Below are 57,671 nucleotides of genomic sequence, written 5' to 3' on the forward strand. Positions count from 1 at the left end.
AAGATTCAATTCCGAAACCCCTATCTGCGCAAGCAGGTAGGGGTTTTGTCTTTTCCGGCCTTTGTTTTTCGCGCGTCCCTGAAGCGTCGAATGCCAACAGCGGGCCATGAAAAAGCCCCGCAGCGGCGGGGCTTGGTCTGAACCTTTGGTCTATTGACTGACCTCGGCTTCAAGTGCCGCAACCGCTTTGGTCAACTCGTCGTGGCGGCGGATGAATTTCCAGTCGGTTTCATCAATGTAGATGCCGTCACTACTGCTGCCGCCTTCAAGGTCGATGGCGACATGGGCGGATACCTGCGGCTTTACGCTGGCCAGAATCGGGGTAAAACCCAACTGCTGGCTGGTTTCGAGCAGGGCCGCCTGATTGCGCTCGTCGATGTCGGCGGCCTCATCCAAGTAGTAAGGCAGACGAATCCGGCCGGCCTGGTCGCGGTCCATCAGGTGTAGCAGCAGGTACATGTTGGTCAGCGCCTTGATAGTCATGGTGGTGCCATTGGACGCTGCGCCATCGATGTCCGTGTGGATGACCGGCTGACCGTTGACCTTGGTGATTTCGAAAGCCAGCTCGAACAGGTCCTTGAGGCCGAGTTGATTGTGGTTCGCCGCGACCATACGGGCCAGATACTCCTTCGCTTCCTCGTTCTTGCTGTCCTGCTCCACACTCTGGTTGAGGTCGAACACGGACAGGGTTTCGCCTTCTTCGTACTGGCCTGCGCTGTGGATGATCTGGTCGATGTGCTTGAGGGCATCCTTGTTGGGTGCCAACACAATGCGGAAGCTTTGCAGGTTGGACACCTGGCGCTTGTTGATCTCGCGGTTGAACAGGGCCAGTTGATGTTCGAGGCTGTCGTAGTCGCTGCGAATGTTGCGCAGGGTTCGGGCGATGTCGGTGACCGCGGCACGACGCGCCTTGCCCAGGGTCAGGGCCTCGTCGGTGCGATGGGCATAGGCGTTGATCAGCAGCTGCAGGCGTCGCTCGACGTTGTCTTCGCTGTCGAACTTGGCCACGCCCTTGAGGCGCACCTGGGCGTACAGCGCTTCGATCTGTCCATCGATACGTTGCAGGCCTTGCCAGCTGTCCTGATAGTCATTGAGCAGGGGCAGCAGGTTGTCCATCGAGTCGTCGACCTGCTCCATGAAGGGCGTACCGAAGGGCAGATCGGCGGGTAGCAGGTGGCGGCGGCGCAGGGCGTCGTCCAAGGTGCGCTGCTTGCTTTCCAGATCGGCGATTTGCCGGCCCACCAGTTGCAGTTTGGCCGACAGTTGTCGGACCCTTTCGGTGAAAGCGTCACTTGCCCGTGCCAGTTCATCCTGAGCGGCCTCGAGTTGGGCCAGCTGCTCGAGCTTGTCCTGTTCCTCGACGCTCAGGGTTTGAGTACGGCGGTAGTCTTCCAAGGCCTTCTGCGCATCCAGGACCTGCTGATACAGCGTCTCGGATCGAGATTTGCTGGCTGACAGGTCGGCCGCCACGCCTTGCTGGGTCTTGAGCTGCTGCAACTCCTTTTCCAGACGTGCACTCTGCTCACGCAGTGCGGCACGATCGGCCAACGCCTGCAGCACAGGCGGCTCGATGGTTGAAAGGTCGATGGACATGCCTGGCAGTTCGAAGCGATCGCCCTTGAAGCGGTCGAGCACGGTCTGCACTGCATCGACCCATGCGTTGCCGTCCTGCAGAACGAGACCGTGTGGCCCCACGGGCAGGCTGAACAGGGCGCCGTTGAACAGGCGCATCAGCCGGTCGACATCCTGTTGCGAGAACTCCTCGCGCAGACGGGCGTAGCTGTTGTTGTCGGCATGTTCCAGCTGCTGGCGGATGGACTTGAGGCGGCGTTCGATGTCGCCGACGCGCTCCTGCAGATCCTGGGCGCTGAACTGCCGGGACTGCGCCAGGGCGCCGGCCAGCTCGTCGTGGGCATCCTTGGCAGCCAGCAACTGCTGCTCCAGCATGCGCACGTCGGTGACCAGGGCGAAGCGGTTCTTGAGTACCGACAGCTCACCGAGCCAGCGCTGGATGCTCGAGATTTCACGCTCCAGGCGCATCAGTTCCTGGGTGCTGCCGCGTTGATTGTCTTGCAGCACGTCCTGTTCGTTGCGGTAGTGTTCGGACTGGATGACCAGCTCTTCCTTGCGTGCCCCGGCGTAGTCCTGCCAGGTGCCGAGCAGCGCGTCGAGCAGGGGTGAAAGGCGGTGCAGCTTGCCGCGCAGCACGTCACGCTGGGCGACGCCGTTGGCCAGTGCTTCGACCAGAGGACCGGCGGCGACCAGTGCGTTGTAGTCCTGCTCCATGCGCCGGACATCGCGAAAGGCTTCTTCACAGGCCGCTATGTAGTCGACGCTACCTGAACGCAGGCTGTGCTCGAACGCATCGAGGAACAATTGCTTGAGTTTCGCCGCGGTGATTTCGCGCATGTGCAGCAGGTTGATGAACAGCGCGCGAAAGGTCTTGAGGCTCTGCTCGCTGGTCGAACGCAACGGGATCAGGGTCAGGTCGAGCGGCACGCTGGTATGCCCGCCCACCAGCAGGCGGCGCAGTTCCTCGGGCTTGAGTTCGTAGGCCTTCAGGCCTTGGCGTTCCAGGTTGCCGAACAGCTCCTTCTGACGCAGGCAGGTGCCGTCCTGTTGATAGTGGGCAAGGTCCAGTTCACCCGCGTAGGCGAAGAACTGATGGCCGAACCCACCGCCGGGGCCGCGACCGACCACGCCAATCACGTGGGGGCCGTGAGCCAGTACCACTTCGCAAAGGATGTAGCTGGTATCGGTCGCAAAATAGAAGCGTCGCGATTGTTCCAGCGTGTACTTGCCGAAGCTCATGTCGGACATGCGCGCCAGGATCGGAAACTGCAGGGCGTTGATCGAGGCGCTCTTGCCCAGGTTGTTGGCGCCGTAGACCGACAACGGCTGCTCCAGGGGGAACAGTCCGAGGCTGTAGCCTGCGGTATTGAGCAGGGCGAAGCGGCGGATGCCGTAGCGTTCCTGAGTCATGTGTCGAACTCCTCTTGTTCCTGGGCTATCGCACGGGCCAGGGCCTGTTCGTCGGGGCTGTCGTCGCCGTCGTCGTCGACAAGCATCGGCACCGGCAGGGGCAAGGCGCTATGCAGGCTGGCGGCCAGGTCGCGGTCCTGCTGCACTGAAAGGCACACGTCGAGAAACCGATGCATCGGCGCCAGGAAGCGGTAGATGCCGTTGTCTTCGGCGGTGAAGCCCAGTTGGGTCATGCGTCGAAGGATCTTCTCTTCCAGTTCTTCCTGGGTCTGTACTTCGGCCTGCAGGAACAGGTCGCGGTACTTGTCCAGAAGCGCTGGCAGCTCGTCGCGGCCAAGGCTGCCGCCATCCAGTACGGCGATCGGATCGCGGCCCTGGTCAGCCAGGTGCTCGACCAGGATGAAGGTGAACAGGGAAAGGCGCTGAGCGGTCTTGTTGACTTGCGCGGCGGCCTGCTCGGGCACGAAGTAGTAGAAGCCGCGGGTGTCGCAGACCAGCTCGTAGCCCAGGGCCTTGAACAGGCCGCGGTACAGGTCCTGAAGATTGGACAACTGTGAGTACAACTCGGGATCGCGGCGGCTGATGTGGAAGCCTTTGAGCAGTTCGCGGAAAATCGGCGCCAGGTGAGTCAGTTCGTTCAGGTCAAGATGCATGATCGGTGCTCGCGGAGTGTGCCGAGGCGACCGCGACGGCGGGCTCGGCGCTGGAAAGCAGGGCGAAGGAGCGCAGGCTCAGCTGATGCTCACGGGTGTGGTAGTCGCGGCGTTCGAGGCGCTGTCGGGCGAAGCGTTTGTCACGCGAGAGGCGTGAGAACCAGTACAGCAGGTCGTCGGTGGCGCCATCGGGTTCCTGCTCGAGAAGCCAGCGCATCAAATCGGGCATCGGCAGCGCATTCTCGCAGCGTTCGAGCATCTCCTTGACCGTGCGCGGCGCGCGCTGGGTGCCTGCCGTGTCGCTCTTGTGCGCCTTGGGAAAGGGCGCCGGTTTGGCTTCGAAGCGGGCCAGGGCATAGACGTACGCCTCGACCTGGCTGGCGCTGCCCAGAAAGGTGCTCTGGGGACGGCTGAACAAAGGCAGGGCGGCTTGTGGCACGGCGTCCAGGCCCTTGCGGCGAATGGCCGAAAGCGCGAGGGCCGCGCCGCGGGTCACGGCGTTGTGCCGACGTGCTTCCTCGCGCAGTGGCAACAGCAGCTCGCGGGCGTGGCGCAAGGTCAGTTGAGCGCAGGTCTGCATTTCGAGAATGCGCGCGTGGGTACGCAGCAGCATGTCGTCGTCGACCAGGTGGCCGAGGCGTTGCTGTTCACCGAGCAGGCGCAGCAGGACGTTCTCGACCTTGCGCACGCCTTGTTCGAATGCGCCATCGGCGTTGACCAGCTGGATCATCGGTTCGACGTATTCGTCCCAGGTCGCCAGTACCTCGGCGTAGCGCTGGCGCAGGGCTACCTGGCGGTCGCGGGTCTTGGCCCGCTCGGCCACGGCGACCAAGGCCTGTTCGTCATTGGCCAGTTTCTTCAGGACATCACGCACGCGCATGTCGAGCAGCCGCAGTTGCCGTGCCAGGTCGTTGCCATCGCGGATGTCGAATGCATCCTGGATGTGTCCGGCCAGGCGTTCGAGGTGGCGCAGGTAGGCTTCGATCTCCAGGCACAGACCCAGTCGGTGCTCGCGGCGCAGATAGGCAAGAAAGTCGTGGATCTGCGCATTGAGCTCGAAGCGGTTGGGGCTTTTTGCGACAGGTACGAGGATGTCCAGCCGGATCCACGTGTCGAGCAGGCTGGTGATCTCTTGGGCAGTGCTTTCCAGGCGTTGGGCAGCCAGTTGCTGGCGCAGCTCGACGAGGCTCAGGGTGCCTTGGTCGAAGTGCTCGCACAGCGGCTCCAGGAGGGCCCAGTGGTCGGCGAGGGCGCGCAGCACGCGCTTGGGTTCGATCATCGGCTGGTCGACTCATGCCAGTAAAAGGGTCGCGATTGTACTGCATGACGAGGCGGGTATTTGCGCTGCGGGCGACGGCGTGCGCAAAACTTGGCGGCACATTGTGTCGAACACCGGTAGAATCCACCGCCTCGACTCACCCACAGATGGTTGACCTTTTGCTCAACGAGTCCCGTCGCCGCGCCTACCTTGACGCCATGCAGGTAGTGCACTGGCTGCCCCGCACCGAACTGCCGTTCGCAGCGCCATCGCGTGCCAGCCTGCTGGAGCATGTCGAGGCGTCGCCGCTGCCAGTGCAGGCCGTGGATCAAGGGGTGGCGGCGGCAGTGCTGCCGATCGTGCCATCAGCAGTGGAGCCAGCCAGGCCCGAACCTTCCAAGGTGCAGCGGCCCAAGATCGAGGTGCCACGGCCGGGCAGCATACGCCCGGCCGTGGCAGCCGTGGCCGAGGTGGCCGTGGAGGCGCCGGTCGCCAAGCCAGCGAATCTTCCGCCGCGCTTCGCCCTTCAGGTGTTGCGCGCCGGGCCCTGCGTGGTGCTGGTGGAACTGGCCACGGGGCAGGCGTTCCAGAGTCGCGACCCTTCCTATCTCCTGCTCAAGGACATGCTGCGTGCTGCCGGTTTGCCCGATGCGCCACAGATTCTGGGCGAACCGATCCGCTGGCCGCTGCTTCAGAGGGGTCAATTGGACCAGGGACCGGATGCAGCCTGCGATTTCGTTCAGGGCTTCGTCATGGCTCAGCTAGAACAGGCGCCGTGCACCTGCCTGTGGCTGGTCGGGCTGCCGGCGATTCGTTTTGCCGGGGGTGCCAATGCAGAAGACTACAATAGGGAGTTGCAGGTGGAGGGGCTTGGCGTCGCCTGGGCGCTGCCTGGCCTTGAGTTGTTGATGGATGAACCCGAGCGCAAGGCGGCCGTGTGGCAAGCCATGCGCCGTTTGATACCGCGTTGGAAAAATCGTGATGAGTGATACCGTAAGCTTTCGGCGAATGACCGAGGCGGATCTGGATGCCGTACTGAAGATCGAATTCGCTGCCTATTCGCATCCATGGACGCGGGGCATCTTTCTCGACGGCCTGAAATCCTACGAGATCTGGCTGATGTTCGACGGGCAGCAGCAGGTGGGGCATGGCGTGCTCAACGTCATCATCGACGAAGCCCATCTGTTGAACATCACCGTGAAGCCTGAAAACCAGGGCCGTGGACTGGGCTTGCAGTTGCTCGAGCGGCTGATGACGCGTGCCTACGAGCTGGGCGGGCGTGAATGCTTTCTGGAACTGCGAGCCAGTAACCAGTCGGCGTATCGCTTGTACGAACGCTATGGTTTCAATGAGATCGGCAAGCGGCGCGACTACTATCCAATGGCCGGGGGGCGCGAAGACGCGCTGGTGATGGCCTGTACCTTGTTCGAGTAGCAGCTGCAGTCACCGCCCGAAATTGCTTCGGGCAGTGATCGGTAGGCATGCTGGACTCAGCGTTTACCATCGAGTGGGTCGATCAGCGCCAGCTCTTCTTCATCCAGGCCATCGCCGCCACCGATGTCGTCTTCATCGACGAGGCTAAGTTCCTGATCAGCGGGTCCGCTGTCGCCTGGCTCATCGGGCGAACGTGCGCCATCCTCACGGATCAGTGTTTCGGGGCTCATGTCGTCGTCGGTCGGATTGTGGTCATCCATCGAAGCGCCGGTCAGTCCTGCTTCGCGGGCGCGTTCGTCAGGCACCAGATGCTCCAGCTCATCGGCAGGAATGGTGTCGCCGATCCTGCCGGTGGGACCGTCGGCGTCATCGAAATCCAGCTCTCGAACCTGGCCCATGCGGTCTTCAATGTCATCGATCGCAGCGGGTTGTGGGGCATCGTAGGGGCGATGGGAATCAGTCATTACGGCAATCCTCTGATGTGTGTCTAGATAGGGTTGACCCCCGTACGAGTGGAAAGATTCAGCGTGATTTGTCGGGACCGACCGTGACCTTGTGCGGCGCTGGCCAGTCATAATCCAAATCATTCTTGAGGCTTGAACATGCATGATCTACAGGAACTGATCGACAACAACGCGCGCTGGGCCGAGGCGATCAAGGAAGAGGATCCGGAGTTCTTCGCCAAACTAGCACGCCAGCAGACACCTGAATTCCTCTGGATCGGGTGCTCGGACGCGCGCGTGCCGGCCAACGAGATCGTCGGCATGTTGCCGGGCGATCTGTTCGTCCACCGCAACGTTGCCAACGTGGTGCTGCACACCGATCTGAACTGCATGTCGGTGATTCAGTACGCAGTCGACGTGCTCAAGGTCAAACACATTCTGGTCACCGGTCACTATGGCTGCGGCGGTGTTCGTGCGGCGATGCAGGATCGTCAGCTGGGGCTGATCGATGGCTGGCTGCGGACCATTCGCGACCTGTATTACGAGCACCGCAAAACGCTGGCGACCCTGCCTACCGAAGAAGAGCAGGTCGACCGATTGTGCGAACTCAACGTGATTCAGCAGGTGGCCAACGTGGGGCACACCAGTATTGTCCAGAACGCCTGGCACCGTGGCCAGGAGCTGTCGGTGCATGGCTGTATCTATGGCATCAAGGACGGCCGCTGGAAGAGCCTGGATGTGACCATCAGTGGCTTCGATCAGTTGCCACCACAGTATCGTTTGCGCGCGCTGGATTGATGGCCAGGAACGAGTGAGCCGCATTCGGGTTCTGAATCGGATGGGCGACGGCTTGGGTCGTGGCCTTTTCGGTAATCAAACGCGAAGCGAGGGAGGCACCATGAAGTCTTATGGCTGGCTGGCACTGATGGCAGCGATGTCGATCGGTAGCGCCAATGCGGCATCCAAGGAAGTCCAGATCAACCTGGTGAGCGCCGAGGGCGCACCCCAGCCGATCGGCACGGTGATGATCGAGGAAACGGCCTATGGCCTGCAGTTCACTCCGCAGCTGAAGTCGCTGCCCGCAGGCGTGCATGGATTCCATGTGCATGCCAACGGCAGCTGCGCGTCGGCGATGAAAGACGGCAAGATGTCGGCGGCGGAAGCGGCAGGCGGGCACTTCGATCCACAGAAGACCGGCAAGCACCTGGGACCTTACGATGCGAAGGGACACTTGGGTGACTTGCCGGCGATCTACGTGAACGCCGACGGTACCGCAACGTATCCCGTGCTGGCCCCGCGTTTGAAAAAGCTCAGCGAAGTGGAAGGGCATGCACTGATGGTGCACGCCGGTGGTGACAACCACGCCGATTCACCGGCGCCGTTGGGCGGTGGTGCGGCGCGGATGGCCTGTGGGGTGATCTGATCACTGTATGAGGCTGGGGAGCAGCGGGCTCGCCGCCCGCTCCGCTCCCACACGTTTCAGAGCTGGACTGGCGTCAACACAGGCTCGCCGGCGAAGAACGCAGTCAGGTTGCGTTCGACCATCTTCACCGTGTCTTGCGTGGCTTCGGGAGAAAGGCCGGCCACGTGAGGCGTCAGGACCACATTGCGCAGCGTTTTCAACGCATCAGGTACGTTGGGCTCATCGTCGAAGACGTCCAGCGCAGCACCCGCGATGGCCTGCCTTTGCAGAGCGTCCAATAGATCGGGCGTCGACACGACGCTGCCACGGGCGATATTGACCAGATAACCCTGTGGACCGAGTGCTGCCAGTACGCCGGCGTTGACGATGGCGCGTGTCTGCGCGCCGCCGGGCGTGGCAATTATCAGGATGTCACTGACCGCAGCCAGGTCCGTCGGGTTTGCGCAATAGCCATAATCGACATCATCGCGCGGGCTGCGATTGTGGTACTGCACGCTCATGTCGAAACCCAATGCGGCGCGCTTGGCGATTGCCAGGCCAACAGCGCCCAGCCCGATGATGCCCAGACGCTTGCCGGCCACCGACGGGCGCATGGTCTTGGCCCATTCGCCTCGGCGCACCGACGCATCGGCGCCGGGGATGTCGCGCATCAGTGCCAGCAGCAGCGCCAGGGTGTGATCTGCCACCGACGATGCATTGACTCCGGCCCCATTGGTCACGGTCAGGCCGTGTGCCTTGGCGGCTGGCAGGTCAACGTTCTCGTAACCCGCACCGAGCACACAGATGATGCGCAGTTTGGGCAGCGCTGCCATTTCATCTGCCGTCAGACCCAGTGGCCCGCGTGTGAGCACCGCATTGATGCGATCAGCGTGTTGCTCGATGGCCTCTGCGCGGGCTGCCGGTGAGGGCGCCATGATCAGCTCGTAGCCTTGATCTTCGAGAATCGACACGTAGTCGTTGATGGTTTCGACCAGCACCAGCACGGTTGCGCGCATGTAGACCTCCGGGTGGGAAATGACGGTCATGGTAGCAACTTAGAGATGGGCGAAAGTGGGTGCGCGAAAAAAAGCGCACCCCTACCCCTCAAGTTGTTTGGGGCGCTTTTTATTCGATAACAATAATGTTAATGCAAATCACTCTATGTTAATTTCCGCCCCGAGATATACCGTTACAAAATGGGCTAGCTTTCGCGGGATCTTCAGGGGAGGGGAAGGTAGATGGCTTGCAATAACAAGATGAATCTCGGCATGAATTCTTTGGCTTTGGTTGTTGCCACATTTGGTTGGCAGGCGATGGTCTGTGCCGAGGAAGCACCGGCCAGGCCTGTGAGCAAGGGCACAGCGCTGCAATTGCAAGACCTGGTCATTACCGAACAAGCACCGGAAAGCCAGCAGACAGTGGGCTATCAGGTACGCAACAGCACCGCGGGTACCAAAACCAGCACGCCTTTGTCCGAGACTCCGCGTTCGGTCTCGGTGGTAACTCGTCAACGCATTCAAGACCAGGGCTCGCAGACCCTGACCGACATTCTTGGTTACGTACCGGGTATCTTCGCTCCACCTTTCGCTGTCGGTGACGGCCTGGCCGGTGATCTGTTTTCCATCCGAGGTTACAACGCCACGGACTATGGCTACGGGTTACTGAAGGATGGTCTACGCCTGCAAGGCAACCGCTACGACACCACGACCGAGCCCTATGGCCTGGAACGTACCGAAATCTTTCGAGGCCCCAGCTCGATTCTCTATGGTGAGAATGCGCCCGGCGGATTGGTCAATCTGGTGAGCAAGAAGCCGACCGAAACTGCGCAAGGCGAAGCGAAATTCACCTATGGCAGCAATAACAGGCGCCAGCTTGGGATCGATGTATCCGGCCCGTTGACGGACGATAACCGTATCCTGGGACGAATGGTGATGCTGGGCCGCAATGCCGATACGCAAGTCGACTCGGTGCCGGACGACCGCCTCTACATCGCGCCGTCGATGACTTTCAACTTCAACCAGGACACGGCACTGACCCTGCTGTCCAGCTACCAGCGCGACCGCACCAAACTGCTGCTGGGCTATCCGGCTGCGGGAACGCTGCTCAACAACGTCAATGGCAAGATCGGCAAGGACCAGTTCAACGGCAACCCAAGCTGGGACGACTTCGAGCGCGAAACCTGGACCCTGGGTTACGAGTTCAGCCATCAGATCAACGACGTCTGGCAGTTCCGGCAGAACTCGCGCTACATGGAATCACGTTTGAACCGTCATGAAACCTGGCCGAACAATCTGAATCAGGCTGGCTTCGGAAGTACATTGAGCAGCACTGCGTATGATCGCGACAACAAGTCGATCACATATTCGGTGGACAACCAATTCGAAGGGCACTTCACTTCGGGGGCGCTGGATAACACGGTATTGCTGGGCGCCAGTTACGACCGTACCTCGTTCAATCAGGATTGGAACGCAGGCCTGGGCGGTACTTACAATGTATTCAGGCCGGTGTTCTCGCCGGTGCAACCCAATGCCTCGCAATACGTGCAGAATTCCCAGCTCGATCAGCACATGTACGGTGCGTATGGGCAGTTGCAAAGCAAGTACGATAATTGGATTTTCCTGCTGGGCGGGCGTCAGGACTGGGTACAGAGCCAATACCGCAACCGTGCCAGCGCGGCTCGTCCAGGCAGCGCAGCGGTAGCGGCGACGGATCTTGACGGTTGGGATCATCGGTTCAGCTGGCAGACGGGCGTGATGTACCAGTTCGAAAACGGTATCTCTCCCTACGTCAGCTATTCCACTGCATTCACGCCTGTACAGCAATCGTCGCAGCCCAACGGCGATCTGCTCGATCCGATCCTCAGCGAACAGTATGAAGTGGGTCTGAAGTTCGAGCCCGCGGGCTGGAATACCACCTTCAGCGCTGCGGTTTTCGATTTGACCAAATCTCGCGACGTAGTCGCAGGCAGCAACGGTTTCAGCCAGCAAGTTGGCAAGAGCGAGTCCAAAGGCGTCGAGCTTGAGGTCAATAGTGATGTAACGCGTAATCTGAGCTTGGTCGCGTCGTACACCTACACCGATGCGCGAGTTACCAAGGATGCGCCGGGGTCATTGTTCGAGGATCGTCAACTGACGGGCATTCCGCGCAATCAGGCGTCAACCTGGATGACGTATCGCTTCCTGGAAGGTGCGCTGAGCGGTTTACGCCTGGGCGGCGGCGTGCGCTATTTCGACAGTACCTTTGCCTACACCGCGCCGACACTGTACGGCAAGCTGAAGGCGGGCGATGTGACGCTGGTTGACGCCTTGATAGGGTATGACATCGACAAGCATTGGTCGGTGGACGTGAACGCGAAGAACGTGTTCGACAAGGAATACGTGTCGGGCTGCAACAATGCCGGTCGCTGCTATTGGGGTGATGAGCGCACGGTGCTGGGGACCGTGGCGTATCGCTGGTAATCCGCTTGGCTTGCCAGACAACCAGAAACCTTGCCAGACAACCAGAAACAAGAAAGCCCGCACGAGGCGGGCTTCTTGAGGTGACTCACAGACTGCTGTAGACATCTGTGGATCGTACTTGGTGGCTACACAGGGACTTGAACCCCGGACCCCAGCATTATGAATGCTATGCTCTAACCAACTGAGCTATGTAGCCAAGTGGCGCGCATTATTCGCCTGAAACGAAATTGTGTCAACACCCCTTTGCAAAATATTTATGCGTGCGATCAAACGCTTAGGCTGCGCGTGGCGTGCGAGGGCGTGCGCAGTGCGGCGATCAGCCACCGAACCAGCCCAGCTTGATGACGAAGATGATCGACAACACGACCAGTGCCGAATTGAGTTCGCGCCACCGGCCACTCAGCAGTTTGACCGCTGTCCAGGTAATGAAGCCGAAGGCGATGCCGTTGGCGATCGAGTAGGTGAGCGGCATGGCCAGGGCAGTCACCAGGACCGGGGCGGCGACGGTGATGTCGTCCCAGTCGACCTCTGCCAGCCCAGATGCCATCAGCACGGCTACGAACAGCAGGGCGGGCGCGGTGGCGAATGCCGGAACGCTGCCGGCCAGGGGCGCGAAGAACAGCGCGAGCAGGAACAGCACGGCGACCACGATGGCGGTCAGGCCGGTACGGCCGCCAGCGCTGACGCCGGCGGCCGATTCGATATAGCTGGTGGTGGTCGAAGTGCCGAGCAACGAGCCGGCCAGCGCTGCGGTGCTGTCGGCGATCAGGGCGCGGCCCATTTTCGGCATGTGGCCATCCTGGCCCATCAGGCCGGCGCGCTTGGCCACGCCGATCAAGGTACCGGAGTTGTCGAACAGATCGACGAACAGGAAGGCGAAGATCACGCTGATCAGGCCCACATCGAATGCGCCCTTGATATCGAGTTGCAGGAAGGTCGGCGCCAGTGACGGCGGCATTGATACCACACCCCCGAACGGGGTTACTCCAAGCAGGATCGACACCACGGTGATCAGCAGGATGCCGATCAGCACCGAGCCACGGACCTTGAGTGCCTCGAGTGCGACGATGATGAAGAAGCCGAGGATCGCCAGTACCGGTTCGGGTTTCGACAGATCACCCATGCCGACCAGAGTGGCCGGGTTGGCAACCACGATCTTGGCGTTTTGCAGCGCAATGAGTGCGAGGAACAGGCCGATGCCCGCAGCGATGGCCGACCGCAGCGGCAGGGGAATGCTGTTGATGATCCATTCACGGATGCGGAAGATCGACAGCAGGAAGAAACACACCGCTGATATGAAGACCGCACCCAGTGCAACCTGCCAGCTATGGCCCAGGTGCAGGACCACGGTGTAGGTGAAGAACGCATTGAGGCCCATGCCCGGTGCCAGGGCAATCGGGTAGTTGGCGATCAGCCCCATGATCGCCGAGCCGATGGCGGCGGCCAGGCAGGTGGCCACGAACAGCGCGCCCTTGTCCATGCCGGTTTCGCCAAGAATGCTGGGGTTGACGAACAGGATGTAGGCCATGGCCAGGAACGTGGTGACCCCGGCGAGGATTTCCGTGCGCACGGTGGTGTTGTGCGCTTTCAGCTTGAAAAATGAGTCCAGCATGTTGCTCCCCTGGGGCGATGGGCGCCGTGGATCGTGCGGCGACGGTGTGTGTAGCGAGCAAGCCCGATCGAGCGTTGGCCGTGTGCTGAAACATAACTGCTTGGTCAGCTTTTGCGGTTTGCCTGTAGCAGGTTCCGGGCCATGTCGACGAACCCCGCTGCGCATGCGCCCTGGGTAATGCGTTGCGGTCCGGTTGCCACTTCCGGTTACACAGCCGCTGCACTCATTGGAGGCGTGCGTAGGTGGGCCGATGCACCAAAGCGAAGCCGCAGCCCATGGGGCGTGCTCGACGCTGCGGGCAAAGGCTGAGAAAGTCGGTTGGTCTGAATCTTGCTGCAGTGGCATTTTGCTGGCGCCACGTTTCCGTAGGTACCTGCATTCTCCGTGGAGTTGTCGGACATGCATGCTTTGTTGTCGCCGGGTATCCGGTTGCTGGGTCGCTATGGTTTCGCCCGCAAGTTTCAGCTGCTGTTTCTCTTGTTCATGCTGCCGCTGGTCGGCAGCCTGTGGTTGCTGGGCGAGGATTTTCGCGACCGGCTGGCGGTGATCGATGCCGAGCGCAGCGGCGTGCATCAGTTACTGGCGCTCGACAGCCTGGATGCGCAACTCTCGGCGCAGCGCAATCGTGCCGCGCGCTGGAAGGCGGTGGATATCCAGCGTCAGCCGACGCCCCAGGCCCAGGCCGCGATCGCGGCGTTGGAGGCGGCCGCACCGGGAATTCAGGCATCGCTCGATAAACTGGCCGCTGAGCTGGCACACGAGAAGGCCCCTGCCGACACTCTGGAGCGAATGCAAACGGTGCAAACCGCGACCAAGGGCCTCGACTTGGCAAGCCTGCGCCAGGTGGGCTGGTGGCCCGATGGATACGATCGTTTCACGGCGGCGCTGACGTCGGTGCAGGTGTTGCGCGAGCAGATCGCCATGGCCAGCGGGTTGATCGTCGATCCGTGGCGCGAAAGCTATCTGTTGATGCAGATCGCCACTCAGCAAGCCCCTGATCTGATCGAGCGTGTGGGGCGTCTGGGCAGCATTGGCCAGTCCTCCCTGGTCGCCGGGCAATTCAGCCTGCAGAGTCGTTTGCAGATGCGTGACCTGCGCAGCCGTATCAATGATGCGCGCGAGCAACTGGTGAAAGCCGGTGGCACGCTGCAGCAACGCCTGCCGCAGCAACTGCGCGGCTGGGACGAGCAGTATCAGCAGGCACTGGGTACATTGGACGGTGAGTTGAAGCGTCTGGATGACAATCTGTTCGGCGGCGACATCAAGCTGTCTGCGGCCCAGTTCGAAAGCAGTGTGGACAGCATGCTCGGCGCCCTGAACGGTTTGCGTCACGAGTCGCTGATGTCGTTGGAGGTGCGCCTGGATCATTATCATGACCAGGCCGTTCGCCAGCTGATTCCGGGCGCGACGGTGTTCGCCCTGCTGCTGTTGGCGGCGCTGTACCTGTTCGTGTGCCTGCAAGCATCGATCCGCCGCAGCGCCAGTGGCATTACCACCTTGGCGCAATCGCTGCGCGACGGTGACCTGAGTGTGCAGGTGGCGGTGCAGGGGCGCGATGAGCTGGCGGCGATCAGTACGGCGCTCAATGCTGCCGTGGTGCAGTTGCGTGGCAGCCTGCTGGGCGTCAACCACGAAACCGTGCAACTGAGCCAGGCGGTGGTGACGCTCAACAGCCAATCCAGCGGCACGCTCGACGAGGTCGAGGCGCAGCAACAGCAGATCAGTCAGATCGCTGCGGCCGCCACCGAGCTTGCGGCCACCTCGCAGGGCGTGGCGCGCAGTTGCGAACTGGCTTCGGGCAGCGCCCAGCAGACCCGGCAGATCGCCGAGGACAGCAGCCGTGACAGCCAGCGCACGACGGCCAGTATTCAGCAGCTCAACCAGCGCTTGAACGACACGGCGCAGGCCCTGGGCCGTGTCAGCGAGCAGGGCCAGCAGATTCAGTCGGTGGTGGATGCGATTCGCGGCATTGCCGAACAGACCAATCTGCTGGCGCTCAATGCGGCCATCGAGGCGGCGCGGGCGGGCGAGCAGGGGCGCGGGTTTGCAGTGGTGGCCGACGAGGTACGCAGCCTGTCACAGCGCACCCAGGCTTCGACTGGGCAGATTGCCGGTACGGTGGAAAGCCTGCGCTCGACGGTCAAGCAGGCCGTGGAGCTGATGCAGGCCGCGTGTGGCCAGGCGCAGGTCGATGCGCAGTCGGTCATGGGCCTGGGTGAGCGCCTGGGTGAGATTGCCGGGGCGGTGCAAGGGGTGACAGATACCCTGGCTCAGATCGCTACGGCGGTGGAAGAGCAGGCGGCCACGGCAGATGAGGTGAGCAGCAACATTCAGCAGGTGGACCAGGCGGCGGTGCGTCTGCTCGATGGCGCGCGGGCGGTGAACCAGGCGGCGGATCGACTGGGGCAGGGGAGCCGAGTGCTGAGCGAGAATACGGCGCGGTTCAATCTGGGGTAGGGCGAAGGGACCGCTCCTACGGGTGAGTGCGTGTGCAGTTCGTAGGAGCGGTCATTGGCCGCGAAGCAGTCGATGCGGTCTGTCTGATGGACCGCGGGACGGCTTTCGCGGCCGCGGACCGCTCCTGCGGGTGAGTGCGTGTCAGGCCTGGGCGGTTTCGGCCGGGGAGACGATGCTGGTTTTCATGCCACGCGAACGGCCTGAGCTGAGGTAGGCGGCGATCGATTCCTGGGTCACCTCGCCGAGGAATACGTTCTCGGCGTCCAGCACCGGCAGCCACGAGCGGTTGAACTCGTACATGCGCGACAAGAGGATGCGCAGGTGCTCGTCATAGGCAGCCGTGGCGTTGAACTCGCGCAGGAAGTCGACGCAGCTGCCGGCCTGGCGATGCAGGTCGCGTCGGCGAACATAACCCATGGCCTTGTTCTGCGCATCGGTCACCACGACGTAGCGGCGGTCGTGTTCGTCCATCAATTCCAGCGCATCGGCCACCGGCGTTTCCGGGCTCACCGAAGGCGCATTGTCGGCGGCGTCTTCGGCCTTGACCAGCAGCAGGCGCTTGAGCGTGCTGTCCTGGCCGACGAAGTTGCTGACGAAGTCGTCCACCGGATGGGCCAGCAGCGTGTCGGGATGGTCGATCTGCAGCAGCTTGCCGGCGCGGAAGATGGCGATCTTGTCGCCCAGCTTGATGGCCTCGTCGATGTCATGGCTGACCATGATCACGGTCTTGTTCAAGGCCCGCTGCATCTCGAAGAACTCGTTCTGGATCATTTCGCGATTGATCGGATCGACCGCGCCGAACGGCTCGTCCATCAGCAGCAGCGGCGCTTCGGCGGCCAGGGCACGGATCACGCCGATGCGCTGTTGCTGGCCGCCCGAGAGTTCGCGCGGATAGCGGTGCAGGTATTGCTTGGGCTCCAGCTTGATCATGCTCATGAGTTCGCGGGCACGCTCGGCGCAGCGCTTCTTGTCCCAGCCGAGCAGGCGCGGGACCACGGTGATGTTCTCCTCGATGGTCATGTTGGGGAACAGGCCGATCTGCTGGATGACATAGCCGATGTTGCGACGCAGGGTGACCTCGTCCAGGCCGGTGGTGTCTTCGCCGTTGATCAGGACTTTGCCGGAGGTTGGCATGATCAATCGGTTGATCATTTTCAGCGTGGTGCTCTTGCCACAGCCCGACGGCCCGAGGAATACGCAGATCTCGCCTTCGTTGACGGTCAGGCTTACCGCGTCGACGGCTTTGACTTCCTTGCCGTTGCTGTGGAAGGTCTTGGTCAGGTTCTGAAGTTCGATCATTTCAATAATCCTTTGGGGGTCAGGGCGCGTTGCAGCCATTGCAGGAGCAGGTCGGCGATGATCGCCAGGACACTGACCAGCACGGCGCCGACGATGAGCATCGACATATCGCTGCGGCTGATGGAGGTGAGGATGAGAACGCCCAGGCCGCCGGCGCCGATGGTGGCAGCAATGGTCATGACACCGATGTTCATCACCACGGCGGTGCGCACGCCAGCGAGGATGACCGGTACCGCGATGGGCAGCTCGACCATGCGCAGGCGCTGGCCGAAGGTCATGCCGATACCTTTGGCGGCTTCACGGATGCCGGGCTCGACGCCGGTCAGTGCCAGGTAGGTGTTGCGCAGGATCGGCAACAGCGAATAGAGAAACACCGCAGTGATGGCCGGTAGCGGCCCCAGGCCTTGGCCGAACTTGGAGTAGAACGGCAGCAGCAGCCCGAACAGGGCGATCGAGGGAATGGTCAGCAGCACCGTGGCGCAGGCCTGCAGAGGCCCCGCCAGTGCCGGAAAGCGCGTCATCAGGATGCCGATCGGCACGCCGAAGACGATGGCCAGGCTGACTGCAATGCCGACCAGAGTGATGTGCTGCCAGGTCAGTTGCAGCACCAATGGCCAGTCGAGGTGGGAGAAGGTGTCGAGGAAACTCATGGCTTCTCCTGGGCTTGGTCGGTGATCGGATGGGCCTTGAGAAACTCCGCCGCTACCACCGTCGGGCTGCGGTGCTCGACGTCGACCTGCGCATTGAGTTCGCGCATGGTGGCATCGTCGAGCATTTCGGCCAGGGGCTTGAGCTGCGCAGCCAGTTGCGGATGGGCATCGAGCAGCTGCTGACGGACCACCGGTGCGGCGGTGTAGTCGGGGAAGTACTCGAGGTCGTCTTCAAGTAGCTTGAGCTTGAAGGCGTTCAGACGCCCGTCGGTGGTGTAGACCAGACCGGTGAACACCTGCCCGTTGCGCAGCGCGGTGTAGACCAGGCCGGCGTCCATCTGGCGAATGTCACGGCGGGTGAATTTCAGGTCGTAGGTTTGGGTCAGTCCCACCAGGCCGTCCGACCGGTTGGCGAACTCGGTGTCCAGGGCCAGGATATGGCCTTTCTTCGGCTCGTCGATCAGCACCTGGTTCAGCTGGCTGATGGTGTTGACCTGAGGATAGGCCTTGGCCACTTCTTCAGGCAGCGCCAGGGCATAGGTGTTGCTGAACCGCGAGGGCGTCAGCCACACCAGGCCTTTCTGGGCGTCCAGTTGCTTGACCCGCGCGTAGGTGGCCGCGCTGTCGAGTTTTTCGTCGATGTGGTTGTAGGACACCAGAGACACCCCGGTGTATTCCCAGAGCATGTCCAGCTGACCGCTTTCCTGGGCGCTGCGCGCCAGGTTGCTGCCCAGGCCACCGGTGACGCGTACGTCATAGCCTTTGCTGCCCAGGTACTGCGCGGTGATGGCTGCCAGTACGGTCTGCTCTGTGAACACCCGGGCGCCGAGGCGGATCACCGGTCTGTCTGCGGCGTGCACGACGCCTGCGCACAACAGGGCCAGGCCCAGTACGATGCTTAACTTTTTCATTGAATTCATTCCTTCGCTCAGCGAGTCAGCCCACGTTCGAACCACAGGCGGCTGACCAGGGTCACGATGCCGTCCAGGATCAACGCAAGCAGCGCGGTGCAGGCAGCGCCCAGCAACAGTTGTGGCTGGTTGTTCAAGGCGATGCCGGGGAAGATCAGGCTGCCCAGGCTATTGGCGCCGATCAGGAACGCCAGGGGCGCGGTGCCGACGTTGATCGCCAGCGCCACGCGTACCCCGCCGACCATGATCGGCACGGCGTTGGGCAGCTCGACCTTGAACAGCACCTGACGCGGCGTCATGCCGATGCCGGTGGCGGCTTCCTTGAGCGAGCCCTGGACGTTTTTCAAGCCCTCGTAGGTGTTGCGCACGATGGGCAACAGGGAGGCAAGGAACAGCGCGAAGATTGCAGGACCACTGCCGATGCCAAGGATGCCGAGGGCGATGGCGAGTACTGCCAGGGGTGGAATGGTGTTGCCAATGTTGAAGATCTGCATGAAGCGTTCGGCACGCTTGACCATGCTGGGTCGGCTCAACACGATACCGGCGGGGATGCCCACCAGCAGTGCGGCAAACATCGAGACCAGCACCAGGATCAGGTGCGCTTGCAGGTAGAAAATCAGATCTTCGCGGTAGTGCTCGATGGTACTTATGCCGATCCAGTGGACCAGCAGGGCCAGGACGGCAACGATAACAGCGCCCCCTAACAGCCCTTTGCCATAGCGATTAGCCACAGGCGGACTCCTTTTTTCAGTCGGCGCCTACCGGGCCTGCGATGAGCGCTCGGGCGAGCGGTCGGCCCAGGTAGGACGCGAATAGCAGCTCGCGCGGTGCGAGCCATAAGCGCAGCCTCGTCAGGCTAACTTGCTGATTTTGCAGCCCCTGACGACTCAACGAATCAGGGAGTGGACGTCTCCGTGCGGCGAGAGGTTCCCACAGTGAGGCAGCATTTGGCCACCTTTTATGACCATAAAGCTTGCATGAGATGGCGTTCAAGGGGGAGTTACCCAAGGCATTTGACGCGGCTTGCGCCGCTGCTACAGGGGTTCGCGGTGTTTGTAGCAGCGGCGCGAGCCGCGTCAGGGGGGGTTGCGATTTCCCAGACGATAGATCAACAGCGTCACCGAGTCGGCATTCTTCAGCAGGATCTTTGAACGAATGTCAGCGTCGATCAGAAACCGCTGGCGTGCGTCGTCCAGATTGGGTGAGCCCGCCAGGCGCAGGATCAGGGCGCGCCCCTTGCGGTCTTCGTTGAGGATGTCGCGCACCTGCCCGGTCGTGTCGTCGCGGACAATGAACAACTTACGCTTGGGGGTGAGGTGCGAGAACGATTCGTCGTGCTGACGCTCCAGCCACGCACGCCTCACGCCTGGCTGCAACCGATCGGCATAGGGCATCGCCGCTTCGATATAGTGGATGTCCCGGGTGTTGCATGCAATATGGGTGAACTCATGCAGCAGGACCATCGCCTTGCTCAGGGCGTTCGTTTCAGCGATGGTGTATTTCGGATCGAGTGGCAGGAGACGTGCCGTCTCAAAATCAAAGAATTCATCTGTCAGAAACATCTGACCTTGTGGATCCTGTACGGATACGAAGGCAATGCCCACGGCTGACTGCGCGCTCAAGCGGCTTGCCATCACGTAGCGTCTCGAGGTTACTGGCGAGTAGGCGTGCGATGCCATGACCCGGGCCATTTTTTCCAGTACGCCTTGGACCCGCGCGATCAATGAGTCCGTGACCTGAGAGACGCCGAAGAACTGCTTGAGCACTTCCAGGGTATGGGTTTCCACGCTACCGACCAGCCGTGCTCTTCGCAGGCTGTCCAACGCATTGCCCAGATACCCCAAGGCATCGCGGTGGGCCCGGTGCAGGACGCTGGCGCGGTGCGGGCGCAATTGGCGGATCTGCCGGCAGCCCACGGCATGGATGACGATTTCATCACGGGTCAGCGTCCAACGCACCAGTTGGCTGCCCAGCCTGCTCGGTACGCCGCCAGCACTGATTGCAAGGTTCTGCCCCGGATCGATTACCCAAGCCTGCTCGGTATCCAGCAGCAACCTAGGGCCTAGTTCATCGTCGCGCTGCCCGACCAGGTACCAACGATCCTGTTCCTGGCGAGCGCGATATGCCTTGCCGTTGAGGCCGATGTAGTGCGTCTGGTCGCGGATGTTCAGGTAAGTGCACGTGGACGGCTGAAAAACGAACGTGCGCAGCGTTTCGATGGGGGCCTCGTAGCGCGCGAGTGACAGGCCGTACTCCGGGGCGCTGCGCACGGTTTGCCAGAAGCGCTCGCGTACGTTGTCTTGAAGTGCACGCTGCGTCATCCCCTGACTGATCGCCAGTCCCTGTACAAGCACGCAGGTCAACTGCGCCAGTGTTTGCCCCCAGCTGTTGTGCTGCACGTTCTGGGCGATGTTCAGCACCGCCAGTTCGGCTTGCCAGGCGGCCACGGCAAGCCCGACCTTGCCCGGCAGGAACATGCTCAGTTGCTCCCAGGCCAGGCTCATCACATTGATCAGCGCCTGCCAGCGAACTTGCTCCGTGGTAACCAGTTGAGTGGCGGCGAGAGCCTGCAGATAAAGGCCGTTCTCGACGAATAGGTACCGCAGTGCGTTACCGGCAATAGGGTTGCAGGCCAGCTCCGGGCCTGTCGAGGTGCTCTGCGTCAGGGTGAAGTCGGTGTCCCCAACGCGGCCCAGGTGCGGCTCGCTGAAGCCGCCATGGGCATAGCGCGGGCGCAGGCTGACAGGCATGCGCGCGAGCAGTCGCGCCTGCAGGGCAGTGTCGCTGGCAAGGGCGGCAAGCAGGGCCGTACCACTGTCGAAGGCTTGAAGGGTATGGGTGGCTTCATAGGGCAGGTACAGCACCAGCGGGCCGTCTTCACCGGCCCTGAACAGATAGCAGCCGGGCAACGTGTCTGGTTTCATTCCCGGCTTGGGGATCAATTGCAGCGGGGTCAGCAACACGACATGGCCGTTCAGCGGCTGTCGCAAGATGGGGTCCGGCATGCAGGCCACGCGAGTGACCAGTTCGACCGCCTGCATGGGCAGGTTGTGCTTGAGCCGGGCTCGCCAGGCGCACTCCAGCAACTGCGCCGGTAGCTGGCGGGCGTACAAATTTAGCCGGCGAGGGTAATCGAGGTCTGAGGGGTCGAAGGTCTGTTTGAGCAGGGCCTGATAGTGCGAGCCTAGATTCACCTCCCGTACCAATCGGCGGCAGTAGTCGGCATTCAACACGGCGGGCGCCACATGGCCCTCACCCAGTTCGATGCGGGCGATGGCGTCGTCCCAGTCCCGGAAGTGATTCAAGGCGTATTCGATCAGGCTTTGTCGCCGCACGACCGAGGCGGCGGGAAGGCTGGAAGGAATTTCACCCGAGGGTACCAAGGCAGGCACGTATCGCGCCGTGGTGATGAAGATCGCTTCGGAGTCGAAGCGTTTTGCAGTGAAGTCTTTGTCCAGATGGTGCTGCAGCACGCCGCGGGCATAACTGCTGATATCAGGAACGCCGAACAGATAGTCGTCTTCGGCCGGGCTGGCCAGCAGATTCAACCCCAGCACGCGCAGGTAGTGCTGCTGGTCGTCGACTGCCGCCCGCTGCAACCAGGCAGGCAGGGCAGCTTTGGCGGCCAGGCCACGTGCCATATCTTCCATGCGCTGCATCTGCCGTTGCAGGCTGTCGAACGCCATGGCCTCGCGAAGCAGAGCAGGCAAGGAGTCGGAGGGCCATGCTTGGTTGCGCAGTTGGTCGAAGGCTTGCAGCTTACTTCGTTGTCGGGCCTGGCTTTCCAGGCTGTTCAATGTATTCAGTGCATCGCCCGCAAAGGCTGTCCAGTTGCTCAGGCCAGGCCCGAGGTCGGTCGGCTGCTCAGACCATTGCATGGCGTCACGATGCGCGGCATCCAGAGACTCGAAGAGTTGAAAGCCCGTTTCATGAGCCCAGATCACAATGGTTCCGCTGGCATCGGCTGCCTGGCTCAACATCATTGCATCGGCATTGGCTTGCGCAGGATGACCGCTTCTGTGCTGCCAAGCCTGTACGGAATCACCGCGCAGAAACGCTTCGACCAGCGGCGAGGTCGCTGATCGACTCTGCTTGAGTAGCGCCCATTCGAAACTGAATAACCAGCGCCGCAACGAGCGTTGGTAGGCCTGCCCGGTGGCTTCACGGTGACTCAGTGCAGTTTTCAGCTCGCGGTAGAGGCTGCGCCGAGCTTGGCTGGTGATGTGCTCGATCAGCAGGCATGGCAGCTGATTCAGAACCTGACGTGTGCCTTCGGCAACCACCGTGAACACCTGCCAACGCCTGCCAGCAACGGCGGCGAGTGGTTCGTTTGCCCAGATACTGGCGACCCATGACGTTGCGGCAGTGGGCCGTTCCAAGTCCATGAGGTAAAGCGAACGGGCAGGAGGTCCATTTGGCAGAATGCACGCCAATTGCAGCTCCAGGGCTTGAAGTGCGGCCACACGCAAGTCAGGGCCGCGCTTGAGATAGCCGGCGTACTGGATTTGCAGCTCGGTCAGATGATTTACCACGCGCTGCGGTTTTTGCAGGTCGGTTTGCGCTGCGCCGGTGAGGCGCATCAAGCTGGCTGGGCTGTCCCGTGGGTCGGCAGCGAACGGCGCGGCGAGCCTCTGCAGGCTTGGCGCCAGGCGCTGATGCAGGCCCAGGGCTTGCTCGCAGAGCGTGTGGCGGTCTCCCATGAATGCAGCAGGTGGGCTGTTGGACAATATCGAGTGCTGTACTTGCAGCAGACGTCGGGTGTAGCTCGCCAGACCGAAAGAGGAGGGGGGCTCGGCTACCAACTCAATATCAATGATAGGCAGTGTCTTGAACGTCGGCTGTTGTGTGTTGGGTACGCAGGGCAGCCATTGGGCACGCTGCCCCAGATCGGTCAGTGCTGCCAGGAGTGCCGAGCGGTCGGTGTAACGCACCAGCCCGCTCGTGGCGCTGAACAGGTAGCATGCAGCCGCCGCGCTCTCGTTGGCCAGTACCAGGGTATTGATCAACGGCTGCTGGCGGCCCTCGGCAGTTGATCCATGGAGGATGAAGCCGGTAAGAGGCGATGGCTGGACTTGGCCCTTCAGCCAAGCCCAGAGTTGATCATGCTCAACGGCTGGCAGCGTGCCGTCCCATTGCGTACGGGCAAGATCAGTGATCAGCTGCGTGCGCAAGTGGCGGGTCAGCCGTTCGGCGGGCAGCTCTGATCGGGGGGCTCCTTCACGCCAGTAGTGGGCGAGCAGACTGGCCATGGCGGCCTCTGATCCACTGCTCACCAGCTCCTCTGAGCTTGGTTGATCCAGTAACAACTGACGCCACTCGCGTAGCTGCTCACTCAGACGATGCTGAATGTCCAGCATCAAGGTATCGAACACCGACCCTTCCATGAGCGTGACCTGCATCTCGTGGAGTTCGCCATGGCGCATCAGCCGACGTTCTGCCTGCGAAAGCAGGTAGCTCAGCCCCGGATCGTTATCAGGGCTGGCCAACCGATCCAGCAGGTAACGCTTCAAACGACGCCGATCATCGAACAACTTCAAGCCGCAGATTGGGTGGTAGTGGGCCACCCAATCGTGCTGCGTCGTACTGATCAACAGGCTCAAGGGTAATTCGACGGCAGTTCCTTGCGCGGTGATGATGCTCAACCCGTCCACGCGCATTTCGACTTGTGCCTGAGGTTGGTGATCGCGCTCGGGCTTGGCAAGTTGGCGCAACCATTGAGTCCCTTCAGGCGTCAGGAGTGAGTGGGATGAGTCGCTAAGGTGGCGCATGAAGCGTTGTGCCAGCGCGCGGCTGTGAAACCAGGGCAGTGGTGGGGTCGTCATTGGCAGCTCCAGGGGCAATAGGCACCGCTGCGGGCTTCGACGTGTCGAGCCCTGCGATGGAGGCGATACGTTGCCTGCGCTGCAGCGCTGCGCGGTGGTAGATATTGCACAGCCCTGCGCCCAGACCTGGCCGCAACCGATGTGGCGCACAGTGGCCTCAACGCTTGGAACTGGGCTATAATCCGCGCCCATTTTCTATCCCTCGCCAGGCGATCCCCCATGACCCAACAGGCCGCCGAAGTCGCGAAGCGCCGCACTTTCGCCATCATTTCCCACCCGGATGCGGGTAAGACCACCATCACCGAGAAGCTCTTGCTGATGGGCAAGGCGATTGCCGTGGCCGGTACGGTGAAGTCGCGCAAGTCCGACCGTCACGCGACCTCCGACTGGATGGAAATGGAGAAACAGCGCGGGATCTCCATCACGACTTCCGTGATGCAGTTTCCCTATCGCGAGCACATGGTCAACCTGCTCGACACCCCGGGCCACGAAGACTTCTCGGAAGACACCTACCGCACCCTGACCGCAGTGGACTCGGCGCTCATGGTGCTCGACGGCGGTAAAGGCGTCGAACCGCGGACCATTGCCCTGATGGATGTCTGCCGCCTGCGCGACACGCCAATCGTCAGTTTCATCAACAAGTTGGACCGTGACATTCGCGACCCGATCGAGTTGCTCGACGAGATCGAAGCGGTGCTCAAGATCAAGGCCGCGCCGATCACCTGGCCGATTGGCTGCTATCGCGACTTCAAGGGCGTCTATCACCTGGCGGACGACTACATCATCGTTTACACGCCGGGCCATGGCCACGAGCGCACCGATGTGAAGATCATCGAGAAGCTGGACTCCGACGAAGCGCGCGCGCACCTGGCCGACGAGTACGACCGTTTCGTGGAACAGCTGGAACTGGTTCAGGGTGCCTGCCATGAGTTCAATCAGGACGAGTTTCTGAACGGTCAATTGACGCCGGTGTTCTTCGGTACGGCGCTGGGCAACTTCGGTGTCGACCATGTGCTCGACGCCGTCGTGAACTGGGCGCCACGCCCTTTGCCGCGAGTGGCGAACGAGCGGACCGTGGAACCGGTGGAAGAAAAATTCACCGGCTTCGTGTTCAAGATCCAGGCGAACATGGACCCCAAGCACCGTGACCGTATTGCCTTCATGCGCATTTGCTCGGGCCGTTACGAGAAAGGCATGAAGATGCGCCACGTGCGCACCGGCAAGGACCTGCGCATCGGCGACGCCCTGACGTTCTTCTCCTCCGAGCGCGAGCAGCTGGAAGAAGCCTTCGCCGGCGACATCATTGGCCTGCACAACCACGGCACGATCCAGATCGGCGACACCTTCAGCGAGGGTGAAAGCCTGGGCTTCACCGGTATCCCGCACTTCGCCCCGGAGCTGTTCCGTCGAGTGCGGCTCAAGGATCCGCTCAAGTCCAAGCAGTTGCGTCAGGGCTTGCAGCAGCTGGCCGAGGAGGGCGCCACCCAGGTGTTCTTCCCCGAGCGCAGCAACGACATCATCCTGGGTGCGGTCGGCGTTCTGCAGTTCGACGTGGTCGCCAGCCGGCTCAAAGAGGAATACAAGGTGGAATGTGCCTACGAGCCGATCACCGTATGGTCCGCCCGCTGGATCGAGTGCGCCGACAAGAAGAAGCTTGAGGAATTCAGCAACAAGGCTGCGGAAAACCTGGCCCTCGATGGCGGTGGGCACCTGACGTATCTGGCCCCGACCCGGGTCAACCTGGCGCTGATGGAAGAACGCTGGCCAGACGTGAAATTCCGCGCCACCCGCGAGCACCATTGATCGATCCGATCCGGGCCTCAGTGACGGATCTGGTTCCAGGTCCGGGTACGTAGCTGCTCGATATCGGCGGGCATGGGTTGCAGCAGGAACAGCTTGCTCATGACCTCGGCGCTGGGATAGATCCGCCGATCACCCTTGAGCGCAGGGTTGACCCATTCATCGGCGCCCTCGTTGCCATTGGCGTAGTGCACGCTGTTGGTGATGTCGGCCATGACCTTGGGTTCGAGCAGGTAGTTGAGAAAGGTGTACGCAGCATCCTCGTTCGGCGCATTGGCGGGGATGGCGACCATGTCGAACCACATGGTCGAGCCCTCGCGCGGCAACGTGAACTCGATCTCCACGCCCTGGCCCTGCTGTCTGGCCTGGGTCTGCGCCTGCAGTACGTCCCCGGAAAAACCCACTACCGCGCACAGCTTGCCTTCGGCCAGTTGATGGCTGTACTCCACCGAATCGAAATAGCGTACGTAGGGCTTGATGCTCAGCAGCAGCGCGCGTGCCTTGTCATAGTCGGCAGGGTTGCGGCTGTGCGAGGGCAGGCCCAGGTAATTGAGTGCCATGGGCAGCAACTCGGGGCCGATGTCGAGGATGGCGACCCCGCATTTCTGCAGGCGAGCGATGTTTTCCGGCTTGAACACCAGGTCCCAGGAATCCACCGGAGCATCGTCGCCGAGTGCTGCCTTGACTTGCTTCACGTTGTAGCCGATGCCGCTGACGCCCCACAGGTACGGAAAGCCGTAGCGGTTGCCGGGGTCGTTGGTTTCCAGGGCGCGCAGCAGCGCGGGGTTCAGGTACTTCCAGTTCGGCAGGCGAGTGCGGTCCAGCGGCGTGAGGTTGCCGGCGCTGATGTGGCGGTTCATGAAGTGGTTGGAAGGGAAGATCACGTCGTACTTGCCGGGCGCTTCGCGCAGGCGTTTTTCCAGGGTTTCGTTGCTGTCGAAGGAGCTGTATTGGGTTTCGATGCCGGTCTGGCGCTGGAAATTGGGCAGGGTGTCGGGGGCGATGTAGTCGGGCCAGTTGTAGATGCTGAGCGTGCCGGCGGCGAACGCCATGGGCGTGACGAGCGTCAGTGCGGCGAGGGCCAAGCGAAGCATGTGGTGATTCCTGAGCCGCCGTTGATTGCCTACTGTAATCATAGAAACGAAGTGGGGGAAGGCCCGTGGCTGCATAGAGCTGCGCGCTGCGCCGCGACAGCGGTATAGTGCCCGGCGCACCCTGTCATCGAGGAGATCGCCGTTGCGTTGGGTATCATGGATGCTGGCCACCGTTGTATGCGCCGTACAGGCCGCCGTCGCTGCGCCGCCGGTGGCGACTCTCGACCGCAGTCACTGGCCGGAACGCATCGATTCGCCAGTGCTGTTCGACGTGGCGTCGCGCGCGCACATCCTGCTGTTTGCACGCTCGTTGCTGGCCAGTGAAAGCCAGGACGAAGCACAGCTGAACACGCGCCTGGGCCTGCGTCAGATCAACCTGCTGGCAATCAACGACTTGCGCCAGCGGCTCTGGCAGCGGCTCTGGGCCAATTTCGACCTCGCCCAGCAAAGCTGCGAACAGGATGCCTCGTTCTGCTATGCCATCGACAGCGAAGGCGACCTGCGCGCCCAGGCGGCCGACCTGGGAATCGATCCCGAATCCTTCTACTCCGGGTTCGCCGTGCCGGGCCAGGTGTTCAGCGAGGCCTATCTCAACGAACTGTTGCGTCTGGCCGCGGTTTCACCGCAGACCACCAGCGAGGTGCAACTGTTGTCGGAGCAGGAGTTCGATGGCAACGGCTTTGCCGACCGGACGTTCCTGCTGACCTTCGATGGCGGCCCGAGCCCGGTCGATGGCTCCACCGATGCGTTGACCGGGTACCTGCGAGCGCAGGATTGGAGCGCCACCTTCTTCGTGCCCGGACAAAGCCTGCAGGCGCGTGCCGAAAAGACCTCGGTGGCCCAGCTGCAGGCGCTGTATGCCGGGCAGTGCGTGGCGACCCTGGGTTGGCAATACGTGTCCCATGGCCAATGGGACAAATGGCAGGACTCGATACTGCGCAGCATCGCCCTGCTGCAGACCGACCTGCCCGACAGCTACGTGCCCTGGTTTCGCCCGCCGTACGGCCAGCGTCGTGCCGACAGCGCTGCATTCTTCGCCGGAGCGGGGCTGAAAGTGGCGCTGTGGAACATCGATTCGATGGACGATGACAGCCGCCTGACGGCCATGCAGGCTGGCGAGCGGGCGCTGAGCCTGATGCTGTTGTGGCGACGCGGCATCGTGGTGTTCCACGACAACCTGGCCAAGGCGCAGACCGCGCTGCCCTGGCTGATGCGGGAAACCGCCCAGACCGGTATCAACTGGCAGGCCTGTGCGGATGTGCAATAGGCTCAGTCGGCAAACGCCAGCATTTACGGGGGGTTGGCAGGTTTTTGGGAAAAATTGCGCGGGCGAGGAGGGGCAGGTCAACTTCTGACTCTAACGGCGTCCGCGCCACCCGCCAAGCGTTATTCGCACCGCTGAAAAATAAACTTCAAAAAACCGTAAAGAGCTTTTTTCCTTCATGGGTTTTGCGGTATTACGAAGACAGACCGCCGAACCCTGCATCACAGGTGGCGTCTTCGACAGACTCTCCACCTGTGCGCAGGTCCTGCTCCTTGATGTGGGAATCCGGCGGCCTTTTCGCGGCGCAGCACCGTCCAGGTATTGCGTTGTCAGGCTCCCAAAAAGGTGACCGAGTATGGATGAACAAGGACGCAGCACCTCTTCCAATCAGCCAATCCTTTATGTGCTCGATACCAACGTACTGATCCACGATCCAAACGCTCTGCTGAATTTCGAAGAACACCGTGTCGCCATTCCCATGACCGTGCTGGAGGAACTGGACAAACTCAAGGATGGCAAGCAGACCGTCGCTGCCGAATGCCGGCAGGCCATCCGCCTGATCGACAAGACCCTGGGCGATGCATCGCCGGCCGTGGTCGAATCCGGCGTGCCGATCATGCGCGTCAGCGGCAACACCAAGGGCTTTCTGTCCATTCTGATGGACAAGCGTCCCGAGCCCTCGAACCTGCTGCCGCAGAACCTCAACGACAACATCATCATCAACCAGTTGATCGACCTGCACACGCGTCACCCCGACCTGAGCGTGATTCTGGTCACCAAAGACATCAACATGCGCCTCAAGGCGCGCGCCTGCGGGATTGCCGCCGAGGACTACAGCACCGATCAGTTGGTGGACGACGTATCGCTGCTTTCGCGTGGCTATCACAACGTGACCGGCTCGTTCTGGGACCGCGTGAGCAAGGTCGAGACGCGCCAGGACCATGGCCGCACCTGGCACCGGGTGCAGTTGAGCGAAGTGCTGCCATCGGTGCACATGAACGAGTTCATCATCGACGAGCAAGGCTTCGTCGGCTGGATCAAGGGCATCAAGGACGACGAGCTGATGATCCTCGACCTGCACCAGGAGCCCTTGCTGCATCAGGAAGCCTGGGGTCTCAAGCCGCGAGACATCTACCAGGGGCTGGCCCTGTTCGCCCTGCTGGACCCGGACATCCATCTGGTCAACCTGACCGGTGCGGCGGGTTCGGGCAAGACCATCCTGGCCCTCGCTGCGGCCATCGAGCAGACCATGGTGACCAAGCGCTACCGGCGCATCATTGCCACCCGCAGCGTGCAGGGGCTCGACCAGGAAATCGGTTTCCTGCCCGGTACCGAGGCGGAAAAGATGGAGCCTTGGCTGGGCGCCATCACCGACAACCTCGAAGCCTTGCACATGGAGGATGAAAATACCCACGGCAGCGTCGACTACATCCTGAGCAAGGTGCCGTTGCAGTTCAAATCCCTCAACTACATTCGAGGCCGCAGTTTCCAGCAAAGCCTGATCCTGATCGACGAGTGCCAGAACCTGACCCCGCATCAGATGAAAACCATCATCACCCGTGCCGGTGCCGGTTCCAAAGTGATCTGCCTGGGCAACCTGGCGCAGATCGACACCCCCTACCTGTCGGCCCCCAGTTCCGGGTTGACCTATCTGACGGAGCGTTTCAAGGACTTCCCCCAAGGCGTGCACATCACCCTGCAGGGTGTACCGCGGTCGATCCTGGCCGAGTACGCCGAAAGCCACCTGTAGGTCAACAACCCTGCGCAAACGGACTCGCTATCGGTGCCTGGGCACCGACAGTGAGCCTAGCCTTCGAATTCATGAGGGATCTCCCGCGGGCCTTCCTGCAGAACGAACCGGTAGGAACGCCCGGTTTTCTTTTCGAACGACAGCGTTTTGCCCGGCCGGATGTGATGCTTGGTGGGCGGGGCACAGTGCTGTCCGTTGCGATCGCAGTCGTTGAAATGATCCAGTACCACCGTGGCGTTGCCTTTGTTCGGGATCGTGAAGCGCTCGGCCTCGTGCAGCACTTCGGTGGCGTAGGTGGTCTGCGACGGCTTGACGAACATCACCGCGCCATAGCCGGCAAGGATGCTCACCCCGGCCGACAGCGCCTCATTGTACTGCTGGGCTTGCTCGCTCGTGAGGCCGAAGCCGTCGCCGGTTTCCGGAAGGACCGGAATGAAACGCAGGCGAAAGTAGCGTTCGGCCTGGCGTTCGCCCCGGTACAGCAGGCGCACCTGCTGCATGCCATTGGGCGGCACGATCACCCGGGCTGGGCTGGCGATCAGGGTGCGCTGTTCGGCCGGCAGGCCATCCAGAGGCACTTCGGTCACGGTGCCGTCGGCGGCGTAGACCAGCTCGGCCACGCTGACCTTGACGAACGCTGCCGTGTCACCGCTGTTGTAGATGCGCTTGAGCGAGGTGCTGCGGTTGCCGTCGAAGTATTCGTAGAGGCTGCCGATGTTCAGCTGCGGTGCGGCCCAGGCGTCGAACGTCGTCAGGCCGAGCAGTAGCGCGAGGTATTTCATGGAAGGCTCCTCAAGGGTTGGCGTCATAGATGATGGTGACCCACCCGCTGTATCGGGCGCCGGGGTAGCGCAGCATCTCGACAGCATCGTCACTGCTGACATCGAAATGCAGCGTGCCCGGGGCATTGCTGGCGGTACCTGTGGGCACGATGGTCTTGGCATTTGCGATACGGTCTAGCAAAGGCAGACGATCCACCGGTCGTCCGGCGTAGCCAAACCCGCCTGGCAGCGAAATGGCGACGTTGACCGGCACGTAATGATCTGTGGTCTGGTTTTTGAGCCTGCATAGATTTCGATTGGTGTCGTGCTCGCACGCCAGGTAGACCTTGAAGGCACTGCCGGCCCACAGGCGCAGCGGTGAGTCGTGATACAGCCGCACCGGCGCCTTGCTGGTGTTCATCACACTGGCCCAGCTGCCTTGGGGAACAAGCCTGATTTCGGTGCCGTGGGCCGGAAAGTCGACACGCATTTCATGCATTACCTTGAAGCTGATGCGCACGCGGAAATGATCGGTACTGGGGTCCAGGATATTGCCGAAGTCGAAGTCCTGGCCCAGCCCCACACGGTAGTCGGCAATGCCTTCCCAGTCGCCGGGGGCCAGTGAGCCCACCGCAGGGAACTCGGGCCTTACCGAGATACCGGTGTTGGTGAATTCCGAGTCCTCCACGTTCGGGTTGGCAGACTTGGTCGAAAAACAGGGAGCCGGATTGGTGCTGTTCATGACATACCAGAGAAACCGCGAATAGCCCGGGCCACCGCCCAGGCTGCCAAATACACCGCAGCCACTGGGAGCGCCGTTGACGACCGTCTCGTGCACCCAACTGACCCGCTGGCTGAACTGGTAGAAGGACAGGAACATGGTGGCGGTTTCGCCAGTGAGCTGGTTCTGCAGGGTAATGGCGCGCCGCGCGGGCAAGCGCACGTAGACCTTGTCGCGCGCATCGGGTGAGTTCACATCCACCCGTTTGCGATAGGTAATGGGCAGGTTGGTCGACCATGAGGTCGCGCAGAAACTGCCCATTCCAAAATGCGCGCAATAGTCGGCCCGGGGTGTCGTATTGACGAACCGGGTGCCGTCGATGCGGGCAGTGAAGGCTATCTCGTTGGCCGTAGCCTGGGGTGTGAAGGGCAGGGCCAGCAGCAAGGTGGCTGCCAGGGCGCGAAGCATGTTCATCCTGCATCTCCTTCATGATTGCTGCCGGTTGCCGCGAGGGTGTCTGGGCTGCACTGTTGATCGCCCACCATCAACACTTCGTTTTCACGCTGGGCGTTCTTCTCGTCGAGCTTGAGGAAACACAGGCGTGCGCCACTGCGGCGCACCTCCAGGGTGGGCGTGGATTCGCTCATTTCCACGGCGAAGAAACCGTCCGCCTCGCTCAGGCTGCGGCTGGCATGATTGATGACCATGGCACCCTTGATCGGCGCACCACCGGCATCGAGCAGACGCCCCAGCACGGTCACCGTGCGCATGATGCGCACTTTCTGGTAGGTCACTGCGCCACGGTTGAGGTGGTAACTGAAGCTCGACGGCTGGATCACCGCGGCATGGGCTTCCAGGCCTTCGAAGTCCATCAGCACCTGGCCCGGTCGATAGGCGCGCAACGGCAGGATATTGCGCCCTGGCCGCAGTGTGGCGCTGGGGCCCTGCAGGCTGTCGGCGCGCACGCGCAGGTTGTCCAGGTCGGATTCGACGTCGACGATCATGCCGGCTTCGTAGGGTTGGAAATCACCACTGATGGCGGCTTTGCCGGCCCCCACGGCGACGGTGCTTTCCAGGTTCAGGCCGCCACTGACGGCGTGGTCGTAGGACGAGTTCTGCACATAGGCATCGCCGTACACCATGCTGTTCTGGAACTGCACATTGGCCGCCAGGGCGGCCCCGTAGCGATCGCCGGTGAGGGTGCCGGCGACGTTGCGCAGGGTGTGATGCTCCAGGCTTTGCTGGTAGGTCACCGAGACGTTGCGATCGCGACTGCCGTCCAGCGCCGTGCGGCTACCCAGGGTAGCGGACAGGCGTCGCCCTTCCTGCCCCAGGCTCATGCTCAGGGTGAAATTGACCCCACGATTGCGGGCGCCGTCGGTGGCGAGCGTGCCGGGGCGGTCGAACACCGAGGCACGCCAGTTGGCGTCCGAGCCCATCAGTTTGCCGTGGTACACCAGGCCCAGGTCCACGGAGGTGCCAGCGTAAAGACCGTCGTCGCGGGCGATGCGGGTATGGGTGCTGAAGCGCCGATCCATTCGGTGCTGCCAGGACAGTGAAGTCTGGATGACCTGTTGGCCAGGTCGCGGCTCGCGTTCGCCGCGCAGCCGTGGGTAGCGCTGCCAGCTCTGGTTGCGGCTCAGCACCAGGTTGCCGGCACGGTAGTTCCATAGCGCCTGCAGGTCGTAACCCTGGCCGTGTTGGTCGGTGTGATACACATTGGCGTACAGCTTGGTGCTTTGCAGGGCGTCCCAGTCGGCGGAAAGCCCGTATTGGGTGTAGTCGCCCACGCGCTGCAACGAGCTGCCGAGCACCACCCGCGAGTGCGCCAGGTAGTTGAGCAGCACACCGCTGCTGAGGCTGTCATCGCTGTCTTCTTCCCAGTTGCTGAGCAAGGTGCGGCGCTGGCCCAGATAGAGGTTGTAGCGCCATGGCTGGTCGGGGTTGCTCCAGTTCGACGGCTTGTAGATGAATGCTTCGTTGCTGGCGGTTGTCTGCCCATCCTCGATCAGGCGCACTTCGACGTCATAAATGCCGCCGGGCAGCACTTTGGTATCGATGGCTTGCAAGCCCGGTTGCACTGGCTGGCTGTTGATCAGCACGCCATTGCGGTAGATCTCCACCACGCCCGGGCGGTTCGGGGTGACATAGATGGGGGTGGCGCTGGGGGTGGCGTTGTCCACGGCCAGGCTGTCGCTGCTGCCGTACATGACACCCAGGGCGGTCAGGGGCGTGTCGCCCAGCAGGCGCGGCTGGCGGGTCAGGCCCTGGGCGTCGGGCATGAAATAGCCGAGGCGATAGAAGTGGCCCTGGTCCACGCGCTCGGCGTAGAGCTGGTCGACACGATGGCGGGTACCGTAGCGGTCGTCGTCACTGCGATCGGCCTGCAGTTGGGCCAGGGTGGTCCAGTCACCGAGGCTGCCTTGGCCCTGCAGCGCGTAGCGCCCGACTTGTTCGAAGCGTCCGGCGGAAATGTTCAGCTGATTGCGCAGAATCATGCCGTGACCGCCGTGCTCGGGCAGGGCGTGATAGCGTTGGTCTTGCGCAGTGCGTTCCACCGTACGGGTAAGAATGGACAGGCGCGAGTCGTACAGGCTGTAGTGCAAAGCCACCAGGTCGTCGCGGCAGCTCTGCGTGCAGTTGCCCAGCGGCACGGGGTCGGCCAGGTAATCGGCCCATCGCTGGCGCAGCGGATCGGGCGCACGGCCTTCTTCGTCCGCGGTGAACTCGATCAGTTGCACGCGCTCCTGGCGGTCCAGGGTGATCAGCGCTTCACCCAGGCCGCGTCCATCCAGATCGACGTGCACGGCCAGCGGCACGTCGTAGAAATGCTCGTTGAACTCTCGTGGCAACCCCTGGGCCTGGCTCGACAGGGCCGTAGTGGCGATGTTCGTGTTGCCTGTCACGGTGGTCGGGGACAGTGCCACCAAGGACAGCAGGCCCAGCGCCAAAGGGCCGGTGAACACCGTTGGGGTGATTCTAGTCATGGTTGTCACACAGGCAGAGGTCGCCCTGCCGGGCACACGGGCGCCCGGCGGGGCAACGTTCAGAACACGGGGTTTGAAACGAGGTCAGACCGGATCAGGCGTTTCGAAGACCAGGTTGACGGTGCCCTGGTAGGCGCCCGGAACGTAACCGGCAGATGGCTTGGCGCCGGCGGTCACCAGAAAGTCGACCACGGTGCCGGCAGCGGCATCGGCTACGTTGGCGACGATTTCAGAGCTGGTGCTCAAGGCCTGGTTGCCCACCTTGACGTTCAGACCAATGGAGTTGGACCCGCTGGTCATGGTCGGGCTGTTGAGCAGTTTGGCCTTGATGGCCCCGCTGGTGCTTTTCATGGTCAGTTGCTTGCGGATCGGCTCCAGGCTGCCGTCCACCGGCTTGAAGCTCATGTTCTGTGGCTCGTTCATCCAGTTGCCACCCAGTGGCTCTACGATGAATTTGTCGGTGGGCACGGTAGCGGTCACGGTCACGGTGTGATCGATACGCTGGTCGGCCATGGCACTGCCGGTGAACAGCAGGGCCAGTGGCAGCGCGAGGACTGAAGATTTCATTGGGTACGACTCCTTGATTTCGATATGAGCAGCAGGTGCGCGCTGCTGGTCGAACCGACCTTGGGCTGAGGTTCTTCGGGTCGATTGGCAGCGCGAGGGAGAATTGTGCCGGGCGCAGGGCGGTCAAAAAGTCGGACGGTTCCCAAACTTTGTGGGATCCGTCCTACAACGCGACGCTCGAGGTTTTGTGCAACGCAGCTGTTCCAGGGCTACAATCGTCGCTTCTGGAACAGGAGCAAGGCAGTGCTGACTCATCTCGATTCCCAAGGTCGCGCCAACATGGTCGACGTCACCGACAAGGCCATGACTTCCCGCGAAGCGGTGGCTCAGGCGCGTATCCGCATGCTGCCGCAGACCCTGCAGATGATCGTCGAGGGTGAGCATCCCAAGGGCGATGTCTTCGCCGTGGCGCGCATCGCCGGCATTCAGGCAGCGAAGAAAACCAGCGACCTGATTCCGCTCTGTCACCCGCTGATGCTCACCAGCGTCAAGGTCGAACTGGCCGCCGACGGCGCGGACGCCGTGCTGATCACCGCTCGCTGCAAGCTGGCCGGGCAGACCGGGGTCGAGATGGAAGCGCTGACGGCGGCCAGCGTGGCGGCCCTGACCATTTACGACATGTGCAAGGCGGTCGACCGCGGCATGGTCATCGAACAGGTGCGCCTGCTGGAGAAACAGGGCGGCAAGAGCGGGCATTTCAAGGCGGACGCTTCATGAAGTACACCGTGTTGTATTTCGCCCGCTATCGCGAGCTGCTGGGCACGGGCGAGGAAGTGGTGACGGGTGAATTCGCCAGCATCGACGCGTTGCGCGAATTTCTCATCCTGCGCGGCGACCGCGAGGTACTCGCGGAGAAAGGCCTCATGTGTGCTCGCAACCAGGAGATGTGCGGGCTGGCCGAACCGCTGTTCGATGGCGATGAAGTGGCATTCTTTCCCACCGTGACCGGAGGTTGAGATGAGTGTTCGCGTGCAACATGAGCCGTTCGACCCCGGCGCTGAACTCAATGCCCTGCACCAGGCCCACACCGGCGTGGGCGCCGTGGTGAGCTTTGTCGGCTACGTGCGCGATTTCAACGACGGGCTGGAAGTGCGCGGGATGTTGCTGGAGCATTATCCGGGCATGACCGAAAAAGCCTTGGACAAGATCATCTTCGAGGCGGCGCAGCGCTGGCCGTTGCTCAAGCTTGCGATACTGCACCGGGTGGGCGCGTTGGCGCCGGGCGAGCCGATCGTGTTCGTCGGCGTGGCCAGCGCCCATCGTCAGGCGGCGTTCCAGGCGTGCGACTTCGTCATGGACTATCTCAAGACCCGGGCGCCGTTCTGGAAAAAGGAGAACACCGAAGATGGCCCGCGCTGGGTGCAGGGACGCGAGAGCGACGAGGCAGCAGCGCAGCGCTGGGAGTGATTGTCCGCTCATGCGCTGAGGCAGGTTGGAACGCGGTGCGGCTTTCGCGGCCACGGACCGTTCCTACAGGGGGCTTGAGTACATCCGTAGGAGCGGCCATCGGCCGCAAAGAGGGCGGCGCGGTTAGGCCGCTAAATCGCGGTGCGGCTTTCGCGGTCGCGGACCGCTCCTGCAGCGGTCAAGGGTGCTTGCGTTCGACGGGTTTCAGCAGCTCGGCGGACGGCATTTCGAAGTTGATCTTGCGACCCAGCAACGCCTCGATCGAAGGGAGCTGGTAGGAGTCGTCTTCACCGGCGAAGCTGATCGAGACACCGCTGCTGCCGGCCCGGCCAGTACGCCCGATGCGGTGAACGTAGTCATCCGGCACTTCGGGCAAGGTGAAATTGATCACATGGCTGATGCCGTCGATGTGGATGCCGCGGCCCGCCACATCGGTGGCCACCAGCACGCGAATCTTGCCTTCGCGGAAGCCTTCCAGGGTTTTGATGCGCTTGTGCTGCGGCACATCACCGGACAGTTGCGCGGCATTCACGCCATCGCGCACCAGGCGCTCTTCGATGCGGCGGACTTCGTCCTTGCGGTTGGCAAACACGATGACGCGCTCCCAGTCGTTGCTGGTGACCAAGTTGTAGAGCAGTTTGTATTTGTCGCTGCCAGCCACTGCATACACATGCTGCTCGACGCTTTCGCTGGCCACGTTTTCCGGCTCGATCTCGACGATGGCCGGGTCGGTGGTCCACTGCTGGGCGAGGTTCATCACGTCTGCGGTGAAAGTGGCGGAGAACAGCAGGGTCTGGCGTTCCTGTTTGGGCGGCGTCTGGCGGATGATCTGGCGCACCTGGGGTATGAAGCCCATGTCGAGCATGCGGTCGGCTTCATCGAGCACCATCACCTCGACCATGTCCAGGTGCACTTCGCCGCGCTGGTTGAAGTCCAGCAGGCGGCCGGGGGTGGCAACCAGGATGTCGCAATGGCGTGCTTCGAGCTGCTTGAGCTGCTTGTCGAAGTCCATGCCGCCGACGAACGTCATCACGTTCAGGCCGGTGTACTTGGTCAGGTCCGCGGCGTCCTTGGCAATCTGCACCACCAACTCACGGGTCGGCGCGATGATCAGCGCTCGCGGCTCGCCCATGAAGCGCTCCTTGGGCGGAGGGGTCTGCTGCAGTTGGGAGATGATCGACACGAGGAAGGCAGCGGTCTTGCCGGTGCCGGTCTGGGCGCGGCCGATGGCGTCGCGGCCCTCGAGCGTGTAGCCCAGCACCTGGGCCTGGATCGGTGTGCAGTACGGAAAACCCAGGTCGTGGATGGCGTGCATCAGCTCGTCGGTGAGCGCGAAGTCGTGGAAGCGTGTCTTGCCTTCCTGCGCTTCCACCTGAAAATCGGTACGGCTCCAGGCAGGCGCGACGGGTTTGGGCTGACGGACCCGCACAGGCTTTTCATCGGCGATCACGGTCGGTGCGGGTGCTTCGGGTTCGGGGCTGACGCTGGGGGCTGGCGCAACGGCGGCCGGCTGGGTCGATGCGTGGGTGTCGACGGGTAGGACGCGGGTGGCGCCAGTGTCGGCTGCAAGGGGTTGCGCCTCGCTTTTGCCGAACATCTTCTTGAGTGCTTTGAGCACAGGCTTCTCATCGATTGGTTGAGGAATGAACGTCAGGCAGTGTAATGCAAGAATCGAGCACGACGATAGAAGAGTGGTGGGGACGTATGGTGGCCGCTGTGTGGCCGGTACTGCGCGGCGCCTGCTTCGCGGCCGATGACCGCTCCTACGAGTCGACCGCGAACCTATGTAGGAGCGGCCCGCGGCCGCGAAGGGTGCGCTGCGGTTCGCCGGGCACACCGCGGCGCCTGCTTCGCGGCCGATGACCGCTCCTACGAGTCGACCGCGAACCTATGTAGGAGCGGCCCGCGGCCGCGAAGGGTGCGCTGCGGTTCGCCGGACACACCGCGGCGCCTGCTTCGCGGCCGATGACCGCTCCTACGAGACGACCGCGAACCTATGTAGGAGCGGCCCGCGGCCGCGAAGGGTGCGCTGCGGTTCGCCGGACACACCGCGGCGCCTGCTTCGCGGCCACAGGTCGCGCCTGCGGATGTGCAAGGTGTCAGTGCAACCGTTCGGCCAGCCAGTCGCCGATGTCGGCGATCTCTTGCGGTAACACTTGGTGACCCATGGGGTATTCCTGCCACGCTGCGTCCACGCCCCAGCGTTTGAGGTATTCATAGGCGCTGCGGCCCATGGCGTTGATCACCACTTCGTCATTCTGCCCGTGCAGGCACAGCGCCGGCGTGCGCTGCTGGCTGGCGGCCAGTTCGATCTGCTCGTCGAAAGTCGGAGCGTAGGTCGACAGCGCCAGCACTCCCCCAAGCGGACCCTGCCAAGTGATATAGGCCGTATGCAATACCACCGCGCCACCCTGGGAAAAGCCTGCGATGAAGATCCTTTCCGGCGGGATGCCGCTGGCCTGCTGCTCCTCGATCAGCCCGCAAAGCATCTGCGCAGACGCCTCCAGCTGGCCTTGGTCGATGGCCCGTGCAGGACTCATGGCAATGATGTTGTACCAGCTGGGCATGGCGTAGCCGCCATTGATCGTCACTGCGCGGGTGGGTGCCTGCGGCAGTACGAAACGTGTTCCCTGCAATCGTTGCTGCAAGGCTTCCGCCACGGGCAGGAAGTCATATCGGTCAGCGCCCAGGCCATGCAGCCAGATGACACAGGCGTCGACGCTGTTGTCGGGTTCGATGATCAAGGGGTCGGTCATGGTTGCTCCGTTGTGGGGCGCCCGCTCTGTTTGAGTGCAGTGCGACGAGGCGCCATGGTGCGATCTCTGAAGAAGATGTCGCAAGGCTACAAGTTTTTCTATTGACGTGCATTTAAACGCTGATGCGATTCACTATGGTACGACGCTTGCTATGTAACTGGCGTAATACCAGCATCGTCATCGGCGGTAACACTATAGAACCGTTATGGACTGACGCAGAGCAGTCAACGACGATGCGGAAAAATTTGCCGATGATCACCAGAGACGCCGCAGACCACTGCGTCGAACCTTGCGGGGAGCGGGGGCAAGCGTTGCATATCCCGGTCGGGCCATCCGGTCGGTCGGGTTCATCACTTGTATTGCGATTGATGCTTTGACCCAACAACAAGCCGACACGGGTCGACAGCGCCTCATTTAGGTGCAGCGCAATTCAAGCTCGGACACAACAAGAGCAACTGGAGGTTTTGAATGAAGATGTTGAAATCCACCCTGGCTGTACTGACCGCTGCGACCGTTCTGGGCGTAAGCAGCTTCGCTCAGGCGGGTGCCACTCTGGACGCCATCCAGAAGAAAGGTTTCGTACAGTGCGGCGTCTCCGACGGCCTGCCTGGTTTCTCCGTTCCTGATGCTTCGGGCAAGATCGTCGGTATCGACGCCGACGTCTGCCGCGCTGTCGCCGCTGCCGTGTTCGGTGATGCTACCAAGGTCAAGTTCAGCCAACTGAATGCCAAGGAGCGCTTCACTGCGCTGCAGTCCGGTGAAATCGACATTCTGTCGCGCAACACCACCTGGACCAGCTCCCGCGATGCGGGCATGGGCATGGTCTTCGCCGGCGTCACCTACTACGACGGCATCGGCTTCCTGGTGAACAACAAGCTGGGCGTGAAAAGTGCCAAGGAACTGGACGGCGCCACCATCTGCATCCAGGCCGGTACCACCACCGAGCTGAACGTGTCCGACTACTTCCGTGGCAATGGCCTGAAGTACACCCCGATTACCTTCGACACCTCCGACGAAAGCGCCAAGTCCCTGGAAGGCGGCCGTTGCGACGTATTGACCTCCGACAAGTCGCAGCTGTTCGCCCAGCGCAGCAAGCTGGCCGCGCCGAACGACTACGTCGTGTTGCCGGAAACCATCTCCAAGGAGCCGCTGGGCCCAGTGGTACGCCGCGGTGATGAAGACTGGCTGGCGATCGTCAAGTGGACCCTGTTCGCCCAGCTCAACGCTGAAGAGGCAGGCGTGACTTCGAAGAACGTCGAAGCCGAAGCCAAGGCTACCAAGAACCCTGACGTGGCACGCCTGCTGGGTGCCGATGGCGAATACGGCAAGGATCTGAAACTGCCGAAGGACTGGGTCGTGCAGATCGTCAAGCAGGTCGGCAACTACGGCGAGATGTTCGAGCGCAACCTGGGCGCGAACACCCCGCTGAAGATCGATCGTGGCCAGAACGCTCTCTGGAACGCTGGCGGTATCCAGTACGCACCTCCGGTGCGCTGATCGGCCCGGCGCCTGACGGCACGTTGCCGTCGGGCGCTGTTCTCCATCTCTCCTGGGGCTTTCCATGCAAAATCAAATCGGCGCACCCAAGCAGGGGTTATCCCTGACTGATCCACGTGTGCGTGCGTGGCTTTTCCAGATCATCACCATTGTGGCGGTGGTCGGTATGGGCTGGTTTCTGTTCGACAACACACAGACCAACCTGCAACACCGGGGCATCACTTCCGGCTTCGACTTCCTTGAACGCAGTGCCGGCTTCGGCATTGCCCAACACCTGATCGACTACACCGAATCGGACAGCTACGCGCGCGTGTTCCTGATCGGCCTGCTCAACACCCTGCTGGTGTCGATCATCGGCATCATCCTGGCGACCGTGCTGGGCTTCGTGATCGGCGTGGCGCGACTGTCGCCCAACTTCATGATCAACAAGCTGGCGACCGTCTACATCGAGGTGTTCCGCAACATCCCGCCGCTGCTGCAGATCCTGTTCTGGTATTTCGCGGTGTTCCTGACCCTGCCGGGTCCGCGCGCGGCACATGGTTTCATGGACAGCTTCTACGTCAGTAGCCGTGGCTTGAACATGCCGGCCGCGCTGGCCGCGCCAGGCTTCTGGCCATTCGCTATCAGCGTGGTGGTAGCCATCGTGGGCGTCGTACTGATGTCCAAGTGGGCCACCAAGCGCTTCGAGGCCACCGGCCAGCCGTTCCACAAGTTCTGGGTGGGCCTGGCGATCATCATCGTATTGCCGGCCCTGTGCGCGCTGATCTTCGGCACGCCGGTGCATTGGGAGAAACCCGAGCTCAAGGGCTTCAACTTCGTCGGTGGCTGGGTATTGATCCCGGAACTGCTGGCCTTGACCCTGGCCCTGACCGTGTACACCGCGGCGTTCATTGCCGAGATCGTGCGCTCGGGCATCAAGTCGGTCAGCCACGGCCAGACCGAAGCGGCCCACTCGCTGGGGCTGCGCAATGGCCCGACCCTGCGCAAGGTGATCATCCCGCAGGCCCTGCGCGTGATCATTCCGCCACTGACCAGCCAATACCTGAACCTGGCGAAGAACTCTTCCCTGGCCGCCGGTATCGGTTACCCGGAAATGGTTTCGCTGTTCGCCGGTACCGTGCTCAACCAGACGGGGCAGGCGATCGAAGTCATTGCCATCACCATGAGCGTGTACCTGGCGATCAGTATCAGCATTTCCCTGCTGATGAACTGGTACAACAAGCGCATTGCGCTGATCGAACGGTGAGGATGAGCGCATGACCACCCATATTTTCAAACCCGACCAGCCACCACCGAGCAAAGTCTTCGGACCTGTCGCGTGGATGCGCCGGAACCTGTTTTCCAGCTGGCTCAACACGCTGCTGACCCTGCTGTCGCTGTACCTGATCTGGCTGATCGTGCCGCCGCTGTTGAGCTGGTCGATCTTCGACGCGAACTGGGTCGGCACCACCCGTGCCGACTGCACCAAGGAAGGCGCCTGCTGGGTGTTCATCCAGCAGCGTTTCGGTCAGTTCATGTATGGCTATTACCCGCCCGAACTGCGCTGGCGCGTCGATCTGACCGTGTGGCTGGCAGTGCTGGGGGTGGCGCCGCTGTTCATGTCGAGGTTCAAGCGCAAGGCGGTCTATGGCATCGGCTTCCTGGTGCTGTACCCGGTCATAGCCTACTTCCTGCTGCACGGCGGCGCGTTCGGCATGCCGACCGTGGCAACCAGCCAGTGGGGTGGCCTGATGCTGACCCTGGTGATCGCTACCGTGGGCATCGCTGGCGCCTTGCCGCTGGGGATCCTGCTGGCGTTGGGCCGGCGTTCGAAGATGCCGGCGGTGAAGGTGGTCTGCGTGACCTTCATCGAGTTCTGGCGCGGCGTGCCGTTGATCACCGTGCTGTTCATGTCTTCGGTCATGCTGCCGCTGTTCCTGCCCGAGGGCATGAACTTCGACAAGTTGCTGCGGGCGCTCATCGGGGTCATCCTGTTCCAGTCCGCCTATGTAGCCGAAGTGGTGCGCGGTGGCATGCAGGCGATTCCCAAGGGGCAGTACGAGGCGGCTTCGGCCATGGCGCTGGGCTACTGGCGAAGCATGGGCCTGGTGATCCTGCCGCAGGCCTTGAAGATGGTCATCCCGGGCATCGTCAACACCTTCATTGCATTGTTCAAGGACACCAGCCTGGTGATCATCATCGGCCTGTTCGACCTGCTCAACAGCGTCAAGCAGGCGGCAGCCGACCCGGCATGGCTGGGCATGGCAACGGAGGGCTACGTGTTCGCGGCCCTGGTGTTCTGGATCTTCTGTTTCGGTATGTCCCGCTACTCCATGCATCTGGAGCGCAAGCTGGACACTGGCCACAAGCGTTAGGAGCTTAATCATGAGTGAAGCGATCAAGAAACCGGCGGGCGCACCGGGCATCATCCAGATGCAAGGCGTGAACAAGTGGTACGGCCAGTTCCACGTGCTCAAGGACATCAACCTGAACGTGGCCCAGGGCGAGCGCATCGTCCTGTGCGGGCCCTCGGGCTCGGGCAAGTCGACCACCATCCGTTGCCTGAACCGCCTGGAAGAGCATCAGAAGGGCACCATCATCGTCGACGGCGTGGAGCTGACCAACGATCTCAAGCAGATCGAGACGGTACGGCGCGAAGTGGGCATGGTGTTCCAGCACTTCAACCTGTTTCCTCATCTGACCATCCTGCAGAACTGCACGCTGGCGCCGATGTGGGTGCGCAAGATGCCCAAGCGCCAGGCCGAGGAAATCGCCATGCATTACCTGGAGCGCGTGCGCATCCCGGAGCAGGCGCACAAGTTCCCCGGGCAGCTCTCCGGTGGCCAGCAACAGCGCGTGGCCATTGCGCGGGCGTTGTGCATGAAGCCCAAGATCATGCTGTTCGACGAACCGACTTCGGCGCTCGATCCGGAAATGGTCAAGGAAGTACTCGACACCATGATCGGCCTGGCTGAAGACGGTATGACCATGCTCTGCGTGACCCACGAAATGGGCTTCGCGCGCACCGTGGCGAACCGGGTGATCTTCATGGACAAGGGCGAGATCGTCGAACAGGCCGCGCCGAACGACTTCTTCGACAACCCGCAGAGCGACCGGACCCGGATGTTCCTGAGCCAGATCCTGCACTGATTGCCGTTTGCGGCACACGAAAAACCCGGGCCTGTGCCCGGGTTTTTTCGTTACCGGCCTGACACACCGCGGCGCCTGCTTCGCGGCCGATGACCGCTCCTACGGGGAATGTGGGAACGGTGTAGGAGCGGTCCGTGGCCGCGAAGGGTGCGCTGTGGTTTCGATGGCACACTGCTGGCTGGGCATTTGCCATTGCTGGCAATACGCTCTACGCTTCCTCGTTCAAAGCCGTATCAAGAGACCATCAGGCGTTCGCGTTCTGGCAATGGTCCGCACTTTCGTTTCTGGACCCTTATGCCTACTGCCAACTGTACCGCTTCGAGCAGCGACGTCGTGACGCCGTTGCATAAACCCTGGTTGCTGATCCTTGGCCTGGTGCTGGTGGCGCTGAACCTGCGTCCGGCCTTGTCGAGCATGGCGCCCTTGCTCGCGCAGGTCTCGGCCAGTCTCGGCCTGAGCGGCTCTACGGCCGGCCTGCTGACCACGCTTCCGGTTCTGTGCCTGGGTCTGTTCGCACCCTTGGCGCCTCTGCTGGCACGGCGTTTCGACAGCGAACGGGTGGTCTTGGGTGTGTTGCTCGTGCTGGCCGCCGGCATTGCCCTGCGCAGCCAATTAGGGGTGTGGGGATTGTTCATCGGCAGCCTGGTGGCCGGCGGCAGCATCGGGATCATCGGCGTGTTGCTGCCTGGCATCGTCAAGCGCGACTTCGCCCGACAGGCCGGGACGATGACCGGCGTCTACACCATGGCGCTGTGCCTGGGGGCAGCGCTGGCCGCCGGTTCCAGCGTTCCCCTCAGCCAGTATTTCGATGACAGCTGGCGCATCGGTCTGGCGTTCTGGATGGTGCCTGCATTGCTGGCGGCCGTGTTCTGGCTGCCACAGACGCGGCAAAAGCACGGCGTCCAGCGTGCCCGCTATCGTGTCAGTGGCTTGTTCCGCGATCCCTTGGCCTGGCAGGTCACGCTGTTCATGGGCTTGCAGTCGTCGCTGGCCTACATCGTCTTTGGCTGGCTGCCGTCGATCCTGATCGACCGGGGCTTGTCTGCCGCCGAGGCAGGACTGGTCATGTCGTTCTCGATCATCGTGCAGTTGCCCAGCGCACTCACTGTGCCTTGGCTGGCCACCCGCGGTCGTGATCAGCGCTTGCCGATTGTCGCGGTGATGGCGATGAGTCTGGCCGGTTTGTTCGGCCTGCTTTACGCACCATTGAGCGGGATATGGGGCTGGGCGATCGTGCTCGGGCTGGGGCAGGGCGGGGTGTTCGCACTGGCGCTGACCCTGATCGTGCTGCGCTCGCGGGACGCCCATGTGGCAGCCAACCTGTCGAGCATGGCTCAAGGTGTGGGCTACACCATCGCGTCGATGGGACCCTTCGCGGTAGGGTTGGTGCACGACATGACGGGCGGCTGGAGCGCAGTGGGCTGGGTGTTTGCCGTGATTGGCATCGCCGCCACGGCGGCAGGCATGGGGGCCGGGCGTACGCTGCATGTGCGTGCGGTGGCGACGAAGGTGGAATGATGCCGCGGGTTTGCCTACAGGCGTTGCTGAATCAATGACCGACATCACGCCACCCAAGCCCTGGTATGTCTACCTGGTCCGCGCGGCGAATGGCTCGCTCTACTGCGGCATCAGCGACGACCCGCACCGACGCTTCGCCAAGCATCAGAGCGGCAAGGGCGCGCGTTTTTTTCTCTCCAGCCCGGCAGTGGCATTGGTGTACTACGAAACCTGGCCCAGCAAAGGTGAAGCGCTGCGCCACGAGCGGCTGATCAAGCGCCTGCGCAAAGTTGCCAAGGAGCATCTCGTAGCGTCATTCACTCCCCTGTAGCAGCGGCGCAAGCCGCGTCCGGTGGCACCGCGTCCATTCAGGCACAGCGCATACACCGCCGACGCGGCTTGCGCCGCTGCTACAGAGCACGCAATCCCTGTAGCAGCGGCGCGAGCCGCGTCCGGTGACAGCGCGCTCATTCAGGCACAGCGCATACACCGCCGACGCGGCTTGCGCCGCTGCTACAGAGCACGCAATCCCTGTAGCAGCGGCGCGAGCCGCGTCCAGCCGTATCGTGTTCATTCAGGCACAGCGCGAATACCGCCGACGCGGCTTGCGCCGCTGCTACAGAGCACGCAATCCCTGTAGCAGCGGCGCGAGCCGCGTCCGGTGGCACCGCGTCCACTCAGGCACAGCGCATGCACCGCCGACGCGGCTTGCGCCGCTGCTACAGAGCACGCAATCCCTGTAGCAGCGGCGCGAGCCGCGTCCGGCCGTATCGTGTTCATTCAGGCACAGCGCATACACCGCCGACGCGGCTTGCGCCGCTGCTACAGGGGTATGTGCTCTGCGCGCGGGCGAGTAAGCTGTGAGCTTTCCCACCCTGCTGGAGCCGATATGTCCGACTTGATCCTGCATCACTATCCGACCTCGCCGTTCGCCGAAAAGGCCCGCCTGATGCTCGGCTTCAAAGGGCTCGCATGGCGCTCGGTACTGATCTCGCCGATCATGCCCAAACCCGATCTGACGGCGTTGACCGGTGGCTACCGCAAGACCCCGGTGTTGCAGGTGGGCGCCGATGTGTATTGCGACACGGCCCTGATCGCTCGCCGTCTGGACCAGGAAAAAGCCTTCCCGTCGCTGTTGCCCCAAGGCCAGGAACTGACTGTCGCCACCTTCGCCGCCTGGGCCGATTCTGTGCTGTTCCAGCATGCGGTCAGCCTGGTATTTCAACCCGAGTCCATCAGTGCCCGTCTGGCGCGCCTGCCGGAAGACGCTGCCAAGGCGTTCATCGCCGATCGCATGGCGCTGTTCCAGGGTGGTACGGCCACTCGTTTGTCGGTCGAGCAGGCCAAGCATCAGTGGCCGACGTTCATGACGCGCCTGGAACAGCAGCTGCAGGACGCAGAAGGCGATTACCTGTTTGGCGAACCTACTTTGGCAGATTTCTCCCTGGCCCATCTGTTGTGGTTTCTCAAGGGCACGCCGGTCACTGCACCGCTGGTGGATATCTATCCCGCCATTCATGCCTGGCTGGGGCGCGTGCTGGGCTTTGGCCATGGTACCTACAGCGACCTGAGTGCCGATGAGGCACTGGCGATAGCCAAGGCGGCTACTCCGGCGGCTTTGCCTACAGAAACGTTCGAAGACCCCAATGGGTTCAAGGTCGGCGATCAGGTGAGCGTGGCGGCAGTGGACTACGGCGTCGACCCGGTGTGTGGAGAGTTGTTGTTTGCCGGTGCCGAGGAATTGATCATAAGGCGCGAAGACGAGCGCGCCGGGATGGTGCATGTGCATTTCCCACGCGTCGGTTTTGCCCTCGCGAAGCAGTAACGGCCTTACGTTCAGCGCGTTACACCGCGGCGCCTGCTTCGCGGCCGGTGACCGCTCCTACGGGATGTCCGCGATGTGCAAGGGCCTGGTGTGGGAGCGGGGCGGGCGGCTGAGCCCTCTGCCCGCGAAGGGCGCGCTGCGGTCTGATTGACACACCGCGGCGCCCGCTTCGCGGCCGGTGACCGCTCCTACGGGGTGCAGGCGAACCTCCGCAGGCTCAGCTCAATCCTTGCGGCGTTTGAGCTGGTCGGTCAGTTGGGACGGCAGGCCCTTGATGATCAAGGTGCCGGCCTCTTCATCGTATTCGATCTTGGAACCCAGCAAGTGGGCTTCAAAACTGATCGACAGCCCCTCGGCGCGCCCGGTGAAGCGGCGAAACTGGTTGAGGGTGCGCTTGTCCGCCGGGATCTCGGGCGACAAGCCGTAATCCTTGTTGCGGATATGGTCATAGAAGGCCTGCGGGCGGTCTTCATCTATCAGCCCCGACAACTCCTTCAACGTCACCGGCTCGCCCATCTTGCTCTGGCTGGTGGCGTACTCCACCAGGGTTTGGGTTTTTTCCCGCGCAGACTCTTCGGGCATGTCCTCGCTCTCGACGAAGTCGCTGAAGGCCTTGAGCAATGTCCGCGTTTCGCCCGGGCCGTCGACGCCCTCCTGGCAGCCGATGAAGTCGCGGAAATACTCTGAGACCTTCTTGCCGTTCTTGCCCTTGATGAACGAGATGTACTGCCGCGACTGCTTGTTGTTCTGCCACTCCGACAGGTTGATGCGGGCCGCCAGGTGCAACTGCCCCAGGTCCAAGTGCCGCGACGGTGTGACGTCGAGCTCGGAGGTCACCGCCACGCCTTCGCTGTGGTGCAGCAGCGCAATCGCCAGGTAATCGGTCATGCCCTGTTGGTAGTGCGCGAACAGCACATGCCCGCCTGTGGACAGATTCGATTCTTCCATCAGTTTCTGCAGGTGCTCGACGGCCGTGCGGCTGAACTGGGTGAAGTCGCGACCCTCGTCCAGGTAGTCCTTGAGCCAGCCGCTGAAAGGGTGCGCGCCGGACTCGGCATGGAAGAAGCCCCAGGCCTTGCCCTGCTTGGCGTTGTAGCTTTCATTGAGGTCGGCAAGCAGATGTTCGATGGCGCTGGACTCGGCCAGCTCGCTGTCGCGCGCGTGAAGCACGGCGGGTGTGCCGTCGGGTTTCTTGTCGATCAAATGGACGATGCAGTGACGGATCGGCATGGGCTTCTCGGCTGGTCTGTTTGACGGGCACGGTGGACGTGGCGGGCCGTGCGGCAAAGGGGCGAAGTGTAACGTAGATAGGGGTTTTACGGCTTGCTGGTGACGGGCGCGTGCGCTGAAACGACGAAATCGTCTACTTTTCGGCCAAACCCATGATAAAGCTGAATAAAAGGACCGCTTGTGGCGGATATTTGTCTGGCTCTGTGCTAGTTTTGCCCGGTCTTGCGGCCCACAAGGCCGTGAAGCCCCGCAGAGAGCGGCTTTCGAGTCGAACCAAACGCCATTCTGGGTATCTACAATGGCGATTGGCATGACCGAAACGTGAGCCCCGGCGGACGTCGCACGCCCGGCTCCGACTTACGCTGCACTTTGCAATCCAATTGAATTTGATAGGGAAGGTACACCACCATGGCATTAACCAAAGACCAACTGATCGCCGATATCGCTGAAGCTATCGACGCGCCGAAAACCACCGCGCGCAACGCTATCGAGCAGCTGGGCCAGATCGTTGCCGATCAATTGGAAAATGGCAACGAGATCACCTTGCCTGGTATCGGCAAGCTGAAGATCACCGAGCGTCCTGCCCGTACCGGCCGTAACCCTTCGACCGGCGCTGCCATCGAAATCGCTGCCAAGAAAGTCGTCAAGTTCGTCCCAGCCAAAGTGCTGACCGATTCCGTCAACAAGTAATTGTAACGGCTCGACGAACCGTGCCGCGGGTCAACCCGGGCGCGGTTTTTTTGTGCCCGCGAAATGTACCCAACCCTGCGGGAGCGGGCTCTGCCCGCGAAGGGCGCGCCGCGGTACGCCTGATACACCGCAGCGCCTGTTTCACGGCCGATGGCCGCTCCTACGATGTTTGTATTGAGGTAAACCAGCTGTTACGCGCCTGTTCGGGCAGGAAGGTCCAGGCGACGAAGCGGCTTTGCTTCTGGCCTTGACCCATTTCCACCACGCGTACCTGCGCCGCCTGGACCTTGCCCAGGGTCGCCTGGATGGCCGCAAGGTTGGAAGCCTTGGACACCAGCGTAGAAAACCACAACACCTGCTTGCCCAGCGCCACGCTTTCGTTGATCAACTGGGTCACGAAGCGAATCTCGCCCCCTTCACACCACAGCTCGTTGTTCTGCCCACCGAAGTTCAGCACCGGCAGCTTGCGCTTGGGATCGGCCTTGCCCAGTGCACGCCACTTGCGCTGGCTACCACGCGTGGCATCCTCCGGCGAAGCATGGAACGGTGGGTTGCACAGGGTCACGGCGAACCGTTCCTCGGCGCCTATCAGTCCCTGCAGAATCTGCCGTGGCTGGCCCTGCAGGCGCAGAGTGATGGCCTTGCCCAGCTTGTTCGCCTGGACGATGGTATTGGCCGAAGCCAACGCCACCGGGTCTATGTCGGACCCCACGAACTGCCAGCGATAGTCACTGTGCCCCAGCAATGGATAGATGCAGTTGGCGCCCACACCTACATCCAGTGCCTTGACCGCAGTGCCTCTGGGAATCTCTGCTCCGTTGCTTTCGGCCAGCAGGTCCGCCAGGCAATGCAGATAATCGGCGCGCCCGGGGATGGGCGGGCAGAGGTAACCCGCCGGAATATCCCAGTGCCGAATGCCGTACAACGCTCCGAGCAGGGCCCGATTGAATACCTTCACCGCTGCCGGGTCGGCGAAGTCGATGCTTTGCTTGCCATACGGGTTGAGAATGACGAACCGGGCGAGGTCCGGGTGGGCCTTGATCAGTTGCGGGAAATCGTAGCGGCCCTGGTGGCGATTGCGCGGGTGCAGGGTGGGTTTTTGCGGGGTGGACATGGGGAGGTTACCGGTGAGGCTGCTGGCCTCTTCGCGGGCAGAGCCCGCTCCCACAGGGATCTACTGGGTTGCATAGATCTCTGTGGGGGCGAGCAGCGCCCGCGATGAGGCCCGCAAGACGAATTACAGGCTGGCGATCCGCGCGTGCTGTTCGGCCAGCTTGGTCAATGCCTGTTCGGCTTCGGCCAGTTTGGCGCGCTCTTTGTCGATGACGGCGGGAGGCGCCTTGTCGACGAAGGCCGCATTGGACAACTTGCCGCCCACGCGTGCCACTTCACCATTCAGACGCTGGATCTCCTTGTCCAGACGCGCCAGTTCGGCGTCCTTGTCGATCAAGCCTGCCATGGGCACCAGCACTTCCATCTCGCCGACCAGCGCGGTGGCACTCAGAGGCGCCTCCTGGCCATCGGCAAGCACGGTGATGGATTCCAGCTTGGCAAGCTTGCGCAGCAAGGCATCGTTCTCCTGCAGGCGACGCTGGTCCTGGCTGCCGGTGTTCTTGAGGAACAGGGCCAGCGGCTTGCCTGGACCGATGTTCATCTCTCCACGAATGTTGCGCACGCCCAGCATCAGGCCCTTGAGCCACTCGATGTCGTCTTCGGCCGCCGTATCGATGCGGCTTTCGTTGGCCACCGGCCAAGGTTGCAGCATGATCGTCTTGCCCTGCACACCGGCGAGCGGCGCCAGGCGCTGCCAGATTTCTTCGGTGATGAACGGCATGAACGGATGCGCCAGGCGCAGGGCCACTTCAAGCACGCGCACCAAGGTGCGGCGAGTACCGCGCTGACGCTCGATCGGAGCGTTTTCGTCCCACAGCACAGGCTTGGACAGCTCCAGGTACCAGTCGCAATACTGGTTCCAGATGAACTCGTAGAGCGCCTGGGCAGCCAGGTCGAAACGGAACTGGTCGAGGTGGCGGGTCACTTCGGCTTCGGTGCGCTGCAGTTGCGAGATGATCCAGCGATCGGCCAGCGACAGCTCGTAGGCTTCGCCGTTCTGGCCGCAATCCTCGCCCTTGTCGAGCACGTAGCGCGCCGCGTTCCAGATCTTGTTGCAGAAGTTGCGATAGCCTTCGACGCGGCCCATGTCGAACTTGATGTCGCGACCGGTGGACGCCAGCGAACAGAAGGTGAAGCGCAAGGCGTCGGTGCCGTAGCTGGCAATGCCGCCTTCGAACTCGTCGCGGGTCTGCTTTTCGATCTTCTTCGCCAGTTTGGGCTGCATCAGGCCGCTGGTGCGTTTTTCCACCAGGGCTTCGAGCTCGATACCGTCGATGATGTCCAGCGGGTCAAGCACGTTGCCCTTGGACTTGGACATCTTCTGGCCCTGGCCGTCACGCACCAGGCCATGTACGTAGACGGTCTTGAACGGCACCTGCGGCGTACCGTTCTCGTCCTTGACCAGGTGCATGGTCAACATGATCATCCGGGCGACCCAGAAGAAGATGATGTCGAAACCGGTGACCAGCACGTCGGTGCTGTGGAATTTCTTCAGGAATTCGGTCTGTTCCGGCCAGCCCAGGGTGGAGAAGGTCCACAGGCCCGAGCTGAACCAGGTATCCAGTACGTCGTTGTCCTGGTTGAGCGTCACGTCGGCGCCCAAGCCGTGCTTGCTGCGCACTTCGGCTTCGCTGCGGCCGACATAGACCTTGCCGGACTCGTCGTACCAGGCTGGAATGCGATGGCCCCACCAGAGCTGGCGGCTGATGCACCAGTCCTGGATGTCACGCATCCAGGAGAAGTACATGTTTTCGTACTGCTTGGGTACGAACTGGATGCGTCCGTCTTCCACGGCAGCGATGGCTGGCTCCGCCAAAGGTTTGGTGGACACGTACCACTGGTCCGTCAGCCAAGGCTCGATGACCGTACCGGAGCGATCACCCTTCGGCACTTTCAAGGCGTGGTCGTCGACGCTGACCAGCAGGCCGGCGGCGTCGAACGCGGCGACGATCTGCTTGCGTGCCTCGAAGCGGTCCAGGCCGGCGTATTCGCCGGGCAAGGTGCCGTCCACGCTGTCGTTCAGGGTGCCGTCGAGGTTGAACACCTGGGCACTGGCCAGCACCTGGGCATTCTTGTCGAAGATGTTGAGCAGCGGCAGGTTGTGGCGCTTGCCGACTTCGTAGTCGTTGAAATCGTGGGCCGGGGTGATTTTCACGCAACCGGTACCGAACTCAGGGTCGCAATAGTCATCCGCGATGATCGGAATGCGACGGCCCACCAATGGCAGTTCGACGAACTTGCCGATCAAGGCCTGGTAGCGCTCGTCGTTCGGGTTCACCGCGACGGCGGCGTCACCGAGCATGGTTTCCGGGCGCGTGGTGGCGACGATCAGGAAGTCATTGCCTTCGGCAGTTCTGGCGCCGTCTGCCAGCGGGTACTTGAGGTTCCAGAGGAAACCCTTTTCGTCGTGGTTTTCCACTTCCAGGTCGGAGATCGCCGTGTGCAGCTTGGTGTCCCAGTTGACGAGGCGCTTGCCGCGGTAGATCAGGCCGTCTTCGTGCAGGCGCACGAACGCTTCCTTGACCGCTTCGGACAGGCCGTCATCCATGGTGAAGCGTTCGCGGCTCCAATCGACCGATGAGCCGAGGCGGCGAATCTGGCGGCTGATGTTGCCACCGGACTGGTCTTTCCATTCCCAGATCTTTTCCAGGAATTTTTCCCGGCCCAGATCATGGCGATTCAGCCCCTGGGCTTCGATCTGACGCTCGACCAGCATCTGCGTGGCGATGCCAGCGTGGTCGGTGCCAGGCTGCCACAGGGTGTTGCGGCCCTGCATGCGACGAAAACGGATCAGCGCGTCCATGATGGCGTTGTTGAAACCGTGGCCCATGTGCAGGCTGCCAGTCACGTTCGGCGGCGGAATCATGATGGTGTAGGAGTCGCCGGCACCTTGCGGGGCGAAATAGTTCTCGGCCTCCCAGGTCTGGTACCAGGAAGTTTCGATAGCGTGCGGCTGGTAGGTCTTATCCATGCGCGGCGGGACCCTATAAGGCATTTATTCAAAGAAAGCCGGGAAGTATAGCGGGGATATGGCGGCTATGGGAGGGAGGCGGGCTGCGTAGGAGCGGTCCGTGGCCGCGATGGGCGCGATTCGGTATGGCTGACACACCGTAGCGCCTGTTTCGCGGCCGATGACCGCTCCTACGGTGGTAGGCGAGCGGTCCGTGGCCACGAAGGCGCGGGGGAGGGTATCAGCCCTGGTTGAGCAACCTTTCCATGCGCGCTTCGAGGCGGCGCTTGATTTCGGTTTCGATGTGAGGCGCGAAGTCGTCGATCACATCCTGCATGATCAACTGGGCCGCGGCGCGCAGTTCGGCGTCCAGGTGCAGCAAGGTATCCTGGCGATTCTGCGCCGGGCTGGGTGCCGCTGCCGGTTCCGACGGCAGGGCCGCCGGTGCAGTGGCCACGGGTTCGTCGTGCAGTTCGAACAGCAACGGCACCTCGGGTTCGCTGCGAACCACGGCGTCGGTCAGCAACGGTGGTTGCAGAGTGTCGTCGCCGAGCAGCTTGCGGATCGACTCGAGGTCGTCCAGCAGGTGTACGGATTTGGGCAAAGGCTTGGTGTTGTTGTCCATCTTGGGCTCAAAGTCGCGATAAGCGGTGGTCTTGCAGAGGATAGCCTTGTTCACGGTAGAAACGAAAACTCTCCCGGGCGGCCTGACGAATAGCAGGGTCTTCGACGACAATTTCGGCAACGCGCGCGAACTGGCTGGCAAAGCCTGGAACGTTCAAGGCCAGATTGATCAGGAGATCGTCATGGCCTGCCGCCTGGGCTGCGATGCCCAATGTGACGGGCGCGTGAGGGCCATCCTCTTCAAGGCTGTGGGGCACGAAGCTTTCACCCTTGAAACTCCACAGGCGTGCGTCCAGTGCTTCGCGCTGGGCAGCGTCGGTGCAATGAACGTACACCCGGTGGCCCAACCGCCAGGCTTTCTCGGCCAACTTGCAGGCGAAATCCAGGCGTGCGGCGGGCAGGGGAGTGGGCAGAACATAGAAGTCGACTTGGGGCATGGTGTGTTCCTGGTGCTTGAGACCGAGTCGCCCTCTTCGCGGGCAGAGCCCCCTCCCACAGGAAGCATGCTTGTGTGGGAGCGGGGCTCTGCCCGCGAAAAGACCGACGCGGACTTGAGGCATTACACCCCGGCGCGGTCCAGCAGGTACTGGGTGAGCAGAGGCACCGGACGACCGGTGGCGCCCTTGTCCTTGCCGCCACTGACCCATGCCGTGCCGGCAATGTCCAGGTGCGCCCACTCGTAGGCCTTGGTGAACCGGGACAAGAAGCAGCCCGCGGTGATGGCGCCGCCCTTCGGCCCGCCGATGTTGGCGATGTCGGCGAACGGGCTGTCCAGTTGCTCCTGGTACTCCTCGAACAGCGGCAGCTGCCAGCAGCGGTCGTCGGCCTGCTTGCCGGCTTCCAGCAACTGGCCGACCAAGGCCTCGTTGTTGCTCATCAGGCCCGTGGTATGGCCACCCAGAGCCACAACGCAAGCACCGGTCAAGGTCGCGATGTCGATCACCGCGCGCGGGTTGAAGCGCTCTGCGTAGGTCAGCGCGTCGCACAGCACCAGACGGCCTTCGGCGTCGGTGTTGAGAATCTCCACGGTCTGCCCGCTCATGGTTTCGACGATGTCGCCAGGGCGCGTCGCGCGATCACTGGGCATGTTCTCGGCGCAGGCCATCAGGCACACCAGGTTGATCGGCAGCTCCAGCTCCAGAACGGCGCGCAGGGTGCCGAACACGCTGGCAGCACCGCACATGTCGTACTTCATCTCGTCCATGCCGGCGGCTGGCTTGATGCTGATGCCGCCGGTGTCGAAGGTGATGCCCTTGCCGACCAGCACGTACGGCTGCTCGGATTTCTTCGCGCCTTGATAGTTGAGCACGATCAACCGCGGTGGCTGCGCACTGCCCTGGGCTACGGCCAGGAACGCACCCATGCCCAGTTCCTTGAGCTTCTTCTCGTCGTGAATCTCGACCTTGAGGTTCTTGTGCGCCTTGCTCAGGCTCTTCGCGGCTTCGGCCAGGAAGCTGGGGTGGCACAGGTTGGGTGGCAGGTTGCCCAGATCCTTGGTGAAGCTCATGCCACTGGCAATCGCCTTGGCGTGGGCAACGGCGCGTTCGACGTCGGCCTGTCTGGATTTCTGGGTCAGCAGGGTGATCTTCTGCAAGGCACGTGGATCGGCCTTCTTGCTCTTGAAGCGATCGAACACGTACTCGCCATCGAGCAGGGTTTCTGCCAACAGGCGCGTTCTGCCATAGGCATCGCGGCCCTTGACGGTCAGTTCGTCGAAGGCAAACACGGCATCGCTGCCGCCCAGGTTCTTCAGTACGCCGTAGGCAGCGCTGGCCAGTTTGCGCCACGGGCGGTCGGCCAGTTCGTCGTCCTTGCCGCTGCCCACCAGCAGCAGGCGCTCGGCCTTGAGCGCCGGCACGCCCGGCAGCAACAGGGTCTGGCCCGCACGCCCGGCGATGTCGCCGCGCTTGAGTGCAGCGCTGATCAAGCCGCCGCTCAGGCCGTCGATCTTGCTGGCAATGGCGCCCAGGGCGCGTTCTTCGCCGATGGCGACGACCAGGGTCGCGGTTTTAACTGATTCGGCAGCAACGCTCTTTACAACCAATTCCATATCCAGAACCCCTGATTCTAGGTCGATGCTTGCGCAAGACGGTTCGCGCGAAAGCAGCCAGTTTGACCCCAGCCCCAGCCCGCTCGCAACCTTTGCATGGCGGTAATTGTCCACCCGATGCCGCTGTTAAGTGACAGGCACAGCCTTTCACAGGATAATGCGGCGACTTTTTACCTGGCCCGCTCACGCGGGCCGGCCCCTGTCCTGGCTGCTACGTTCCCCTGTCGGGCTGCCTGCGCGCGACGACCCTGGAGTGTCTGGTTTGATCGTTTTCCGTTATCTGTCCCGTGAGGTCATGATCACAATGAGCGCCGTGAGTGCCGTGCTCCTGGTGATCATCATGAGCGGGCGCTTCATCAAGTATCTGGCCCAGGCGGCGTCCGGCATCCTGGACCCCGGCGTGCTGTTCATGATCATGGGCTTCCGCCTGCCGGGCTTCCTGCAACTGATCCTGCCGCTGGGCCTGTTCCTGGGCATCCTGCTGGCGTATGGGCGGCTGTACCTGGAAAGCGAGATGACCGTGCTTTCCGCCACCGGCATGAGCCAGCAGCGCCTGTTGGCCATCACCCTGGCTCCGGCGACGCTGGTCGCCCTGCTGGTGGCGTGGTTGAGCCTGAGCCTGGCTCCGCAGGGCGTTGCCCAGGTCGCCACGATCATCAACCAGCAGGACGCCATGACCGAATTCGACACCCTGGTGCCCGGTCGCTTCCAGGCGTTGCGCGATGGCACGCGGGTCACCTACACCCAGAGCCTCTCGGAAAACCGCGTCGATCTCAGCGGCGTGTTCATTTCCGAGAAGCGCATGTCCCAGGACAAGGCCAAGGACCGCGGGATCTCCGTGCTGGTGGCTGAAAAGGGCCGCCAGGAAGTGCGCGCCGACGGCAACCGCTACCTGATCCTGGAAAACGGCTTCCGCTACGACGGCAATCCGGGCGAGGCCAACTACCGCGCCATCCAGTACGACACCTATGGCGTGCTTCTGCCCAAGCCCGACGTGAGCAGCGACATCACCGACCGCGAAGCCATCCCCACCGGCGAGCTGTGGGGCAGCACCGATCCACGGCCGCGCGCCGAGTTGCAGTGGCGCCTGTCACTGCCGGTGCTGGTATTCATCGTGACCTTGATGGCGGTCCCGTTGTCACGGGTCAACCCGCGCCAGGGACGCTTCCTCAAACTGCTGCCGGCGATCCTCCTGTACATGGCCTACCTGACTCTGCTCATCGCCGCGCGTAGCGCCATGGAAAAAGGCCGCCTGCCTGCAGCACTGGGCATGTGGTGGGTGCACGTGCTGTTCCTGGCCATCGGCCTGCTGCTGATGTACTGGGAACCGATGAAGCTGGCCCGTGCCAGCCGTCGCGCCAAGGGGGTGACCCATGGTCAAGCTTGATCGCTACATCGGCAAGAGCGTGGCGGTCGCCATCCTCGCGGTGCTGGGCATCATTCTCGGGCTGGCTTCGCTGTTCGCCTTCATCGACGAAATGGGCGACATCAGCGACAGCTACACCTTGTTCGATGCCGGCAAGTACGTTGCCCTGACCGCGCCGCGGCGGGTCTACGACATGCTGCCGATGGCGGCTT

At 62.3% G+C, this 57,671-nt stretch carries 46 protein-coding genes, 1 tRNA gene and 1 pseudogene (1 of these 48 running past the window's edge); 23 read left to right on the plus strand and 25 right to left on the minus strand.

Annotation, left to right across the window (positions count from 1 at the left end; genetic code table 11):
- Positions 1–150: 150 nt before the first annotated feature.
- Genes mksF through mksB form a run of 3 tightly spaced genes read right to left on the minus strand, consistent with a single transcriptional unit; the run spans position 151 to position 4,914 of the window.
- Positions 151–2,982: an Mks condensin complex protein MksF gene (gene mksF / locus IFT44_RS04575; RefSeq protein ID WP_192175522.1), complete on the minus strand. Its 2,832-nt coding sequence runs from the start codon at positions 2,980–2,982 to the stop codon at positions 151–153.
- Complete coding sequence (gene mksE, locus IFT44_RS04580) at positions 2,979–3,635, minus strand: Mks condensin complex protein MksE (protein WP_192175523.1); 657 nt, start codon at positions 3,633–3,635, stop codon at positions 2,979–2,981. Before mksE ends, mksF begins: the two co-directional genes overlap by 4 nt.
- Positions 3,625–4,914, minus strand: a complete 1,290-nt coding sequence (mksB, locus tag IFT44_RS04585; RefSeq protein WP_192137112.1) for an Mks condensin complex protein MksB — start codon at positions 4,912–4,914, stop codon at positions 3,625–3,627. The genes mksE and mksB overlap by 11 nt, the downstream gene beginning before the upstream one ends.
- A 158-nt stretch (positions 4,915–5,072) precedes the next feature.
- Here mksB and IFT44_RS04590 point away from each other — a divergent pair, with 158 nt between their 5' ends.
- Positions 5,073–5,882, plus strand: coding sequence for an energy transducer TonB (locus IFT44_RS04590; RefSeq protein ID WP_192137133.1), 810 nt, complete (start codon positions 5,073–5,075; stop codon positions 5,880–5,882).
- Positions 5,875–6,327: a ribosomal protein S18-alanine N-acetyltransferase gene (gene rimI / locus IFT44_RS04595; protein ID WP_122479659.1), complete on the plus strand. Its 453-nt coding sequence runs from the start codon at positions 5,875–5,877 to the stop codon at positions 6,325–6,327. The genes IFT44_RS04590 and rimI overlap by 8 nt, the downstream gene beginning before the upstream one ends.
- Positions 6,328–6,383: 56 nt before the next feature.
- On the opposite strand, the gene IFT44_RS04600 is transcribed toward rimI, so the two are convergent.
- Positions 6,384–6,791: a serine kinase/phosphatase gene (locus IFT44_RS04600; protein ID WP_122479658.1), complete on the minus strand. Its 408-nt coding sequence runs from the start codon at positions 6,789–6,791 to the stop codon at positions 6,384–6,386.
- Positions 6,792–6,929: 138 nt separating this feature from the next.
- Here IFT44_RS04600 and can point away from each other — a divergent pair, with 138 nt between their 5' ends.
- Positions 6,930–7,568, plus strand: coding sequence for a carbonate dehydratase (can, locus tag IFT44_RS04605; RefSeq protein ID WP_122479657.1), 639 nt, complete (start codon positions 6,930–6,932; stop codon positions 7,566–7,568).
- Positions 7,569–7,668: 100 nt separating this feature from the next.
- Positions 7,669–8,193 (plus strand): superoxide dismutase family protein, encoded by a 525-nt coding sequence (gene sodC, locus IFT44_RS04610; protein WP_122479656.1) that lies wholly within the window; start codon positions 7,669–7,671, stop codon positions 8,191–8,193.
- Positions 8,194–8,249: 56 nt separating this feature from the next.
- Here sodC and IFT44_RS04615 read toward each other — a convergent pair whose 3' ends face one another.
- Positions 8,250–9,188 carry a 2-hydroxyacid dehydrogenase gene (locus IFT44_RS04615; protein WP_192104360.1) on the minus strand — a complete coding sequence of 313 codons (939 nt, stop codon included), beginning with the start codon at positions 9,186–9,188 and terminating at the stop codon, positions 8,250–8,252.
- 252 nt (positions 9,189–9,440) lie between these two features.
- On the opposite strand from IFT44_RS04615, the gene IFT44_RS04620 reads away from it, so the two are divergent.
- Positions 9,441–11,630 carry a TonB-dependent siderophore receptor gene (locus tag IFT44_RS04620; protein ID WP_446730940.1) on the plus strand — a complete coding sequence of 730 codons (2,190 nt, stop codon included), beginning with the start codon at positions 9,441–9,443 and terminating at the stop codon, positions 11,628–11,630.
- Positions 11,631–11,749: 119 nt separating this feature from the next.
- Here the strand turns inward: IFT44_RS04620 and IFT44_RS04625 are convergent.
- Together IFT44_RS04625 and IFT44_RS04630 are read right to left on the minus strand one after the other, a co-directional pair.
- A tRNA-Met gene (locus IFT44_RS04625) sits at positions 11,750–11,826 on the minus strand.
- Positions 11,827–11,946: 120 nt separating this feature from the next.
- On the minus strand, positions 11,947–13,242 hold the full coding sequence (locus tag IFT44_RS04630) for an NCS2 family permease (protein WP_192104337.1): 1,296 nt from the start codon (positions 13,240–13,242) through the stop codon (positions 11,947–11,949).
- A 1,341-nt stretch (positions 13,243–14,583) separates the two neighbouring features.
- Here IFT44_RS04630 and IFT44_RS21305 point away from each other — a divergent pair.
- Positions 14,584–14,838, plus strand: a pseudogene (locus IFT44_RS21305) (HAMP domain-containing protein); the annotation flags it as partial.
- Positions 14,839–14,901: 63 nt separating this feature from the next.
- Positions 14,902–15,699, plus strand: coding sequence for a methyl-accepting chemotaxis protein (locus IFT44_RS21310; protein ID WP_446730942.1), 798 nt, complete (start codon positions 14,902–14,904; stop codon positions 15,697–15,699).
- 141 nt (positions 15,700–15,840) lie between these two features.
- Here IFT44_RS21310 and IFT44_RS04640 read toward each other — a convergent pair whose 3' ends face one another.
- The 5 genes from IFT44_RS04640 to IFT44_RS04660 form a co-directional block, all read right to left on the minus strand.
- Entirely contained in the window at positions 15,841–16,998 is a 1,158-nt protein-coding gene (locus IFT44_RS04640) for an osmoprotectant ABC transporter ATP-binding protein OsmV (protein WP_122479651.1), read from the minus strand.
- Positions 16,995–17,648 carry an ABC transporter permease gene (locus IFT44_RS04645; protein ID WP_122479650.1) on the minus strand — a complete coding sequence of 218 codons (654 nt, stop codon included), beginning with the start codon at positions 17,646–17,648 and terminating at the stop codon, positions 16,995–16,997. Before IFT44_RS04645 ends, IFT44_RS04640 begins: the two co-directional genes overlap by 4 nt.
- Entirely contained in the window at positions 17,645–18,559 is a 915-nt protein-coding gene (locus tag IFT44_RS04650) for a glycine betaine ABC transporter substrate-binding protein (protein WP_122479649.1), read from the minus strand. The genes IFT44_RS04645 and IFT44_RS04650 overlap by 4 nt, the downstream gene beginning before the upstream one ends.
- 17 nt (positions 18,560–18,576) lie before the next feature.
- Positions 18,577–19,290: an ABC transporter permease subunit gene (locus tag IFT44_RS04655; protein ID WP_192053466.1), complete on the minus strand. Its 714-nt coding sequence runs from the start codon at positions 19,288–19,290 to the stop codon at positions 18,577–18,579.
- Between the two features lie 345 nt (positions 19,291–19,635).
- Entirely contained in the window at positions 19,636–24,381 is a 4,746-nt protein-coding gene (locus tag IFT44_RS04660; protein WP_192175525.1) for a dermonecrotic toxin domain-containing protein, read from the minus strand.
- Positions 24,382–24,600: 219 nt separating this feature from the next.
- Between IFT44_RS04660 and IFT44_RS04665 the strand changes: the two genes are divergently transcribed.
- Positions 24,601–26,184 carry a peptide chain release factor 3 gene (locus IFT44_RS04665; RefSeq protein WP_122479646.1) on the plus strand — a complete coding sequence of 528 codons (1,584 nt, stop codon included), beginning with the start codon at positions 24,601–24,603 and terminating at the stop codon, positions 26,182–26,184.
- Between the two features lie 17 nt (positions 26,185–26,201).
- Here IFT44_RS04665 and IFT44_RS04670 read toward each other — a convergent pair whose 3' ends face one another.
- A complete protein-coding gene (locus tag IFT44_RS04670) occupies positions 26,202–27,275 on the minus strand; it encodes a polyamine ABC transporter substrate-binding protein (RefSeq protein ID WP_192175526.1) in 1,074 nt (357 codons plus the stop codon).
- Between the two features lie 160 nt (positions 27,276–27,435).
- On the opposite strand from IFT44_RS04670, the gene IFT44_RS04675 reads away from it, so the two are divergent.
- Both IFT44_RS04675 and IFT44_RS04680 read left to right on the plus strand, forming a co-directional pair.
- Complete coding sequence (locus IFT44_RS04675) at positions 27,436–28,542, plus strand: polysaccharide deacetylase family protein (RefSeq protein ID WP_192057796.1); 1,107 nt, start codon at positions 27,436–27,438, stop codon at positions 28,540–28,542.
- A gap of 352 nt (positions 28,543–28,894) precedes the next feature.
- Complete coding sequence (locus IFT44_RS04680) at positions 28,895–30,289, plus strand: PhoH family protein (RefSeq protein WP_122713557.1); 1,395 nt, start codon at positions 28,895–28,897, stop codon at positions 30,287–30,289.
- A gap of 56 nt (positions 30,290–30,345) precedes the next feature.
- Here IFT44_RS04680 and IFT44_RS04685 read toward each other — a convergent pair whose 3' ends face one another.
- The 4 genes from IFT44_RS04685 to IFT44_RS04700 form a co-directional block, all read right to left on the minus strand.
- Positions 30,346–31,071, minus strand: coding sequence for a molecular chaperone (locus tag IFT44_RS04685; protein WP_192137104.1), 726 nt, complete (start codon positions 31,069–31,071; stop codon positions 30,346–30,348).
- Positions 31,072–31,081: 10 nt separating this feature from the next.
- Positions 31,082–32,245, minus strand: a complete 1,164-nt coding sequence (locus IFT44_RS04690; protein ID WP_192175527.1) for a hypothetical protein — start codon at positions 32,243–32,245, stop codon at positions 31,082–31,084.
- Positions 32,242–34,758 carry a TcfC E-set like domain-containing protein gene (locus IFT44_RS04695; RefSeq protein WP_192175528.1) on the minus strand — a complete coding sequence of 839 codons (2,517 nt, stop codon included), beginning with the start codon at positions 34,756–34,758 and terminating at the stop codon, positions 32,242–32,244. Before IFT44_RS04695 ends, IFT44_RS04690 begins: the two co-directional genes overlap by 4 nt.
- 84 nt (positions 34,759–34,842) lie before the next feature.
- Positions 34,843–35,325 (minus strand): CS1 type fimbrial major subunit, encoded by a 483-nt coding sequence (locus tag IFT44_RS04700; RefSeq protein WP_122479639.1) that lies wholly within the window; start codon positions 35,323–35,325, stop codon positions 34,843–34,845.
- A 243-nt stretch (positions 35,326–35,568) separates the two neighbouring features.
- On the opposite strand from IFT44_RS04700, the gene moaC reads away from it, so the two are divergent.
- From moaC to moaE, 3 genes are read left to right on the plus strand one after another with little or no spacing between them, the layout of a single operon-like run.
- Positions 35,569–36,042: a cyclic pyranopterin monophosphate synthase MoaC gene (moaC, locus tag IFT44_RS04705; RefSeq protein ID WP_122479638.1), complete on the plus strand. Its 474-nt coding sequence runs from the start codon at positions 35,569–35,571 to the stop codon at positions 36,040–36,042.
- Entirely contained in the window at positions 36,039–36,281 is a 243-nt protein-coding gene (locus IFT44_RS04710; protein WP_192175529.1) for a MoaD/ThiS family protein, read from the plus strand. Before moaC ends, IFT44_RS04710 begins: the two co-directional genes overlap by 4 nt.
- Position 36,282: 1 nt before the next feature.
- A complete protein-coding gene (gene moaE, locus IFT44_RS04715; RefSeq protein WP_192175530.1) occupies positions 36,283–36,732 on the plus strand; it encodes a molybdopterin synthase catalytic subunit MoaE in 450 nt (149 codons plus the stop codon).
- 178 nt (positions 36,733–36,910) lie between these two features.
- On the opposite strand, the gene rhlB is transcribed toward moaE, so the two are convergent.
- Together rhlB and IFT44_RS04725 are read right to left on the minus strand one after the other, a co-directional pair.
- Positions 36,911–38,350: an ATP-dependent RNA helicase RhlB gene (rhlB, locus tag IFT44_RS04720; protein WP_192057725.1), complete on the minus strand. Its 1,440-nt coding sequence runs from the start codon at positions 38,348–38,350 to the stop codon at positions 36,911–36,913.
- Positions 38,351–38,831: 481 nt separating this feature from the next.
- On the minus strand, positions 38,832–39,488 hold the full coding sequence (locus tag IFT44_RS04725) for an alpha/beta hydrolase (protein ID WP_122479634.1): 657 nt from the start codon (positions 39,486–39,488) through the stop codon (positions 38,832–38,834).
- 468 nt (positions 39,489–39,956) lie between these two features.
- Here IFT44_RS04725 and IFT44_RS04730 point away from each other — a divergent pair, with 468 nt between their 5' ends.
- The 7 genes from IFT44_RS04730 to IFT44_RS04760 all read left to right on the plus strand — a co-directional run bounded on the left by IFT44_RS04730 (position 39,957) and on the right by IFT44_RS04760 (position 47,436).
- Entirely contained in the window at positions 39,957–40,985 is a 1,029-nt protein-coding gene (locus IFT44_RS04730) for an amino acid ABC transporter substrate-binding protein (protein WP_122479633.1), read from the plus strand.
- 64 nt (positions 40,986–41,049) lie between these two features.
- Positions 41,050–42,231, plus strand: a complete 1,182-nt coding sequence (locus IFT44_RS04735) for an amino acid ABC transporter permease (protein ID WP_122479632.1) — start codon at positions 41,050–41,052, stop codon at positions 42,229–42,231.
- A gap of 10 nt (positions 42,232–42,241) precedes the next feature.
- The gene (locus IFT44_RS04740) at positions 42,242–43,339 is read left to right on the plus strand and encodes an amino acid ABC transporter permease (protein ID WP_043186351.1); all 1,098 of its coding nucleotides are present in this window, start codon (positions 42,242–42,244) and stop codon (positions 43,337–43,339) included.
- A gap of 10 nt (positions 43,340–43,349) precedes the next feature.
- Positions 43,350–44,114, plus strand: coding sequence for an amino acid ABC transporter ATP-binding protein (locus tag IFT44_RS04745; RefSeq protein ID WP_043186354.1), 765 nt, complete (start codon positions 43,350–43,352; stop codon positions 44,112–44,114).
- 294 nt (positions 44,115–44,408) lie between these two features.
- Positions 44,409–45,632 carry a CynX/NimT family MFS transporter gene (locus IFT44_RS04750; RefSeq protein WP_192175531.1) on the plus strand — a complete coding sequence of 408 codons (1,224 nt, stop codon included), beginning with the start codon at positions 44,409–44,411 and terminating at the stop codon, positions 45,630–45,632.
- Positions 45,633–45,666: 34 nt separating this feature from the next.
- The gene (locus IFT44_RS04755; protein WP_192175532.1) at positions 45,667–45,942 is read left to right on the plus strand and encodes a GIY-YIG nuclease family protein; all 276 of its coding nucleotides are present in this window, start codon (positions 45,667–45,669) and stop codon (positions 45,940–45,942) included.
- A 558-nt stretch (positions 45,943–46,500) separates the two neighbouring features.
- On the plus strand, positions 46,501–47,436 hold the full coding sequence (locus IFT44_RS04760; RefSeq protein ID WP_192104326.1) for a glutathione S-transferase family protein: 936 nt from the start codon (positions 46,501–46,503) through the stop codon (positions 47,434–47,436).
- A gap of 222 nt (positions 47,437–47,658) precedes the next feature.
- On the opposite strand, the gene yejK is transcribed toward IFT44_RS04760, so the two are convergent.
- On the minus strand, positions 47,659–48,666 hold the full coding sequence (gene yejK / locus IFT44_RS04765) for a nucleoid-associated protein YejK (RefSeq protein WP_192137098.1): 1,008 nt from the start codon (positions 48,664–48,666) through the stop codon (positions 47,659–47,661).
- A 408-nt stretch (positions 48,667–49,074) separates the two neighbouring features.
- Here yejK and IFT44_RS04770 point away from each other — a divergent pair, with 408 nt between their 5' ends.
- Positions 49,075–49,356: an HU family DNA-binding protein gene (locus tag IFT44_RS04770; protein WP_122479627.1), complete on the plus strand. Its 282-nt coding sequence runs from the start codon at positions 49,075–49,077 to the stop codon at positions 49,354–49,356.
- Positions 49,357–49,516: 160 nt separating this feature from the next.
- Here the strand turns inward: IFT44_RS04770 and rlmF are convergent, their stop codons facing one another.
- The 5 genes from rlmF to IFT44_RS04795 all read right to left on the minus strand — a co-directional run bounded on the left by rlmF (position 49,517) and on the right by IFT44_RS04795 (position 56,093).
- Complete coding sequence (gene rlmF / locus IFT44_RS04775) at positions 49,517–50,470, minus strand: 23S rRNA (adenine(1618)-N(6))-methyltransferase RlmF (RefSeq protein WP_192175533.1); 954 nt, start codon at positions 50,468–50,470, stop codon at positions 49,517–49,519.
- Between the two features lie 123 nt (positions 50,471–50,593).
- The gene (locus IFT44_RS04780) at positions 50,594–53,440 is read right to left on the minus strand and encodes a valine--tRNA ligase (RefSeq protein WP_122479625.1); all 2,847 of its coding nucleotides are present in this window, start codon (positions 53,438–53,440) and stop codon (positions 50,594–50,596) included.
- Between the two features lie 220 nt (positions 53,441–53,660).
- Complete coding sequence (locus tag IFT44_RS04785) at positions 53,661–54,044, minus strand: DNA polymerase III subunit chi (RefSeq protein WP_122796079.1); 384 nt, start codon at positions 54,042–54,044, stop codon at positions 53,661–53,663.
- A gap of 7 nt (positions 54,045–54,051) precedes the next feature.
- Positions 54,052–54,480, minus strand: coding sequence for a DNA polymerase III subunit chi (locus tag IFT44_RS04790; protein ID WP_122479623.1), 429 nt, complete (start codon positions 54,478–54,480; stop codon positions 54,052–54,054).
- A 122-nt stretch (positions 54,481–54,602) separates the two neighbouring features.
- The gene (locus tag IFT44_RS04795; RefSeq protein ID WP_192053496.1) at positions 54,603–56,093 is read right to left on the minus strand and encodes a leucyl aminopeptidase; all 1,491 of its coding nucleotides are present in this window, start codon (positions 56,091–56,093) and stop codon (positions 54,603–54,605) included.
- A gap of 262 nt (positions 56,094–56,355) precedes the next feature.
- On the opposite strand from IFT44_RS04795, the gene lptF reads away from it, so the two are divergent.
- The gene (gene lptF / locus IFT44_RS04800) at positions 56,356–57,480 is read left to right on the plus strand and encodes an LPS export ABC transporter permease LptF (protein WP_122479621.1); all 1,125 of its coding nucleotides are present in this window, start codon (positions 56,356–56,358) and stop codon (positions 57,478–57,480) included.
- Positions 57,467–57,671, plus strand: partial view of an LPS export ABC transporter permease LptG gene (lptG, locus tag IFT44_RS04805; protein ID WP_185794112.1) — the 5' end (the start) only. It continues 857 nt past the right edge of the window; only the first 205 of its 1,062 coding nucleotides appear in the window; its start codon is at positions 57,467–57,469; the stop codon falls past the right edge of the window. Before lptF ends, lptG begins: the two co-directional genes overlap by 14 nt.

It is taken from the genome of Pseudomonas sp. CFBP 13710 (assembly GCF_014842235.1).
Taxonomy (GTDB): Bacteria; Pseudomonadota; Gammaproteobacteria; order Pseudomonadales; family Pseudomonadaceae; genus Aquipseudomonas; species Aquipseudomonas baltica.

Excerpts from the sequence above, each read along its gene's own strand:
- rlmF (WP_192175533.1), bottom strand. The coding sequence starts at position 50,470 with ATGTCCACCCCGCAAAAACCCACCCTGCACCCGCGCAATCGCCACCAG.
- IFT44_RS04695 (WP_192175528.1), bottom strand. The coding sequence starts at position 34,758 with ATGACTAGAATCACCCCAACGGTGTTCACCGGCCCTTTGGCGCTGGGC.
- IFT44_RS04670 (WP_192175526.1), bottom strand. The coding sequence starts at position 27,275 with ATGCTTCGCTTGGCCCTCGCCGCACTGACGCTCGTCACGCCCATGGCG.
- yejK (WP_192137098.1), bottom strand. The coding sequence starts at position 48,666 with ATGCCGATCCGTCACTGCATCGTCCATTTGATCGACAAGAAACCCGAC.
- can (WP_122479657.1), top strand. The coding sequence starts at position 6,930 with ATGCATGATCTACAGGAACTGATCGACAACAACGCGCGCTGGGCCGAG.
- IFT44_RS04710 (WP_192175529.1), top strand. The coding sequence starts at position 36,039 with ATGAAGTACACCGTGTTGTATTTCGCCCGCTATCGCGAGCTGCTGGGC.
- IFT44_RS04630 (WP_192104337.1), bottom strand. The coding sequence starts at position 13,242 with ATGCTGGACTCATTTTTCAAGCTGAAAGCGCACAACACCACCGTGCGC.
- IFT44_RS04735 (WP_122479632.1), top strand. The coding sequence starts at position 41,050 with ATGCAAAATCAAATCGGCGCACCCAAGCAGGGGTTATCCCTGACTGAT.
- IFT44_RS04750 (WP_192175531.1), top strand. The coding sequence starts at position 44,409 with ATGCCTACTGCCAACTGTACCGCTTCGAGCAGCGACGTCGTGACGCCG.
- IFT44_RS04690 (WP_192175527.1), bottom strand. The coding sequence starts at position 32,245 with ATGAACATGCTTCGCGCCCTGGCAGCCACCTTGCTGCTGGCCCTGCCC.
- moaE (WP_192175530.1), top strand. The coding sequence starts at position 36,283 with ATGAGTGTTCGCGTGCAACATGAGCCGTTCGACCCCGGCGCTGAACTC.
- sodC (WP_122479656.1), top strand. The coding sequence starts at position 7,669 with ATGAAGTCTTATGGCTGGCTGGCACTGATGGCAGCGATGTCGATCGGT.
- mksF (WP_192175522.1), bottom strand. The coding sequence starts at position 2,982 with ATGACTCAGGAACGCTACGGCATCCGCCGCTTCGCCCTGCTCAATACC.
- IFT44_RS04790 (WP_122479623.1), bottom strand. The coding sequence starts at position 54,480 with ATGCCCCAAGTCGACTTCTATGTTCTGCCCACTCCCCTGCCCGCCGCA.
- mksB (WP_192137112.1), bottom strand. The coding sequence starts at position 4,914 with ATGATCGAACCCAAGCGCGTGCTGCGCGCCCTCGCCGACCACTGGGCC.
- IFT44_RS04770 (WP_122479627.1), top strand. The coding sequence starts at position 49,075 with ATGGCATTAACCAAAGACCAACTGATCGCCGATATCGCTGAAGCTATC.
- rimI (WP_122479659.1), top strand. The coding sequence starts at position 5,875 with ATGAGTGATACCGTAAGCTTTCGGCGAATGACCGAGGCGGATCTGGAT.
- IFT44_RS04645 (WP_122479650.1), bottom strand. The coding sequence starts at position 17,648 with ATGAGTTTCCTCGACACCTTCTCCCACCTCGACTGGCCATTGGTGCTG.
- IFT44_RS04700 (WP_122479639.1), bottom strand. The coding sequence starts at position 35,325 with ATGAAATCTTCAGTCCTCGCGCTGCCACTGGCCCTGCTGTTCACCGGC.
- IFT44_RS04640 (WP_122479651.1), bottom strand. The coding sequence starts at position 16,998 with ATGATCGAACTTCAGAACCTGACCAAGACCTTCCACAGCAACGGCAAG.
- IFT44_RS04660 (WP_192175525.1), bottom strand. The coding sequence starts at position 24,381 with ATGACGACCCCACCACTGCCCTGGTTTCACAGCCGCGCGCTGGCACAA.
- IFT44_RS04745 (WP_043186354.1), top strand. The coding sequence starts at position 43,350 with ATGAGTGAAGCGATCAAGAAACCGGCGGGCGCACCGGGCATCATCCAG.
- IFT44_RS04650 (WP_122479649.1), bottom strand. The coding sequence starts at position 18,559 with ATGAAAAAGTTAAGCATCGTACTGGGCCTGGCCCTGTTGTGCGCAGGC.
- IFT44_RS04795 (WP_192053496.1), bottom strand. The coding sequence starts at position 56,093 with ATGGAATTGGTTGTAAAGAGCGTTGCTGCCGAATCAGTTAAAACCGCG.
- IFT44_RS04615 (WP_192104360.1), bottom strand. The coding sequence starts at position 9,188 with ATGCGCGCAACCGTGCTGGTGCTGGTCGAAACCATCAACGACTACGTG.
- mksE (WP_192175523.1), bottom strand. The coding sequence starts at position 3,635 with ATGCATCTTGACCTGAACGAACTGACTCACCTGGCGCCGATTTTCCGC.
- IFT44_RS04600 (WP_122479658.1), bottom strand. The coding sequence starts at position 6,791 with ATGACTGATTCCCATCGCCCCTACGATGCCCCACAACCCGCTGCGATC.
- IFT44_RS04730 (WP_122479633.1), top strand. The coding sequence starts at position 39,957 with ATGAAGATGTTGAAATCCACCCTGGCTGTACTGACCGCTGCGACCGTT.
- IFT44_RS04685 (WP_192137104.1), bottom strand. The coding sequence starts at position 31,071 with ATGAAATACCTCGCGCTACTGCTCGGCCTGACGACGTTCGACGCCTGG.
- IFT44_RS04755 (WP_192175532.1), top strand. The coding sequence starts at position 45,667 with ATGACCGACATCACGCCACCCAAGCCCTGGTATGTCTACCTGGTCCGC.
- IFT44_RS04675 (WP_192057796.1), top strand. The coding sequence starts at position 27,436 with ATGCTGGCCACCGTTGTATGCGCCGTACAGGCCGCCGTCGCTGCGCCG.
- IFT44_RS04760 (WP_192104326.1), top strand. The coding sequence starts at position 46,501 with ATGTCCGACTTGATCCTGCATCACTATCCGACCTCGCCGTTCGCCGAA.
- IFT44_RS04780 (WP_122479625.1), bottom strand. The coding sequence starts at position 53,440 with ATGGATAAGACCTACCAGCCGCACGCTATCGAAACTTCCTGGTACCAG.
- IFT44_RS04725 (WP_122479634.1), bottom strand. The coding sequence starts at position 39,488 with ATGACCGACCCCTTGATCATCGAACCCGACAACAGCGTCGACGCCTGT.
- IFT44_RS04620 (WP_446730940.1), top strand. The coding sequence starts at position 9,441 with ATGAATTCTTTGGCTTTGGTTGTTGCCACATTTGGTTGGCAGGCGATG.
- IFT44_RS04665 (WP_122479646.1), top strand. The coding sequence starts at position 24,601 with ATGACCCAACAGGCCGCCGAAGTCGCGAAGCGCCGCACTTTCGCCATC.
- IFT44_RS04680 (WP_122713557.1), top strand. The coding sequence starts at position 28,895 with ATGGATGAACAAGGACGCAGCACCTCTTCCAATCAGCCAATCCTTTAT.
- IFT44_RS04740 (WP_043186351.1), top strand. The coding sequence starts at position 42,242 with ATGACCACCCATATTTTCAAACCCGACCAGCCACCACCGAGCAAAGTC.
- IFT44_RS04785 (WP_122796079.1), bottom strand. The coding sequence starts at position 54,044 with ATGGACAACAACACCAAGCCTTTGCCCAAATCCGTACACCTGCTGGAC.